The sequence below is a fragment of the Paraburkholderia polaris genome (assembly GCF_012927345.1).
In the GTDB taxonomy this organism is placed as follows: Bacteria; Pseudomonadota; Gammaproteobacteria; order Burkholderiales; family Burkholderiaceae; genus Paraburkholderia; species Paraburkholderia polaris.
Genome location: NZ_JABBGJ010000052.1, coordinates 1 through 57523 on the forward strand (window position 1 = coordinate 1; position 57523 = coordinate 57523).

General features: G+C 60.1%; 46 protein-coding genes and 12 pseudogenes (1 of these 58 cut by a window edge). 34 read left to right on the plus strand and 24 right to left on the minus strand.

Annotated elements, in window-relative coordinates; all coding sequences use genetic code 11:
- Positions 1-236 (minus strand): DUF6444 domain-containing protein (locus tag HHL24_RS36315; protein ID WP_230417722.1); only part of this gene is annotated, 236 nt, incomplete at its 3' end.
- A 1011-nt stretch (positions 237-1247) separates the two neighbouring features.
- On the opposite strand from HHL24_RS36315, the gene HHL24_RS36320 reads away from it, so the two are divergent.
- From HHL24_RS36320 to HHL24_RS36345, 6 genes are all read left to right on the plus strand, one after another.
- Positions 1248-3527: an amylo-alpha-1,6-glucosidase gene (locus HHL24_RS36320; RefSeq protein WP_169490097.1), complete on the plus strand. Its 2280-nt coding sequence runs from the start codon at positions 1248-1250 to the stop codon at positions 3525-3527.
- Between the two features lie 110 nt (positions 3528-3637).
- Positions 3638-4492 (plus strand): MurR/RpiR family transcriptional regulator, encoded by an 855-nt coding sequence (locus tag HHL24_RS36325; RefSeq protein WP_169490098.1) that lies wholly within the window; start codon positions 3638-3640, stop codon positions 4490-4492.
- Positions 4493-4665: 173 nt separating this feature from the next.
- Positions 4666-5994 (plus strand): aspartate aminotransferase family protein, encoded by a 1329-nt coding sequence (locus HHL24_RS36330; RefSeq protein ID WP_169490099.1) that lies wholly within the window; start codon positions 4666-4668, stop codon positions 5992-5994.
- A 29-nt stretch (positions 5995-6023) separates the two neighbouring features.
- The gene (locus tag HHL24_RS36335) at positions 6024-6578 is read left to right on the plus strand and encodes a carboxymuconolactone decarboxylase family protein (protein ID WP_169490100.1); all 555 of its coding nucleotides are present in this window, start codon (positions 6024-6026) and stop codon (positions 6576-6578) included.
- Between the two features lie 410 nt (positions 6579-6988).
- Positions 6989-7414 (plus strand): OsmC family protein, encoded by a 426-nt coding sequence (locus HHL24_RS36340; protein ID WP_169490101.1) that lies wholly within the window; start codon positions 6989-6991, stop codon positions 7412-7414.
- Positions 7415-7583: 169 nt separating this feature from the next.
- Positions 7584-8438, plus strand: coding sequence for an isocitrate lyase/PEP mutase family protein (locus HHL24_RS36345; protein WP_169490102.1), 855 nt, complete (start codon positions 7584-7586; stop codon positions 8436-8438).
- A gap of 72 nt (positions 8439-8510) precedes the next feature.
- Here the strand turns inward: HHL24_RS36345 and HHL24_RS36350 are convergent, their stop codons facing one another.
- The 3 genes and pseudogenes from HHL24_RS36350 to HHL24_RS36360 all read right to left on the minus strand — a co-directional run.
- Positions 8511-9425, minus strand: coding sequence for an aldose epimerase family protein (locus tag HHL24_RS36350; protein ID WP_169490103.1), 915 nt, complete (start codon positions 9423-9425; stop codon positions 8511-8513).
- Between the two features lie 144 nt (positions 9426-9569).
- Positions 9570-10832, minus strand: a complete 1263-nt coding sequence (locus HHL24_RS36355) for a glucarate dehydratase family protein (protein WP_169490104.1) — start codon at positions 10830-10832, stop codon at positions 9570-9572.
- Positions 10833-10975: 143 nt separating this feature from the next.
- A pseudogene (locus tag HHL24_RS36360) lies at positions 10976-11059 on the minus strand (LacI family DNA-binding transcriptional regulator); the annotation flags it as partial.
- Between the two features lie 482 nt (positions 11060-11541).
- On the opposite strand from HHL24_RS36360, the gene HHL24_RS36365 reads away from it, so the two are divergent.
- The 3 genes from HHL24_RS36365 (at position 11542) to HHL24_RS36375 (ending at position 16247) form a co-directional block, all read left to right on the plus strand.
- Positions 11542-12834 (plus strand): MFS transporter, encoded by a 1293-nt coding sequence (locus HHL24_RS36365; RefSeq protein WP_169490105.1) that lies wholly within the window; start codon positions 11542-11544, stop codon positions 12832-12834.
- A 474-nt stretch (positions 12835-13308) separates the two neighbouring features.
- Positions 13309-15426, plus strand: coding sequence for a SulP family inorganic anion transporter (locus HHL24_RS36370; protein ID WP_169490106.1), 2118 nt, complete (start codon positions 13309-13311; stop codon positions 15424-15426).
- Between the two features lie 102 nt (positions 15427-15528).
- Positions 15529-16247 (plus strand): IS6 family transposase gene (locus tag HHL24_RS36375; protein ID WP_407947548.1). Its coding sequence is split into 2 segments (ribosomal slippage): positions 15529-15802 and positions 15802-16247, totalling 720 coding nucleotides; the frame shifts between segments, so codons are not numbered across the junction.
- A 528-nt stretch (positions 16248-16775) separates the two neighbouring features.
- Here HHL24_RS36375 and HHL24_RS36380 read toward each other — a convergent pair.
- The 3 genes from HHL24_RS36380 to HHL24_RS36390 form a co-directional block, all read right to left on the minus strand.
- On the minus strand, positions 16776-17555 hold the full coding sequence (locus tag HHL24_RS36380) for an alpha/beta fold hydrolase (protein WP_169490107.1): 780 nt from the start codon (positions 17553-17555) through the stop codon (positions 16776-16778).
- A 336-nt stretch (positions 17556-17891) separates the two neighbouring features.
- Positions 17892-18818, minus strand: coding sequence for an FUSC family protein (locus HHL24_RS44305; protein ID WP_169490108.1), 927 nt, complete (start codon positions 18816-18818; stop codon positions 17892-17894).
- 197 nt (positions 18819-19015) lie between these two features.
- A complete protein-coding gene (locus tag HHL24_RS36390) occupies positions 19016-19597 on the minus strand; it encodes a hydrolase (RefSeq protein WP_169490109.1) in 582 nt (193 codons plus the stop codon).
- Positions 19598-19667: 70 nt separating this feature from the next.
- On the opposite strand from HHL24_RS36390, the gene HHL24_RS36395 reads away from it, so the two are divergent.
- The gene (locus HHL24_RS36395) at positions 19668-20402 is read left to right on the plus strand and encodes a TetR/AcrR family transcriptional regulator (RefSeq protein ID WP_206003178.1); all 735 of its coding nucleotides are present in this window, start codon (positions 19668-19670) and stop codon (positions 20400-20402) included.
- 163 nt (positions 20403-20565) lie between these two features.
- Here the strand turns inward: HHL24_RS36395 and HHL24_RS36400 are convergent, their stop codons facing one another.
- The gene (locus HHL24_RS36400) at positions 20566-21720 is read right to left on the minus strand and encodes an MFS transporter (protein WP_169490145.1); all 1155 of its coding nucleotides are present in this window, start codon (positions 21718-21720) and stop codon (positions 20566-20568) included.
- Between the two features lie 154 nt (positions 21721-21874).
- On the opposite strand from HHL24_RS36400, the gene HHL24_RS36405 reads away from it, so the two are divergent.
- The 9 genes from HHL24_RS36405 (at position 21875) to poxB (ending at position 31590) form a co-directional block, all read left to right on the plus strand.
- Positions 21875-22213 carry a porin family protein gene (locus HHL24_RS36405; protein ID WP_169490111.1) on the plus strand — a complete coding sequence of 113 codons (339 nt, stop codon included), beginning with the start codon at positions 21875-21877 and terminating at the stop codon, positions 22211-22213.
- A gap of 306 nt (positions 22214-22519) precedes the next feature.
- Positions 22520-23212 carry a GntR family transcriptional regulator gene (locus tag HHL24_RS36410; protein ID WP_169490112.1) on the plus strand — a complete coding sequence of 231 codons (693 nt, stop codon included), beginning with the start codon at positions 22520-22522 and terminating at the stop codon, positions 23210-23212.
- A gap of 47 nt (positions 23213-23259) precedes the next feature.
- A complete protein-coding gene (locus HHL24_RS36415) occupies positions 23260-24657 on the plus strand; it encodes an MFS transporter (protein WP_169490113.1) in 1398 nt (465 codons plus the stop codon).
- A 16-nt stretch (positions 24658-24673) separates the two neighbouring features.
- Positions 24674-25564: an isocitrate lyase/PEP mutase family protein gene (locus HHL24_RS36420; RefSeq protein WP_169490146.1), complete on the plus strand. Its 891-nt coding sequence runs from the start codon at positions 24674-24676 to the stop codon at positions 25562-25564.
- A gap of 533 nt (positions 25565-26097) precedes the next feature.
- Positions 26098-27000: a LysR family transcriptional regulator gene (locus HHL24_RS36425; RefSeq protein ID WP_169490114.1), complete on the plus strand. Its 903-nt coding sequence runs from the start codon at positions 26098-26100 to the stop codon at positions 26998-27000.
- Between the two features lie 126 nt (positions 27001-27126).
- Positions 27127-27960: an aldolase/citrate lyase family protein gene (locus tag HHL24_RS36430; protein WP_169490115.1), complete on the plus strand. Its 834-nt coding sequence runs from the start codon at positions 27127-27129 to the stop codon at positions 27958-27960.
- Between the two features lie 33 nt (positions 27961-27993).
- Positions 27994-28521, plus strand: a complete 528-nt coding sequence (gene ripB / locus HHL24_RS36435) for a (R)-specific enoyl-CoA hydratase RipB/Ich (RefSeq protein WP_169490116.1) — start codon at positions 27994-27996, stop codon at positions 28519-28521.
- Positions 28522-28532: 11 nt separating this feature from the next.
- Positions 28533-29852 (plus strand): acetyl-CoA hydrolase/transferase family protein, encoded by a 1320-nt coding sequence (locus HHL24_RS36440; RefSeq protein ID WP_169490117.1) that lies wholly within the window; start codon positions 28533-28535, stop codon positions 29850-29852.
- A 16-nt stretch (positions 29853-29868) separates the two neighbouring features.
- Positions 29869-31590, plus strand: a complete 1722-nt coding sequence (gene poxB, locus HHL24_RS36445) for a ubiquinone-dependent pyruvate dehydrogenase (protein ID WP_169490118.1) — start codon at positions 29869-29871, stop codon at positions 31588-31590.
- 453 nt (positions 31591-32043) lie between these two features.
- On the opposite strand, the gene HHL24_RS36450 is transcribed toward poxB, so the two are convergent.
- Positions 32044-32406, minus strand: a complete 363-nt coding sequence (locus HHL24_RS36450) for a hypothetical protein (RefSeq protein WP_169490119.1) — start codon at positions 32404-32406, stop codon at positions 32044-32046.
- Between the two features lie 1302 nt (positions 32407-33708).
- On the opposite strand from HHL24_RS36450, the pseudogene HHL24_RS36455 reads away from it, so the two are divergent.
- A pseudogene (locus HHL24_RS36455) lies at positions 33709-34176 on the plus strand (IS6 family transposase); the annotation flags it as partial.
- A gap of 13 nt (positions 34177-34189) precedes the next feature.
- Here the strand turns inward: HHL24_RS36455 and HHL24_RS36460 are convergent.
- A pseudogene (locus HHL24_RS36460) lies at positions 34190-34444 on the minus strand (IS6 family transposase); the annotation flags it as partial.
- 111 nt (positions 34445-34555) lie between these two features.
- Positions 34556-35416, minus strand: a pseudogene (locus tag HHL24_RS36465) (SMP-30/gluconolactonase/LRE family protein); the annotation flags it as partial.
- A gap of 636 nt (positions 35417-36052) precedes the next feature.
- Between HHL24_RS36465 and HHL24_RS36470 the strand changes: the two are divergent.
- Complete coding sequence (locus HHL24_RS36470) at positions 36053-36505, plus strand: hypothetical protein (protein ID WP_169490120.1); 453 nt, start codon at positions 36053-36055, stop codon at positions 36503-36505.
- 509 nt (positions 36506-37014) lie between these two features.
- Here HHL24_RS36470 and HHL24_RS36475 read toward each other — a convergent pair.
- The 4 genes and pseudogenes from HHL24_RS36475 to HHL24_RS36490 form a co-directional block, all read right to left on the minus strand.
- The gene (locus HHL24_RS36475; RefSeq protein ID WP_169490121.1) at positions 37015-38367 is read right to left on the minus strand and encodes a hypothetical protein; all 1353 of its coding nucleotides are present in this window, start codon (positions 38365-38367) and stop codon (positions 37015-37017) included.
- A gap of 822 nt (positions 38368-39189) precedes the next feature.
- A complete protein-coding gene (locus tag HHL24_RS36480) occupies positions 39190-39399 on the minus strand; it encodes a hypothetical protein (protein WP_169490122.1) in 210 nt (69 codons plus the stop codon).
- Between the two features lie 34 nt (positions 39400-39433).
- A complete protein-coding gene (locus HHL24_RS36485; RefSeq protein WP_169490123.1) occupies positions 39434-39598 on the minus strand; it encodes a hypothetical protein in 165 nt (54 codons plus the stop codon).
- Positions 39599-40144: 546 nt separating this feature from the next.
- Positions 40145-40455, minus strand: a pseudogene (locus HHL24_RS36490) (IS6 family transposase); the annotation flags it as partial.
- A 430-nt stretch (positions 40456-40885) separates the two neighbouring features.
- Between HHL24_RS36490 and HHL24_RS36495 the strand changes: the two are divergent.
- Both HHL24_RS36495 and HHL24_RS36500 read left to right on the plus strand, forming a co-directional pair.
- On the plus strand, positions 40886-41803 hold the full coding sequence (locus tag HHL24_RS36495; protein ID WP_169490124.1) for a sterol desaturase family protein: 918 nt from the start codon (positions 40886-40888) through the stop codon (positions 41801-41803).
- Between the two features lie 212 nt (positions 41804-42015).
- Positions 42016-42402: a hypothetical protein gene (locus tag HHL24_RS36500; RefSeq protein ID WP_169490125.1), complete on the plus strand. Its 387-nt coding sequence runs from the start codon at positions 42016-42018 to the stop codon at positions 42400-42402.
- A 529-nt stretch (positions 42403-42931) separates the two neighbouring features.
- On the opposite strand, the pseudogene HHL24_RS36505 reads toward HHL24_RS36500, so the two are convergent.
- The 3 genes and pseudogenes from HHL24_RS36505 to HHL24_RS36515 form a co-directional block, all read right to left on the minus strand.
- Positions 42932-43440: pseudogene (locus tag HHL24_RS36505) on the minus strand (transposase); the annotation flags it as partial.
- Positions 43441-43818: 378 nt separating this feature from the next.
- The gene (locus HHL24_RS36510) at positions 43819-44142 is read right to left on the minus strand and encodes a CcdB family protein (protein ID WP_169490126.1); all 324 of its coding nucleotides are present in this window, start codon (positions 44140-44142) and stop codon (positions 43819-43821) included.
- Positions 44142-44423, minus strand: a complete 282-nt coding sequence (locus HHL24_RS36515) for a type II toxin-antitoxin system CcdA family antitoxin (RefSeq protein ID WP_169490127.1) — start codon at positions 44421-44423, stop codon at positions 44142-44144. Before HHL24_RS36515 ends, HHL24_RS36510 begins: the two co-directional genes overlap by 1 nt.
- Positions 44424-44852: 429 nt before the next feature.
- Here HHL24_RS36515 and HHL24_RS36520 point away from each other — a divergent pair, with 429 nt between their 5' ends.
- Both HHL24_RS36520 and HHL24_RS36525 read left to right on the plus strand, forming a co-directional pair.
- A complete protein-coding gene (locus tag HHL24_RS36520) occupies positions 44853-45137 on the plus strand; it encodes a type II toxin-antitoxin system Phd/YefM family antitoxin (RefSeq protein WP_169490128.1) in 285 nt (94 codons plus the stop codon).
- On the plus strand, positions 45137-45478 hold the full coding sequence (locus HHL24_RS36525) for a type II toxin-antitoxin system RelE/ParE family toxin (protein ID WP_169490129.1): 342 nt from the start codon (positions 45137-45139) through the stop codon (positions 45476-45478). Before HHL24_RS36520 ends, HHL24_RS36525 begins: the two co-directional genes overlap by 1 nt.
- 273 nt (positions 45479-45751) lie before the next feature.
- Here the strand turns inward: HHL24_RS36525 and HHL24_RS36530 are convergent, their stop codons facing one another.
- Positions 45752-46273: a hypothetical protein gene (locus HHL24_RS36530; RefSeq protein WP_169490130.1), complete on the minus strand. Its 522-nt coding sequence runs from the start codon at positions 46271-46273 to the stop codon at positions 45752-45754.
- Positions 46274-47085: 812 nt separating this feature from the next.
- Positions 47086-47421, minus strand: a complete 336-nt coding sequence (locus tag HHL24_RS43705) for a hypothetical protein (protein WP_206003179.1) — start codon at positions 47419-47421, stop codon at positions 47086-47088.
- A gap of 190 nt (positions 47422-47611) precedes the next feature.
- Here HHL24_RS43705 and HHL24_RS36540 point away from each other — a divergent pair.
- The 3 pseudogenes from HHL24_RS36540 to HHL24_RS36550 all read left to right on the plus strand — a co-directional run.
- Positions 47612-47797 (plus strand): annotated as a pseudogene (locus HHL24_RS36540) (HU family DNA-binding protein); the annotation flags it as partial.
- A pseudogene (locus tag HHL24_RS36545) lies at positions 47772-48188 on the plus strand (IS6 family transposase); the annotation flags it as partial. The pseudogenes HHL24_RS36540 and HHL24_RS36545, both read left to right, overlap by 26 nt.
- 126 nt (positions 48189-48314) lie before the next feature.
- Positions 48315-48650 (plus strand): annotated as a pseudogene (locus HHL24_RS36550) (IS110 family transposase); the annotation flags it as partial.
- 273 nt (positions 48651-48923) lie between these two features.
- On the opposite strand, the gene HHL24_RS36555 reads toward HHL24_RS36550, so the two are convergent.
- Positions 48924-49703 (minus strand): COG4705 family protein, encoded by a 780-nt coding sequence (locus HHL24_RS36555; RefSeq protein WP_169490132.1) that lies wholly within the window; start codon positions 49701-49703, stop codon positions 48924-48926.
- Here HHL24_RS36555 and HHL24_RS36560 point away from each other — a divergent pair.
- Entirely contained in the window at positions 49702-49947 is a 246-nt protein-coding gene (locus HHL24_RS36560) for a hypothetical protein (RefSeq protein ID WP_169490133.1), read from the plus strand. The genes HHL24_RS36555 and HHL24_RS36560 overlap by 2 nt on opposite strands.
- Before the next feature lie 267 nt (positions 49948-50214).
- On the opposite strand, the gene HHL24_RS36565 is transcribed toward HHL24_RS36560, so the two are convergent.
- The gene (locus HHL24_RS36565; RefSeq protein ID WP_169490134.1) at positions 50215-51357 is read right to left on the minus strand and encodes a porin; all 1143 of its coding nucleotides are present in this window, start codon (positions 51355-51357) and stop codon (positions 50215-50217) included.
- A gap of 690 nt (positions 51358-52047) precedes the next feature.
- Positions 52048-52236, minus strand: a pseudogene (locus HHL24_RS36570) (serine--glyoxylate aminotransferase); the annotation flags it as partial.
- Positions 52237-52610: 374 nt separating this feature from the next.
- On the opposite strand from HHL24_RS36570, the pseudogene HHL24_RS36580 reads away from it, so the two are divergent.
- From HHL24_RS36580 to HHL24_RS36590, 3 genes and pseudogenes are all read left to right on the plus strand, one after another.
- A pseudogene (locus HHL24_RS36580) lies at positions 52611-53146 on the plus strand (transposase); the annotation flags it as partial.
- A gap of 85 nt (positions 53147-53231) precedes the next feature.
- Positions 53232-54284, plus strand: a complete 1053-nt coding sequence (locus tag HHL24_RS36585; protein WP_230417725.1) for an IS110 family RNA-guided transposase — start codon at positions 53232-53234, stop codon at positions 54282-54284.
- A 21-nt stretch (positions 54285-54305) separates the two neighbouring features.
- Positions 54306-55028, plus strand: a complete 723-nt coding sequence (locus HHL24_RS36590) for a GntR family transcriptional regulator (RefSeq protein WP_169490136.1) — start codon at positions 54306-54308, stop codon at positions 55026-55028.
- Between the two features lie 472 nt (positions 55029-55500).
- Here the strand turns inward: HHL24_RS36590 and HHL24_RS36595 are convergent, their stop codons facing one another.
- Entirely contained in the window at positions 55501-56187 is a 687-nt protein-coding gene (locus HHL24_RS36595) for a GntR family transcriptional regulator (protein ID WP_169490137.1), read from the minus strand.
- Positions 56188-56372: 185 nt separating this feature from the next.
- Here HHL24_RS36595 and HHL24_RS36600 point away from each other — a divergent pair.
- Positions 56373-56753, plus strand: a pseudogene (locus HHL24_RS36600) (serine--glyoxylate aminotransferase); the annotation flags it as partial.
- A 174-nt stretch (positions 56754-56927) separates the two neighbouring features.
- Positions 56928-57523, plus strand: partial view of an FAD-binding and (Fe-S)-binding domain-containing protein gene (locus HHL24_RS36605; protein ID WP_169490138.1) — the 5' end (the start) only. It continues 2428 nt past the right edge of the window; the window shows 596 of its 3024 coding nt (coding positions 1-596); the start codon lies at positions 56928-56930; the stop codon falls past the right edge of the window.

A 57523-nucleotide genomic window follows, 5' to 3' on the forward strand; every position in this document is an offset into this window, starting at 1 on the left:
TCGGGTTGCACCACCCGCTTGAGCGTCTTGCCCTTATGCCCCGGCTGCGCGCCAGGCTTTGCCCCGCTCGTGCCGCGCAACGACTTCGGCTTGCGCCCGGGCCCATCGCTTGAGGGCGGCTTGCTGGAGTTACGACTGTTCTTCTCGAGTTTCGCTTCGAGCGCGTTCAGACGCTTCACGAGATCAACGATGAGCGCGTCCTTCTGTTCGTGTGTGAGGTCTTTGAAATCAGGCATCTTCGTCATGTCCTTCACTATGCACAGCCTGGCTGCAGTTTACAAGCGCTGAATAGTTACGCCTGCCGCAAAGAAAAGTAGGCAAAAGAAAGCGGCTCAAACCAATCCTGCTAAGCGGGGCCCGTGGCTTGCAGGAGGCAGTGGTGCATCTGGAATCTGTGTTCTCGCGCATTCGGCGTGGGTGACAAAGGCGTCATACTTCCGGCGGCGCTGCGCGCGCCGAAGAGTACATCACAAAACCAGCCACTGGGTTCTGCGTTTGCGTTTCACTTGGCGCGGTGTTTCGGTGTCGCGTCGCCAATATTTCTGCAATGCTCCGGCGTTTTGTTTGAGTCGAGAACTCGCGGTTTCAAGCGCTAGCACGACGTGACGGTAAGCGACGAGCCGGGCAAGATGTTTCCAAAACCCCGCAATACTCCGACATGCGTCGCGTCGCGTCGCCGAGGCGAAGCCGATGGCCCTCACGGCGCAAAACGAAGCCTCTGGTTTCCCATGCATACCCATCCGCGACGCACGCAGTGCGGAGTGGGAGCTGATGAGCCCCTAGTCACTCCGGGTGGAACTTCTGGGGGCCCGGCTTCCACGGAGCCACTACCGCTTCCAGGCAACGGTGCCCACTTAGCATTAGCGGTTTGAGCCGCTTTCTCTTGCTTACTTCTCTTTGCGGCGGCAAAGAGAAGTAAGTGCCTGCCCCGCACAGGGGCGACGCTAATAAACCAATAACAATTCAAGGAAAGGCCAACGCCGCAAGCAAACAGACATTAAGCGCCGCGCAGGCAAAAAAACCAAGGAAAGCCCGACGCCGCAGGCAAACAGACAAACAAACCCGCGCAGGGAAACAAAAACCCAAACCACCCGCATATCCCATGCCAAACCAAAAAACCGAAACTCCCACGTGATAAGTTCGTCTGACGCGGACAGACCCTCTACAATCGGAAACGACCGGGCAGCGCCCAGCAGCAACCGAAACTGAAAGTCAACGCGAAAGCGAACACCATAGGAGCGACCCTGATGCAGCAGCCAGAAGCCCTCGGCGGCCTGTCCCACTCGGGCGGAATCGACCACCGCGAACCCGAGCCGGACGGCGCATTCATCCCGACGGAAAACCTCAACGTCGCGAGCGCCACCCAGCACGTGCTGAAGTCTGGCGACACCTTCATCGTCAACGACCCCCTCGGCGATATCACCGGCCACGACGACGGCCTGTTCGTCAACGACACCCGCGTCCTCTCGCAACTGCGCCTCACCTTCGGCGGCCGCGCGCCCTCGTTGCTGTCGGGCAGCGTCAGCAGCGACAACACGTCGTTCACCGCGCATCTGACCAACCGCCCCCTGCCGCCGCTCGGCGGTGACAGCACGCCGGAAGGCGTGATCCACGTCGAACGTGTGCGCGTGCTCTCGGGCACCGTGCTCAACGAAGCCATCGAACTCACCAACTACGGCACGAGCGACGCGGTCGTGCCGCTGTCCATCTCCTTTGCCAGCGACTTCCGCGACATGTTCGAAGTACGCGGCCTCAAGCGCGATAAACAGGGTCGTGTCGAGCCGGCGCGCGTCGAGAACCGTGAGGTGCTGCTCGGCTATATCGGTCTCGATGACGTGGCGCGCAATGTGCAGATCGCCTTCTCGCCAGAACCGGACAAGCTCTTCGCCGATCGCGCGGACTACACCGTCAAGCTGCCGGCGCAAGCGTGCGTGTCGATCTATCTGTCTGTCTCGGTGCAAGTGATCGCGCAACCCAACAAGCCGGCTGCGGGTGTGTCACAACCCACGCATGCGGTGAGCGAAGCCCATCTGTCGCAAATCGATGCGGAGCGTCCGCGCGTCGGCCGCGCTGCAGTGCGCGCCGCACTGGTCGACGCCCACCTGGTGATGCGTGAACGGCGCCGCGTCACCGCGCGCGTGCGTTCGAGCAATCCGCTCTTTAACGCGTGGATCGACCGTTCGCTTGCCGATCTGGGTCTGCTGACCACCGATCTCGCCACGGGTCCCTATCCCTACGCGGGCATCCCGTGGTTCTCAACGCCGTTCGGGCGCGATGCGGTCATCACGTCGCTGCAAACGCTGTGGCTGCAACCGAATCTGGCCGCTGGCGTGCTGCGCTTTCTCGCCGAACATCAGGCGCGCGAGAATTCGCCGTTTCGCGATGCCGCGCCCGGCAAGATCATGCACGAGATGCGCAAGGGCGAAATGGCCGCCACCGGCGAAGTGCCGTTCGCGCTGTACTACGGCGGCGTCGACACTACGCCGCTGTTCATCGTGTTGGCCGGTGCCTATGCGGAACGCACGGCTGATTTCGCGCTGATCGACGAGTTGTGGCCGGCGCTGGAGCGCGCGGCGCAGTGGGTCTCAGGTGTCTGCGACAAGAACCGTTGGGGTTTGCTGGACTATCAACGCGAGTCCGATGGCGGTCTCGCGAATCAAGGCTGGAAGGACAGCCACGATTCGGTCTTCCACGCCGACGGCCGCTTCCCCGACGGCCCGATCGCACTCGTCGAAGTGCAGGCGTATGCGAGTGCCGCCTTCGACACGATGGCGCACTTTGCAAAACTGCGCGGCCTGCACGATCAGGCTAGGCAATACAGCGAGCGCGCGAAGAAAATCCGTCAGTGCGTCGAAGAAAAGTACTGGATGGAAGAGTCCGGCTTCTACGGCATCGCGCTCGACGGCCACGGCGAACTGTGCCGCGTGATGGCGTCGAATGCGGGCCACTTGCTGGCGTTCGGTTTGCCCGCGCGCGAGCGTGGCGAGGCGGTGGTGCGCGCGCTCGACTCCACGCTGTTCCACACCGGTTGGGGCGTGCGCACGCTGGCCGCGAGCCAGGCGCGCTTCAACCCGATGGCGTATCACAACGGTTCGGTCTGGCCGCATGACAACGCGCTCTGCGCGCGCGGTCTGTCGCGTTACGGTGGCAAGGCGGCGGCCGTGCGGTTGTTGCAGGCGCTGTTCCAGGCGGCGGTCAATTTCGACATGCGTCTGCCCGAGCTGTTCTGCGGATTCCCGCGGCGGCGGGGCGAGCCGCCTACCGCCTATCCGGTCGCCTGTCTGCCGCAAGCCTGGGCGGCGGGCTCGCCGTTCATGATGCTCGAAGCGTGTCTGGGCATCACGATCGATGCGACCCGGCGCGAAGTCGTCATCGAACAACCCATGCTGCCCGAGGGTATCGACTGGCTCGAAGTCGGCGATCTGAAGGTGGGCGATTCGTCGGTGTCGATCACGTTCCGGCGGATCGGCGACAAGGTGGTCGCGTCGGCCGAGCAGGGCGACGTGCGGGTGATCGCGCTTCTGTAGATACGCGCCTTCGTGAGGCATGAAGCGCACGCCCGAAGTTCTGTTGGATGCGATGCACCGGGTGGTAACATTTGTTGTCATCCTTATTGGCCGTTCGCCCGGTATATCGCATGCCAGACAGTTTTGACCAGCTCGCCGCCCTGATCCGGGCGCGCTTCTCCGAACTGAGTCCGCAGTTCCAGATGGGAGCCGGGTTTCTGCTCGATCATCCCGACGAAGTCGCGGTCTCGTCGATGCGCAAAGTGGCCGAGCGGGCGCAGGTGCAACCGGCCTCGCTAGTACGCCTGTCGCAACAATTGGGTTTTCCTGGCTGGAACGAATTGCGCAACCTGTTCGTCGCGCGCGTGCGCACGCGGCCCGAGCCGCTCACCAGCCGCGCCCGTTCGCTCGTCAAATCGAAAGATGCACTGGCCAACGACCTGCTGGTCGCGCAACAACACAATCTCGACGTCACGGCCGCGCATAACGGCCGCGTGATCGTGGAAGCGGCGCGTCTGTTGCGGCGCGCGCCGCATGTGCATGTCGCAGGCTTTCGCTCCTGTTATGCGGTGGCGTTCGGCCTGGTCTACGGCTACCGGCTGTTCCGCCCGTCTGTGTCGCTGCTCAACGGCGAAGCTGGCACGCTCGAGATGCAACTGCGCACGATCGATCGTGACAGCGCCACCATCGTCATCAGTTTCGCGCCGTATTCTGTCGAAGCGGCGCGCGTGGCCGAAGCCGCGTTGGAAAAGGGCAGCAAGCTGATCGCAATCACGGACAGCGCGGTCTCGCCAATTGCGTTGAACGCCGACAAGGTGCTGATCTTTTCGCACGAAAGCCCGTCATTCTTTCCTTCGCTGGTGGCAGCCACGGCGATTTCTGAATCGCTGGTCGCGCATCTGCTCGCGTTGGAAGGGGCGGGCGCTGTCGAGCAACTCGGCATTGCCGAGCAATTGCTGCATGACAAGGGCGCGTACGTGCCTTGATGTTCATTGTCTGAGCCATGCAGAAATCTGCCGTGGAGCAGAGTCACTTCGTTTGCTTCATCGCCATCCCGTTTGACAACAAATGTTGTTTAGAAGTATAAATGCGTAGCGGTTGTTGAATAGGTGCGAGTCAAGGCGTCGAAGCAAGCGCGCAGCGAAAGGAAAGGAAAGCCATGTCCACCGTATTCCATCGCTCGCCGAAGCAGTTACTGCCGGTGGCTGTCGCCGGCGACGGCATCGAAATCATCGATTCAACCGGCAAGCGCTATATCGATGCCTCGGGCGGCGCAGCCGTCTCGTGCCTTGGCCATAGCAATCAGCGTGTGATCGACGCGATCAAGCGTCAGGCGCAGCAATTGCCGTACGCGCACACGTCGTTTTTCACGACCCAGGTCGCAGAAGAACTCGCGGACCGTCTGGTGGCGAGCGCACCGCAAGGGCTCGAGCACGTGTACTTCGTGTCGGGCGGCTCGGAAGCGATCGAAGCGGCGTTGAAACTGGCGCGGCAGTATGTCGTCGAGAAGGGCGAGTTGCAGCGCCGTCACTTCATCGCGCGGCGCCAGAGCTATCACGGCAACACGCTGGGGGCGCTCGCGATCGGCGGCAATGCGTGGCGGCGCGAGCCGTTTCTGCCGATCCTGATCGAAGCGCATCACGTGAGCCCGTGTTACGCGTATCGCGAGCAGCGCGCCGACGAAACCGAAGATCAGTTCGCGCAGCGTCTCGCGGACGAACTCGAACAGAAGATTCTTGAACTCGGCGCTGACACGGTGGCCGCATTCGTTGCAGAAACGGTGGTGGGCGCAACGGCCGGCGCCGTGCCGCCGGTGCGCGAGTATTTCCGCAAGATCCGCGCAGTGTGCGATCGCTACGGCGTACTGCTGATCCTCGACGAAATCATGTCGGGCATGGGTCGCACCGGCTACCTGTACGCGTGCGAGGAAGACGGCATCGCGCCGGACCTGCTGACCATCGCCAAGGGGCTCGGCGCCGGCTATCAGCCGATCGGCGCGACGCTGGTGAGCGACCGGATTTACCAGGCGATCGTCGGCGGCTCGGGTTTCTTTCAGCACGGGCATACCTATATCGGCCACGCGACCGCCTGCGCCGCGGCGCTCGAAGTACAACGCGTGATTGCCGACGACCATCTGCTGCCGAACGTGCAGGCGCGCGGCGAGCAGTTGCGTGGCCAGTTGCGCGAGCACTATGCGCAGCATCCGCATATCGGCGACGTTCGCGGGCGAGGCCTCTTTGTCGGCGTCGAACTGGTGCAGGACCGCGCCACCAAGGCGCCGTTCGACGCGAAGCTGAAACTGCACGCGGCGATCCGGCGCGAAGCGTTCGCGCGTGGGTTGATGGTGTACCCGATGGGCGGCACAGTCGACGGCAAGAGCGGCGATCATGTGCTGCTGGCGCCGCCGTTTATCTGCACCGCGCGCGACATCGACGAGATCGTCAACCGTCTGACCGATGCGATCGACGGCGCACTGGCCGCCATCTGACACCCTTTCTATTTCTGCTGGATTTTGCAATGACCGAGCGTTTGCCTCACTTCGAATTGTCCGATGCCACGCCCGAACAGAAGGCCGTGCTCGACGAGATCCTGTCAGGCCCGCGCGGCAATCTGAACGGGCCGTTTCTGGGCTGGATTCATAGTCCGGAGCTGGCGCAGCAGGCGCAGCGGCTCGGCGCGTTCTGCCGCTATCGCACCGGCTTGCCGCTGCGCTTGTCGGAGCTGGCGATTCTGGTGACCGCGGCGCGCTGGCAGGCGCAGGCCGAGTGGCATATCCACTATCCGATCGCCCTGGAAGCCGGTGTGGCTGAAGCGGATGCGGAGGCGATCCGTCGGGGGCATCGCCCGTCCTTCGCGGACGCCGATGACGCGTTGATTCACGACTTTGCCAGCGAACTGTATGACACGAAGCGCGTGTCGGATGCGACCTATGCAAAGGCGGTTGAGCGCTTCGGCCAGCAGGTGGTGATCAATCTGGTGGGTCTGCTCGGTTACTACGCGCTGGTGGCGATGACGCTGAACGTGTTTGGCATGCGGGCGGTCGGGCAGGAGAGCTTGCCGTTCGCCGAGTAACGGCGGGATCGCCGGTTTCGCTCCGGACCGGCACTTTTTACAAAGGCCCTGCCAACCGTTCCACTGAAAAGCGCCGCCGCCGCGATCTTCGCCGCAGCGGCGCCGCGCCTTCTACTGCTGTGTCACCTGCCATTCGCCGGCTACGCCGACCGTGCCGCACCCGGCACGGTTTGCGCCGCGGCATCGGTGAACCCTATGCCGGCATCGTCACGACACTGGCACACGGAAGCGCCTATGATGAAGTTCGGTCCACGCCCGCGCCTCTCGCGCCGCGCGGCATGCCCTGAAGGAAATCCCCTCGGGGTACTTGCGACCGATGCCGACACCACGAAAATCCGGGCTGGACCGTTGCGGGCGGCATCACGTAGGGTTGAGGGCGGCGCGAAGTAAGGCACAAAAAGGAGAGAGCGATGAAGCGCAAGGCATCAGCAGTCTGGCAAGGCGGCCTGCAAGACGGCAAGGGCTCGATTTCCACCGACAGTGGCGTCCTCAAGGACACGCAATACTCGTTTGCCACTCGCTTCGCGGACGGCATCGGCACGAATCCGGAAGAGCTGATTGCGGCCGCGCACGCGGGTTGTTTCTCGATGGCGTTGTCGGCGGAACTGGGCAAAGCCGGCATTACGCCTGAACGTATCGGCACCACGGCAACCGTCTCGCTCGACAAGGACGGTGGCGGTTTTTCGATTACTGCGGTGCATCTCGATGTGGCCGTGAAAATCCCAGGCGGCGACAAAGCCGCGTTCGAGAAGGCCACCGCGGACGCCAAGGCGGGCTGCCCGGTTTCCAAGGTACTGAACGCCACCATCACGCTGGACGCGAAACTCGAAACCTGAGCGCGCGGTTTGTGCACTGCAGACTCATGCAGGGCCGGCTGGCAGGGGTAGCCCGGCCGCCGGCTGCCGCTTTCCGTTCGTTTCCCTCATTGGTTATTTAACGAACATGACGACGAACCGGCAGCGCGTGGGCGCGAAACGCCGGTCGCCGTCTTCGATGGGACCGTCAATGACAACGCAAACCGAAAAAGCACGGCAATTCCAGTCATATCACGCAGCGGGCGAGGCGTTCATCATCCCGAATCCATGGGACATCGGCACCGCACGGCTGCTCGCGCTGGCTGGTTTCAAGGCGCTCGCCACCAGCAGCGCAGGCTATGCGTTTTCGCGCGGCCTGCCGGATAACGCCATTGGCCGCGAGCAGATGATGGTGCACCTCGCCGAAATCGTGGGGGCGACCGATTTGCCGGTCAGTGCCGACCTCGAAAATGGGTTCGGCGATGCCCCGGAAGACTGCGCCGAGACGATCATGCAGGCCGCGGCTGCGGGCGTGGTCGGTGGATCGATCGAGGATGCGACCGGCCGCGCGGACGAACCGATCTACCCGTTCGAAGCTGCCGTGGAGCGCGTGCGCGCGGCGGTCGTTGCGGCGCGCACGCTGCCGTTTCCGTTCACGCTGACGGCGCGCGCCGAGAACTATCTGGTAGGCCGCCCCGATCTCGACGATACGATCCGGCGTCTGCAGGCTTATCAGGAGGCCGGAGCGGATGTGCTTTACGCGCCCGGCCTGAAGACGCGCGAAGAGATCGCCGCCGTGGTCGGCGCGCTCGAGCGGCCAGTCAATGTGCTGATGGGGCTGCAGGGCGTCCTGCTCAGTTTCGACGACCTGCGCTCGCTGGGCGTGCGGCGTGTCAGCGTGGGCGGTTCGCTGGCGCGCGCGGCGTTGGGCGCGTTTCTCCGCGCGGCGCACGAGATGCGCGATCACGGCACTTTCAACTACACGAAAGAAGCCGCCAGCGGCAACGAGATTAACCAGCTCTTCACGTCCGCCGCGCAGAAGTGGGGCAAAGAGACGGGCGGGTGACGAAAGATGGTGGCTGGCTGACGGCGCTCTGGCGACACGGTGGCAGCATTGTTGCCCGGCAGAGGGGCGCGGCTATGCCGTATCGATACGCATCGACAGCGTGACCGGCTGATCCGGTTGCGCGATGTCGATGGCAGGGTCCATCTGCCCAGCCAGGTGGCTGCTCGGCTCCAGGCAAATGTAACTGCCTGCCGGCGGCGAGTGAACGACGAGATAGCGGGCGTCGTGACTCGATACCCTGGTGCTGCGTCCTGAACCCGGGTAGCTGAGTTGCGCCTCGCAACGCGATGTCTCGCAGAACCATGTCGGCGTCGCGCCGGGCAGGCCGCCGCTGCACAGATCCAGACGGATCGGCTCGAGGGGGATGTCGCGAACGGTCGGCAGTCCGCCGCTGCTGCCGCTTGCTTGCCAGCGCGCGGTGGCGTCGACGCATGCCCTGACGCCGCCGTGCAGCGGAAAATGAGGATGAAAACCGAGGCCGGCCGGCATCGATTCCCGTGTGCGATTGATCAAGCTGAGCGTGAAATCGGCCCGGTCTGGGTCGAGACTGACATCGAGCCGCGCTTCGTAGTCCCAGGGCCACGCCTCGTTTGCCTCGACTTCCAGCGACAACGCGCAATGCGCGGCAGTCGATTCCTCAACCGACCACGCCCGCCGCAATCCCCAACCGTGCAGGAAGCCGGCGTCGAGGTGATGCGCCACGCGAACCTGACGTCCGCGCCACGCGAATGCATTCCCGGAGAACCGGTTGGTGAAAGGCAGCATCGGAAAGCACCCGGCGCGCGGCCAAAGCGCGGAATCGAAGTGCGTCGTGTCGAGCGGCACGAGGTAGTCGAATGTCCTGCCGTCCGGCTGCCGCCTCAGCAGACGGCCGACGCGCGCGCCGAGCTCGGGATGAAGCAGCAACTGGAGGTCGCCCGATACGAGTTTGAGAGGTGCGCGAGCCGTTTTTTCGGCGCGGCTCGCGTCCGGCGATACGAGTGTCATGCGAGTGTTCGATTCGTCATGGTGAGTTGTCCGTGGACCTCGTCCGCCTGCGCGTCGAATGGATACGGGACAGAGGCGCCTGGGTCAGAGGCGTGCGGGTCTAAGGCGCGGGGGGCAGAAGCGTGCGCGTCACAAACGTGCGGGTCAAAAGCGTGGCTTCACACGCGTCCAGTCGGTGCGGAATTTGCGCATCTGCGAGACGTCGTCGCGATTCGTGATGCCGCAACGCAGATATTGCTCGTGCAGCGCACCGAGCGCATCGCGATCGAGCTCGACGCCGAGCCCCGGTGCGTCGGTCACGGACACGCAGCCGTTCTCGATGGCAATCTTGCCGCCCTTGATGACCTCGTCGTCCTGCCACGGATAGTGCGTGTCGCAGGCGTAGGTCAGATTCGGCACGGCGGCGGCGAGATGCGACATCGCCATCAGGCTGATACCGAGGTGCGAGTTCGAGTGCATCGACAGGCCGAGCCCGAACGTGTCGCACATCGTTGCGAGCACCTGGGTGGCACGCAGCCCACCCCAGTAATGATGATCCGACAGAACGATCTGCACGCCGTTCAGCGCCACATTGCGGCGGAATTCGTCCATGTCGGTGACGACCATGTTGGTGGCGAGCGGCAGTCCGGTGGCCTTGTGCAATGCGGCCATGCCTTCGAGCCCGGGCGTGGGATCTTCGTAGTATTCGAGGTCGCCTTGCAGGCGTTGCGCCATGCGGATCGCCGTATCGAGTGACCAGTTCGCATTCGGATCGATACGCAGCGGATGATTGGGGAAGGCGCGCTTGAGCGCTTTCAGGCAGTCGACTTCATGGTCCGGATCGAGCGCACCGGCTTTGAGCTTGATGCTCTCGAAGCCGTAACGCTCGATCATCGTGCGAGCCTGCCCGACGAGTTGCTCGGCGTCGAGCACTTCGCCCCACGGGTCACGCCGGTAGGAGGGATCGATGTCGCTGGAATACTTGAAGAACAGGTAGGCGGCAAAAGGCACCTGTCTGCGCACGGCGCCGCCGAGCAGTTCGTGCACCGGCACGCCGAGCGAGCGTGCCTGCACGTCGAGCAGCGCGACTTCGAACCCGCTAAAGAGCTTGTGATGCGCACTGCTGGCTTGCGAGCCGGGCGCGACGTCCAGCTCGATGCCTTGCGTGCTGGATTGGCCGGTGGCCAGCACGCGCTGCCACAGACCGTTGAGATCGAACGGACTCAGTCCGACCAGCGCGTCCTTCACGCGGATGAGTCTGTCGAGCACCGGCTTGTCGCCGTACGTTTCTCCCAGCCCGACCAGCCCGTTGTCCGTCTCCACCTCAATGATGGAGCGCAGCGCATAGGGCTCGTGGACGCCGCTCGCATTGAGCAACGGCGGATCGCTGATGGCGATAGGGGTGACACGGACGGCGGCGATCTTCATCGGGTGGTTCCTTCTCTGCGTGGGGCGGCGCGCTCTTGGGGCGTGCCGTCGAAGTGGGGCGCGCCGGGACGGCGCATGGTGGACTCCCGCACCACAAGGCGTGGTTCGAGTAGCGAGTATTCGGTGTCGTTTTTGCCCGCGAGCCCGTTCATGTACTTCGAGACGGTAGCGACGGAAACGCCGGCGGCGGCTGCAACATCGCGGATCGTGGGGGAGGTCTTTTTCATCTGGTTTAGGATAACGTTTTCCAATGCTAGTTGAAAATCGATCGGCAGTAAATAGTTGATGCTTGTTGGCGCTCGGAATCGTGTGGCTGATGCACGTCGGTTACTGGCTGACACCCGTTAAAACGGAAATTGTCTGGCAAATACAATAACTTGGTGCCGAACATAAGTCGCTATCGTTCGCCTTGGTTCGACACCGGGCATGCCGCCTGCCACCGCGGTGGGAGTCTGCGGCGCATAGCAAGCGCTTCCGGGTTTTCACTGACACGCGCAGATTAGGAAAACGATCGACTCGAAGAATTCGTCTCATTATTTTTGGAAAACGTTTTCCAAATCGATGTCTCGCCAGAGGCCGGGACCCATTCTTCAGGTTATGCAAACTCAATTCAATTTCAGCGGCAAGGTAGTGGCGACGAACGCAGACAAAGTCGGGCGGCGCCTTGTGCTGCTCGAACAAGACACTATTCTGGAGACGAGGCGGCACCATGACGATAAAAGTGAAAGGACTCCGGTGGTGGATGATCGGCCTGCTGACGCTAGGCACGATCACGAACTACCTCGCGCGCAGTTCATTGAGCATTGCGGCGCCCACGGTCATGCAGCATCTGCATATCAGCACCCATGAATATGGGTGGATAACGGGCGCCTTTCTAGTCATGTACCCAATCGGGGCGCCGCTCACCGGCTATCTGATGGATCGCATCGGCTTGCGGGCGGGCTTCCTGATCTGCGGCGTCGCCTGGTCGCTGGTTTGCATGGCGCATGGTTTCGTGGCGGGCTGGGTTGGGCTGTTCGTGCTGCGAGGCGTGCTTGGTCTTGTCGAGGCGGCGTTCATTCCCGGCGGAATGCGTGCGGCGGCTTACTGGTTCCCCGCGCAGGAGCGAGGGATCGCGGCGGGTGTGTTCAACCTGGGGACGTCGACTGGCGCGATACTCGCACCGCCGTTGATCGCGTGGTCGATCCTTCACTACAGCTGGCAAGTGGCGTTCATGATCGCCGGTGCGCTTGGCCTGTGCTGGGCCGTGCTGTGGCTTGTTCTCTACCGTCATCCGGACCGGCACCCGGCGTTGTCGAGCGAGGAGGCTGCGTACATCGCCGCCGGGCAGGAGAGCACGCTGCGTTCGAACGAGGGCAAAAAGCCGTCGCTGCGCGAGATTCTCAAAGAGCGCAATTTCTGGGGCATCGCGCTTCCGCGTTTTTTCGCGGACCCGGTGTGGGGCACGCTGGTCTACTGGATGCCGCTGTATCTCTATCAGGCGCGCGGCTTCGATCTGAAGACGATCGCGATGACCGCCTGGCTGCCGTTCGTGACCGCCGACATCGGCTGCCTGATGGGCGGTTCGCTGTCGGCCTGGCTCAAGCGCCGCTTCGGCACGCCGATCGTCGACGGCAAGCGCATGGTGTTCACGCTGGCCGCGCTCCTGATGATTGGCATGGCCGGGGTGGGATTAGTTCAGAGTCCGGCGATGGCGATCTTCCTGCTTTGCCTTGGCGGATTTGCCCACCAGACGCTGTCGATTACAGTGATCTCGATGTCCGCGGACCTGTTTGCGCGTCGTGAAGTGGGGACGGTCACCGGGCTGGCCGGCTGCGTTGCGGGAATCGGCAATCTTGCCTTCACGCTGGTGATCGGCGGCCTTGTGAGCAAGATCGGCTACACGCCGTTCTTTATCGCCCTCGGCTTCGGCGATCTGATTGGCGCTACGGTGCTGTGGACGGTGGTCAAGCCCGTCAAGGCGCTGGCGGGCGAGCCGCTGGTGCGGGAAGTGGGGGCCTGAGCCCGTGGTGACGCACAGCAGTCGCCGATTCTTCCGGCACATGCGAAGCGATAAATGCCTATTCCATGCATATCGGAATTTCTTGAGCAGAGCTTCGACGTGTACATCGCCGAATTTTTGGCACCTGGTTTCCACGTTGCGGCCCTGTGCCGCTGGCGCATGACTCCTTTGGCGGTTCGACACGGGATGGACCAGTTTCGGCCGTTCGCTCGCTCGGCGTAACAGACATTCGAACGTCGGTTCCACCTTGGCACCGGACCCCCGTTGCGCCTATTTTGTTCTTCATGCCACTGCTGTGCGTGCAGAGACCGGCCGTTCGAAAATGCGGAAAACGACTTCAATGGGCGAGGAGAGTCGGCGAATATGAAATCAGCTCGTCTCCGATCGATAGCCCGCGACGCTGCCGGCGCCCTTGCTGGTGCGTTGACCGTCGTTCCTATCATCCTTAGTTGCGGCGCTGTGCTGTATGAAAGCATGGGTGCTGCATGGGTGACGGCGGGCATATCCGCTGCCTTTGTCGCGGCCGTGGCGGCCGCCATCGTCGCGGCGCTGTTGGGCGGGACGCCGTTGCACATGAATTCACCGAAAACGACGCATGCCGCCATTCTGTCTGGCCTGATTGCGAGCGTGGCGGCGGACCCGTCGTTCGGCTCCGGAAGCGGCAGCGGGGGCGCCGGGCTCGTGGTTGTAGCGTCCACCGCACTGCTGGTTTCTGGCGTTGTTCAGTCGTTTCTGGGTGCGTCGCGCCTCGGTTTGCTCGTCAAGTTCGTTCCATATCCGGTGCTCGCGGGCTTCATCAATGGGTTTGCGATCCAGATCATCCTGAATCAACTGCCACGAGCCCTGGCGATCGATGGGCCGCAAGAGCTACTGCGGGCCTTGAACGGCACGGTGCCGGTCAACTGGTGGGCTGTGGGATTTGCCCTCGGGTCGGGCGGACTGGTGATCCTGGCGAAGAAGAGAAGCGGGCCTGTTCCAGCGGCATTGATCGGTCTCTTTGGCGGAACGGCACTCCAGATGCTGTGCTTGCGTCTTGTTCCGCAAGAGGATCTGGGTGCCACGATTGGAGCGCTGCCGCCGGGCATTCCGCTGATCTTGCGCACGACCGACATCCTGAACTTCGTCACCTCCGCTGATTTTCGCAATCATGCCGCCGTGATACTGGCAACCGGCATCACGATCGCACTGGTGTCGTCAATACAATCCCTGCTGAGCATCTCGAGCACCGAACAACTCTTCGGGGCTCGCCACAACAGCAATCGCGAACTGGTCGTGCAGGGCGCTTCAAACATCGTGGCGGCGTTGTTTGGCGGCGCGCCCAGTGGCGGATCGCCGAACATTACACGAATCGTCCATACGAGCGGCGGCCGTACGCAACTTGCCAACCTCGCCTATGCGTGCACGCTTCTGGCGCTGTCATATAGGTTGAACCGGCTAGTCGGCCAGATTCCGCTCTCGGTCATGGCCGGTGTCGTGATCGTGACCAGCGCGGAGGCGATGGACAAGTGGACGCATCAACTGCTGCTCGGCGTGGGTTATGCCGGCCATTCTTCCACCCGCTGGGAGATTTTCCTTAACCTGGCGCTGGTGTTCGTCGTGACCGCGTTAGTCGTCTTCACCAGCGTACTGATTGCGCTCGGTGTGGGTTTCGCCGCTGCGTTGATCGCATTCATCTATCGCTCGAATGCGCAAATGATTCGCCGCATACAACACGCAACGCAGCTTCGCTCCAGAACGGAAAGATCGGGCGCGGCGCTTGAGGCGCTTGCCCAGCACGGTCGCCGGATTGCTATCGTCGAACTTGATGGCCCGCTCTTTTTCGGCTCGGCGGAGAGAGTGGAGCGAGTGGAGCGAGTGGTCGGAGATGAGTTATCCGGTAGCGATTGGGTGTTGCTCGACTTGAGGCGCATCAGCCATTTCGACAGTAGCGGCGTATTGATGTTAAAGCGCCTCGATGAACTGCTGGTCAGGTCCGGGCGGCGTCTGTTTCTTGCACCGCTTCTCGCCGGGGGACTGCGCCGGAAGTTTCTGGAGGAATGGGGACTGACGAAGCCGGAAGCGGAGTTGCGCGTATTCGATAGCACGGACGCCGCGCTATCGCAAGCTGAAGACGAACTGCTCGACAAGTTGGCGGCCCAGGAATGCGACGAGGAAATCGATCTTGCCGCCTTTCCGTTGACTCAGGACATGAGTGATGACGAGCGAGCGCTGCTGATGAGTCTGGCGACGCGCAGATCATTTGCCGCCGGCGGTGTCGTGCTCGGACGCGAGGACCCGCGTGGCGGCCTGTTACTGCTGACGCGAGGGCGGCTCAGCGTTCTCTGGGAGAAAGACGGGAAGGTGTTGCGCACGGCCAGTTACCGGGCGGGCATGACGCTCGGCGAAATACCGTTGATGTTGGAGCGGCAGCGCCTGTTAAAGCTTGTCGCCGATACGCCCGCTGTCTTGCTGGAGCTATCGCAGGACACGCTCGAACATCTGCGCACCACGATGCCCGGCCTTGACGCGAAACTGATGCGGAATTTGAGTATCGAAATCAGCGATCGCCTCTGCGACCTGCTTGAAACGGTAAGAGACCTCGAGGGCGATTGAGCGGCGCGGAAATGCCGGCGTTGCCCGGCGAAGTGGCGCAAGAGGTCAGAGCGCACTTCGATAGCACATGTGCCGCACGTAACCAGCGAGCGCGAGCAGGCAATGAGTAAGCTGATAGACATCGACCGGCTGTTCAACGGCCGCCACTTCGACCGCGAAGTCATCGTCCTGTGTGTGCATTGGTATCTGCGTTACAAGCTCAGCTTTCGAGACCTCGTTGAAATAATGGCCGAGCGCGGCCTGTCGCTGGCGCACACTACGATCATGCGTTGGGTCAAACGCTTCGCGCCGGAGTTCTGCAAGCGCTGGGATCGGTTTGCGAAATCCGCTGGTCGTTCATGGAGAGTCGACGAGACGTATGTGAAAGTCCGTGGCAATGGGTCTATCTTTACCGTGCAGTTGACCGCGCAGGAAAGACGGTCGACTTCCGGCTCAGCGCCAGGCGCGATGTCGCTGCGGCCAAGGCTTTCTTCGCGAAGGCGATCAGGAGTCAAGGGATCGCTCCGAAGACAATCACGCTAGACGGTTACGCTGCGTCTCACCGCGCGGTGCGCGAAATGAAGGCGGATCAGTTTCTGTCCGCGGACACGACGTTGCGGTCGTCGAAGTATTTGAACAACCTGATCGAGCAGGATCATCGCAACATCAAGTCCAGGGTCAATGCAATGCTCGGTTTCAAACGCTTCAGGAGTGCCGCCATTACGATATCGGGCGTCGAGTTGATGCATCGCATTCGGAAAGGTCAGGTCAACCTCGCACGGTTGCGCCTCAAAGATACCACTGCGCCCGCTGTTTGGAAGGCAGTCCTTTCAGCACGATGATGCAATGGTGAATACGCCGCTTTTCGCTCGCGCCCGTAATTTGCACCACAGCCCGCCTTGGCATTTATCGATGCGTATCGGCCCATGGCGCTGCGTCCTGCTAAAGTTCGGCAATATGCTTATCGCGCCGGACAGCCATTTCTGCGGCGACGTCGCAGTCACTTCTCCCTCACTTGACCAATTGGGAAGCCGCGCCATTGAAACAGCCCCGCGATGGCACGTCACCCCCTGCTGATGCAATGGTGAATACGCCGCTTTTCGCTCGCGCCCGTAATTTGCACCACAGCCCGCCTTGGCATTTATCGATGCGTATCGGCCCATGGCGCTGCGTCCTGCTAAAGTTCGGCAATATGCTTATCGCGCCGGACAGCCATTTCTGCGGCGACGTCGCAGTCACTTCTCCCTCACTTGACCAATTGGGAAGCCGCGCCATTGAAACAGCCCCGCGATGGCACGTCACCCCCTGCACGCTGCAAGTGACGGTTGAGACAATGCAATCTTGCGACGAGCCAGAGCCTTCTGGCTTATTTAACTAACCTGCCCCGCGGCTTTCAGGATTAGCTGGGCGATTTCGTCGGGATGAGAGATCAACGAGAGATGGCTTGCTTTTACCTCGATGGTCGTAGCGCCCATGCGCTTCGCCATGAAACGTTCGAGGTCGGGGTTAATTGTCCTGTCTTCCGTCGAAATAGCGTAAAAACTCGGCTTTGACCGCCAGGCAGCCTGCGTGGTCTTGCCGGTTAGCAACTCCTTGTGAAACGGCTCTTGCACTGCATAGAGGACCTTCGCCTTCGCTTCCGGTAGATCGCCCGCGAAATCGCGAAGGAACGCGGCCTCGCTCAGACGACCTTCATCGCCGTCGAAAACAATCCCCGCAGACGCCGGTGGCGCAGAAAATTTCTTGGCCAGCTCCGTGTAATCCTCGCCCGCGTCAGGTGCCCGAGCTGCAACATAAACAAGTGCAGAAACGTTCGGGTGCACACCAGCCTCCGTCACGATCATCCCGGAGAAGGAATGCCCGACCAATACGGTCGGACCGTCCTGGCGCGCCAGCACGCGTTGGGCCGAAGCTACCGCGTCAGGCAACGTCGTCAGAGGGTTCTGGACAGACGTGGTATTGAGTCCCGCTGCTTGCAATCGAGGGATCACTTCTGACCAGGACGACCCATCGGCGAACAACCCGTGCACAAGGACGACGTTCCGCACTTTCGTCGGCGCTTGAGTTACCGCCATGCCGCGAGTAGAAACGAGCGTGGCGGCGGCTCCGGCTATCAGGGCAGCCGAGAAACTACGTCTGTTCATCGTCATAATCTGACTCTCCTTCAGTAGAAGTTCGATTGGGAACGACGCAAAGCGGTTCTAGTTCAGGCTACGTTAGCTATACTAAATAGCGCACCGTCAACAAGAGGCGCAGACTTCGTCGAGTACTCCGCCCCCTGATCAACAATCGTGTCCAATTTTGAAACCCCGTTTCCGCAACTCCGCCGCGATATCGTTAGCGGCAATTTCATCGTCCTCTATCGTAAGTACTCTTGACATGCCGCTCCTCGACACCCAGCGAAATTCGCCGATACAAATGTCCAAAAGACCGAATCTGCCCGCACCCTCGTGCGCCCTTCGTCAAAGGCGACTGCGCGTTCCCGCTCAGTCTTGCCGGGGTCTGGGGGAGTCATAGGTCGCGCGGCGCGTGTCTTTCATGTGCGCCGCAATGGCGGATGCCGTGAGCGCACACAGCAGCCCAATGGCACTCCCGACTGCCACGTTCAGCAGACGCTCGCCTCCAAAAATCCACGGTTTTCCCACTAATACAAATGCGATTGCCGCACAGGCGCACCGGATGCCGAATGCGAGCGTGTATGGACGAATGCAGATGAGCGTCAGCATTGCGGCGAACACAACGAGCACACGCATAAACAACGCATGAGGAATCATCAACCCAACGGCCACCCCGAAGGAGACGCCGATAACAGCCCCGGTCAGCCGGTTGCGAAACTTCTGCCGGGCGCTTGCCGCATTTCCGGTAACAACGCTGGCGGCCGACCAGATCATCCACTGACCATTATCAACGTGTCGCCATTCGACAAGTGCGGCAGCGCAAGCGACCGCAAGCGCGACGGTAATCACCAGCTCGATATAGTTGTTGCGCTCGCTGCTTGGGGATAGACGAGTCCACTTCGCGAAATGCGCAAGAATCGGCTGGCTGGTTTCACGCGAGCGGAAGTGCTCGACTGACGCAAAGAGCAGGATCGGCATCGCCGCTATCAACAGGAACGGCAGAATCTCAACGCTCCGGGTTATAAGCGCCTGCCGCGTGACCCCCTCCCCACTTTCGCAGGCAAGATACAGCGAGGGAATGAACGTGAAGTTGCCGAGCGAGCGCAAGGCACTGCCGCCCGCGGTCACCAGCACGGATCCCATGCCCAGCAGGACTGTGGCTACAACAAAGAGCAGCGGGTGCGCGAGCGACGCCATCAGGATCACGAAGCCCGCACTGATCGCCAAAGCGTGCGCGAAGACGCCGAGCGGCGCAAGCTGCGAGTGGTCGAGTGCAATGAGCATCGCGACCGGCACGATTGCAGCAGTGAGCCACTCGAATCTGCCTGATACGAGTGCAAGCGGGAGCAGCGGGACGAGCGCAAACATGGCGCGACCGAACGCCCGCCCGTCGAACACGGTTTCGACGCGGCGCAAGAGCGACGAAGCTCCAATGTGACGTCCGCTGATCATCGTCGCTCTCCGGCCAAGGTGTGCTTGTCCATCGGGCGGCATCAGCCTGCGAGCGCCTCGAGCACGTCACCGGATTGCCGCACGAGACCGAGCCTCGGGAACACGAAATTCAGCGACGCATGGTGGTGCTCGGGCGCGCCGCAGCTCATTGCGTCCTCGACGAGCACCAGCGAGTATCCGTGCTCGTGGGCGGCGCGGGCCGTCGACTCGACGCCGATGTTCGTCGAAATCCCGCCGAGCACAATGGTCTCGACGCCGCGACGCCGCAATTGCAGGTCGAGCTCGGTGCCGTAAAAAGCGCTCCATTGGCGTTTCGTGATCTTGATGTCACGCTCCTCCACCGCCAGTTCGGCGGGGAAGTCCCACCAGTTCGAGGGCAGTCCGCTTGACGGAAGCGCTATGGGCTGATCGACGGGCTGCTTCAATGCATCGCCGAAGTCGGCGCTCCAGCCCACCCGGACAAGGACTACCGGCGCATTGACTTCCCGAAAGCGCTTGGCGAGCGTTGCCGCGGTAGCCAGCACGGCTTCGCCGGCGCGGGGTGCTTTCCCGAATCCGAGAATGCCCTGCTGAAGATCGATCAGAACGAGAGCGGTAGTCTTGGGGTCTAGTTTCTGCAACATGAAGGTCTTCCATTGAAAGCGGCGAGCCGCTGGTGTATTGTGAGGGTATGCTCACAAATAGTATATGAGGATGGCCTCACAAAAGTCAACACTGAATACGGGCGAGGCGAAAGCACCGCGCCGCGCCCGCGGACATGCGCGGGTGGCGTCGTTGCTGGAAGCCGCAAGCGCGGAATTCGCCGAAAAAGGGTACGAAGCAACGACGATGACAGCGATCGCCGCGCGGGCGGGGGCGTCGATCGGTTCGCTGTACCAGTTCTTTCCGACGAAAGAGCACGTCGCAGGGACGGTGATCGAGCAATACGTGACCGAGCTTGAAGCAGCGTTCGATCGGCTGAGCGAGGAGGTGCCATTGCTTGACGTATCGGGCGTTGCGGCCCGGCTGACGACGTTGTTTGTGGCGTTTCGCACGACGCATCCCGCTTTCGTGGTGCTGACCGACGCGCATGATGTCGAGCTGCCCGGCGCCACCGGCGTACGCGAAAGATTGCGCAAAGGAATCGCATCCGTGGTGGCCGCCCTCGCGCCGCGACTGTCTGTGGAAGAAGCTTTGTTCCGGGCCGTGGTCGTCCAGCATCTTATGAAGGCAGCCGTGACGCTGAGCCACGATGCGAGCGTGGTCGACCATCACGCGGCGATGCTGGAGTTCCAGCGTGTGGTACAGCGCTACCTTGAGGACGTGATGGAAGCCGGGCGTGGTGGACAAACCGGCGCAGCGCAACGAGGCGCAGCATCCAAGGAGCGTTCCGCTTCGGGCCATGGCGCCGGTCCGAAGAGAAAGGGCAAGGCCGGCGTCTCGGCGTGAATGCTGTTGCAGCCCTGCGCGTCGTCCCGTTGCCGCGCAACGAACACGTCCGGCGGTGCGCACCTGGATCGCAACCTTTTGAACGCGGCGCGTCCCGATGGAAACGGTCAACCCGTCCACGCCGGCGAATTTTCGCGCGGCGGCGTCGGCAGTCGCATTGAATCTACGAAGCAAGGCGCGCTGGGCTCACTGCCGCTCGCCTGACATGGGTTTCAGGCATCCGTAGATAGATAAGCAGCGAAATGGCGGCCCAGATTGCGACGTACCAGAAGAAGTACGACTCGTGGCCGGACGCCTTGAACCGCAACGCGACAAATTCCGTCGTGCCGCCGAGGATCGCGGTTGTCAGCGCGTAGGGGAGTCCGACCGCGAGCGCCCTGATCCGCGCCGGAAAAAGTTCCGTCTTCACCAGCATGTGAATGGAAGTGAAACCGCTCAACATGAGCAGCCCGGCGAAACAGAGCATGAACATTGTCACCGTGCTTTTCGTGCGGCTGAGGGCCTCGAAAAGCGGAACCGGGAACAGCGTGCAGCTCAAACCGAAAAAGATCAGAACGGGCCGGCGCCCGATCAAGTCCGAGGCCAAACCGAACAACGGTTGCAGGGGCAGGTACAAAAGCAGCGCGCCGGTGGTGACGAGCGTCGAGGTTTCCTTGCTCAACCCGGCGGAGTTAACCAGGAACTTCTGCATGTAGACGGTGTGCGTGTAGACGGCGACCGTTCCATCTACCGTGATGCCGATCGCGAGCAGAATGTTGCGCCAATGCTGGATCAGCTGACGAACGACGGGCGGTGACGATTTGCGGCGGCTCTCCTCGAAATCCTGCGTCTCTCCGACATGGCGTCTCATGTACATGGCGAAGAGCGCAAGAAGACCACCTATGGCGAATGGAACACGCCAGCCCCACCGCTCGATCTGATCCGCCGTAAAAAGGAGTCGTTGCATGAGCAGCATAAGGCCGAGGGCGAGCAACTGTCCGCCAACGACGCTGACCTGCAGGAAACCCATGTAGAAACCGCGGCGGTTAGCCGGTGCCACCTCGCTCAAATAGGTGGCGCTGGTGCCGTATTTACCCCCAGCGCTGAGTCCCTGCAGAGGTCGTGCGACGTACCCCACTGCAGCGACCGCGGCAGTGCTCATCAGTTGCACTGCGGGGTTTTCGCTCGGAAAGAACGACTTGGCGAAATAGATCGAGAAGATGCTGTAAGCGAGAAAATCGTACCACTCGATCAAGTTGCCCTCGAGTCCGCCGGTCAGCGAGCGGAGGCGAACGGATGCTCTGCGTTCCTCCTCCGCTCCTGACCCGGTGGTCGCCAGGTCCTGTTGCAAAGCGCGATCTGGATGGTCTGCCGTGTCGGTGTCTCCTGCGTCGCTCGTTTTTTGGAAGGGGGTATTCGTCGCGTTCAATCGGGACTATTCGTACCTTTCGTGCAATTTATGGCGGGTTGATCATAAAAATCGTTATCGATCAATGACTTGTGTACCCTCCGATTGCGCGAAAGCCGTGGAGCCGCCGAGCCTTGCTGCAAGCGGCTCTGCAAGTGACTACCGTCAGATTTCGCACGATTCGTACGATTACCCCGTTGCGGGCGCCTTCGCGTACACGGACGGTCGGGATCCAAAATGGAGTCAGATCAGCGTGCAAGCGTCGTATCTATTGTTGAAGTGCACCGATGTCTATCTGCAGGCGCAAGTCCAGCAGATAGACGAGGACCGGCTCGATGTCGGCGCCGACATCTTTGGGCTGTCAACGGCGTCGAGTAGCAACCGGCAGGTCGTCGTGACGATAGGCATGCGGCACAGATTCTGACTGGAGGCAGGCAGCATGAAAAGCGGCCGCGCGCTTGGCGCACGCGCCGCTGCGGCCTGAGGTCTTCGATGGTCCCGATTAGGTCCATCAAACTCGTCGCAGCCATTTGCCGAGCACACCTTCAATGGAGAGACGCGGCAAGTCGTCGATCCGGCAAAGCGGCACCTTATTTCCGGGTACTGCACCGGCGCGACGCCATGAGGACGCGTTCGCAGTCCAGTCCCAGGGAAATTCCGTAGTGTCAAAAACGGCACATTGCATACAATGTTTCTCACAAAGGCACGAATACAAGCCTAACTGAGGGATATGATGGAAACATTGCATACAACTAGTGAGGTGGCTCCGTCAGGCAACGCAATTTATCTTGCTATCAAAGGTGCGATTTCCAGCGGCGAACATGGCGCCGGCCAGTACTTGCGAGAAGAACAGATTGCGAAAAGCCTGGGCGTGAGCCGCACGCCGGTGCGCGAGGCGCTGCGACGTCTCGATGCTGAAGGCTGGGTCGAGACACGCCCAAACTATGGCGTCAGGGTGAAGGCATGGGCATTGCAGGACGCACGGGAAATCTTCGAGGCCCGGTTGCTGATTGAGCCTTACCTGGCGGGACGCGCCGCGCTGAAAATCAACGCAATCGCGGTCGCGCAGCTGAAACGACTTGCCGACGATATGCTCGCCATTACGCGTCTGCCGTCCACGCCCAAATCCAGCGACGCATGGTTTTTCGCCAACAGCGAATTCCACTCAATTATCACGGCCGCCGCAGATAACTCGCGCCTTGATCGCTCACTGACGTTAATGAAGGAAACACCGCTGATCAAGTGGACCTTCGGCACCTACAGCGACGAGGACCGCGAACGCAGTGCGCGTCAGCATTTCGAAATTGTCCTGGCCCTGGAGCAACGCAACGCTGCCTGGGCCGAGGCCGTCACCCGTTGTCACATTCTGGCTGCCGAAAAGACAGTCCTCGACCGATATGAAAGGGAGCACGCTTCCGCCTGAGTAGCACCTGACTGCAAACAATCGCATAGCGACATCGGAGACATGAAATGCTGAGCACGGTAAATGCTGGTCCAAGACTAGACCGCCTGCCCATTGGTGGCTTTCACAAGCGGATTCTGTGGTTGATCGGCGCCGGTATGTTTCTGGACTCGTTCGACATCTACCTTGCGGGCGGCGTACTCGGCGCGCTGACCAGGAGCGGATGGTCAACGATGCAATTGAACGCAGCGTTTCTGTCGTCCACCTTCATCGGGATGCTGCTGGGCGCCTTTGCAGCTGGCGTTCTGGGAGATGCGAAGGGCCGTAAATTCACGTATCAGTTCAACCTTGCCATCTTCGGTCTGGCGTCCGTTGCGGGCGCGCTTGCGCCCAACATGATGTGGCTGATTGTGTGCCGGTTCTTTATGGGACTCGGTCTTGGCGCGGAAATCGTTGTCGGCTACGGTTCCGTTGGCGAGTTCATTCCGCCGGCCGTGCGCGGCAAGTGGTCGGCCTATCTTTCGCTCATCACCAACTCCGCTCTCTTCTGCTCGACTTTTCTTGGCTACTTGATCATTCCGTCAATTGGCTGGCGCGCGATGTTTGCAATTGTCGGTGTTAGCGCGATGGTCGTCTGGGTAATCCGCAAGAAGATGCCGGAATCACCACGCTGGCTTGAATCGAAGGGCCGTTACGACGAAGCGGAAGCCATCTTGCGTTCCGCTGAAGCCGAATCTGCACAAAAGCAGCCGCTCCCACCCTTCGTGGAAACGCTGCGACCGATGACGCGGCGCACGACCCTGCTCGAGCTCTTCAAACGCAAACAAATTCGCCGCACGCTGTTGTCCATCATGATTCAGATTGGCGTGAATATCGTCATCTATGGCTTCATTGTCTGGGTGCCGACGTTCCTGATGAAACAGGGTCTCGACATCGCTTCTTCGCTCGGCTACACCACGCTGATGTCGCTAGGTGGCCCGGCGGGCGCGCTCGTCGGCGTTCTGGTGGCTGATCGTATTGGCCGCAAAAACGGCCTGGTTGTGGTCACAACACTTGCGGCGATCGTTGGGTGGATGTACGGCCATTCGACGACCGTCGGAATGGCGACTTTACTCGGATTCGCGCTTTTCACACTGACGTACCTGATGGTCGCACTCGGAATCGCCACCTACATCCCTGAACTGTTCGCGACTGAAAACCGCATGCGCGCCAACGGCATCGCCGGGTGCGCGGGTCGCATTACCGGAATTCTCGCGCCGCAGCTCGTTGTTGTGATGTATGCGGCCGGCGGTGTGAAGGACGTGCTCTCTATCATCGTGGGCGTGCTCGTCGTAATGGCCATTGTGCTCGCCATGTTCGGCGTCGAGACTAACCAACAGTCCCTCGAGCAGATCGCGCCTGAACAGGAACCCGACGCGCAAGGTGCGCTGTCCGGCGCGTCCTTACCCTATGAATCGCATCGCTAACTCAAAGGAAATCGACATGGAAACTAAAAAGACTCACAGTGGACAGGCAAAGCGCATGGCACTGAAAACGCGACTGTCAAAAAGGGAAATCACTGTGGCACCTGGCATCTTCGACATGATATCGGCCAGGATGGCCGACTCTATGGGCTTCGACTGCCTCTACATGACAGGCTTTGGCACCGTGGCATCGTACCTCGGCTTACCCGATGCGGGTCTTGCGACCTACACGGACATGGTCAACCGTGTCGCCGCGTTTTGCGGTGGCACTAATACACCGATAATCTGCGACGCCGATACGGGCTACGGTGGTCTACTGAATGTCGCGCATACACTGCGCGGCTATGAGGCGGCCGGCGCCGCAGGAATTCAGCTCGAAGACCAGGAATTCCCGAAGAAATGCGGACACACACCCGGCCGACACGTTATCCCGCTCGAAGACATGGTCAGCAAGATCAAAGTGGCGGTCGAGTCGCGAGAGGATACGAACTTCCAGATCGTTGCTCGCACAGACGCCCGCACCTCACTCGGTATCGATGACGCATTGCGGCGTGGGGAGGCATATGCCAAAGCAGGAGCAGACGTGCTGTTTATCGAATCCCCGGAAAGCGTCGAGGAGCTTGAGAGGATCGGGCAATCGTTCGACATTCCACTGCTCGTCAACGTAGTCGACGGCGGACGTACGCCGCAACTGTCGCCAGTGGACCTGCAGAAGCTTGGCTTCTCGCTTGCAATCTATCCGATATCGGGATTGCTTGCCGTCGCAAAGTCACTTAAAGACACGTACAGCGAAATCAGGTCGCTAAGAGGAACCCAAAGCGTTGAAAGCGCAATGTATCCATTCTCCGAGATGTGCGCATTGATGGGGTTCCCGGAAGTGTGGGCGTTTGATCACGCGCACGCGGACTAGAAGCCGCCAGATGCATGACACGTCGTGTGCTCGCGACCGTACGAACACTAAAAGGACAATCAATGAGGGTTACTCTTGGCCAGTGCTAACCTGCGAAGCAACCCGCTGATTCGGATTGGTCAGAGTGCCCAAAGTCGATTTAGAACTACTTAATTCAAGAAGGATAAAATCAGAGGAGGGCAGCAACGATTCCTGAAAGCAAGCTTCTCGTGATCAAAGGCGACTGCGCGGCGCCACTCAGTCTTGCCGGCATCTTGGGGAGTCACTCGTCGAGCGACACGTGACTTTCATGCGCGCCGCAATGGCGGCTGCCGTGAGCGCACACAGCGGCCCAATGGCGCTGCCGGCTGGTAAGCTACGGTCAATTGAGCAAAAGAGAAGAATGGTTGAAGGGAGGGAAAGGCTCTCTGCGTGTCGCGTCGAGGCACGCGGCACACAATGGACATGCGTTCGTAGAGCTAATATTGCTTCTCGCAGGCGAGCCTCGTGGCCCGTCCATTCGACTCCAGACTCACTTCCCGGTGTGTTATCCCATGCATTTTGGCCTTGTCGACCTTCAAACCTTCGTTGCCGTCGCCGAAGCTGGCAGCCTTACGCACGGCGCAGCCCGCGTCAACCTCTCGCTCGCGGCGGTCAGTGCGCGTATCCGGCAGATGGAGGAGGCGGTAGGTGTGCCGCTGCTGGAGCGTCGGCCTCACGGCATACGCGTCACGGAGGCGGGGCAGACCTTCCTGCGCCACGCGCGAGTCACCCTCGGCGCGCTACAACGCATGACGGACGACCTCGCACAGTTCTCCCAGGGGATGCGGGGGACCATCCGCATCCTCTCGAACACGAATGCACTTGTCGAGACGCTGCCTGGCCCGCTTAGCCGCTTTCTCTGCGACAACCCCAACATCAACATCGAAATCGAGCAGCGTCCGAGCGATGAGATCATCGCGGCCATTGCGGAAGGAGTGGCCGATATCGGCATCATCGCTTCGCCGCCCGAGGGCGTGGCGCTCACGACGTTTCCCTTTGCCACCGACCGCCTGTGCGCGGTTGTGCCCGTAGTCGACGAACGCTTCGCGCTGCAGCGGGAGATTGCCTTTGCCGATCTTATCGAAGCCGATTTTGTTGGTCACGAACGAGGCTCGTCGGTTCAGGTGTTCCTCGAAAATCAGGCGAAGCGCCTGCATCGCACCTTGCGGCACCGCATCCAGCTTGGCAACTTCGCGTCGATTTGCCGCCTGGTCGAAAACGGCGTGGGCGTCGCGGTACTCCCTGAGTCGGCCGCGCGGCGGTTTCAACGCTCGATGCGGGTGCGTCTGCTGCGCATCACCGACGCGTGGGCCGTGCGCAAGATCCTGATCTGCGTAAGCGACCTCGAGCGGCTGCCTTCCTCCACCCGGCGGCTCGTCGAACATCTCGCGCGCCTTGGCGCCGCCACCGGCTGATAAAAAAGCACAAGAAGCGCCGGTTTCGGTTCGGGTTGAGTCTGGCTTCGCCAATCAGCGATTGTTCAGGAGCCGATGGGGACAGAGAATGAACCCCGTTGGCAATCGAACTCTGGAGGTGAAGCAATGAATGCTCGCGACGTCGAGACGAAAACCCGGTCCTGGCTGTTCACTCCTGCGACGCGCCCCGAGCGTTTCGCCAAAGCCGGCCCGGCGGGGGCCGATGTGCTGATCGTGGATCTGGAGGACGCCGTGCGTCCCGAAGAAAAGACCATCGCCCGCCGCCAGTTGGGCAACCTGCTCAGCCAGCCGTTCAGTTCTACCGCCGCGCTCGCGGTGCGCATCAATACGCCGAACTCGCGCAGCGGTCTGGATGACCTGGCCGCGCTGCTCGACGCGGAATTTCAGCCGGCTTTCATTGTGATCCCCAAGGTGGAGGCCGCGCAAACGGTCCTGCAGGTCGAAGCGCTGCTGCGCGAAGTCGCGAGCGACGCACGCGTGGTGCCGCTGGTGGAATCGCGCCAGGGCATCGCGGTGCTGCCGGAGGTGCTTGCCACCGCCTCGCGTGTCGCGGCGGTCATGTTCGGCGCGGGGGACTATGCCGGGGACGTTGGCGTGCAGCCTGCGTCGTTCGCGCTTTCCGTCGCACGCGTGCAGATTTCGGCCGCCTGCGTGGCGAGCGGCATACGCGCCATCGACGCGCCATGCTTCGAGATCGGCAATAGCGCCGCACTCGAGCACGAAATCGGGTTTGCCGCCGCGAACGGGTTCGACGGCAAGGCGGCCATCCATCCTTCCCACATCGGACCCATCAACGAGGCCATGACACCGGACGCCGCAAAGATCGACTGGGCGCACCGCGTGATCGCGGCCGCACGAGAAGGTGCGGCGATGGTCGACGGCCGTATGGTCGACGAGGCGATCGCCCGTGAGGCGCGGCGCGTTCTGTCGCGTGCCTAAGCGCTCTTTTTCAATTTCAACCAGGAGCATGTCATGAGCGAATCCATCGCAGCCTACCGCAAGATCGCGGAGAACCGCTTTCGCGAGGTCTCCGGCCTTTACTACGAAGACTTCGAGATCGGAAACACCTACGAGCATCGCCCGGGCCGGACGATCACGGACGTCGACAACATCTGGACGACCCTGCTCACCATGAACACGCAGCAAGTGCACTTCGACCAGGCCTACGCGAGTCACACCGAGTGGAAGAAGATGCTGGTGGACAGCACCTTCACGCTCGCGCTGGTGACGGGCATGAGCGTTCGCACCGTGAGCGCCAAGGTGGTGGCCAATCTCGGCTGGAACAACGTGCGCGCCACGCATCCGGTCTTTGCGGGCGACACGCTTTATGCGGAATCGACGGTGCTGGAAAAGCGCGAATCGAAAAGCCGTCCCACGCAAGGCATCGTGACGGTTCTCACGCGTGGTATCAATCAGGACGGGAATCTGGTGATGTCGTTCGAGCGCACGATGCTGATCTACCGGCGCGGACATTCGCCGGAAGCGGAAGCCAACTACTAAGGAGCATCGCTATGAATAACGAATCCGTCTATTCCTCAAAACTTCGTACACCTGATGAAACAGTGTCGTCGATTGCAAGCGGTTCGACTGTGGCGCTCGGCATGGCGATGTCCCAGCCGCCTTCGCTGCTGGCTGCGCTGGCGGCGCGTGCGAGTGCGGGCGATGTCGATGCGCTGAAGGTCTATTACTTCCACGCCGAATCGTTTCTCAGCAAGACGCTGCTGCAATACGAACTGATGGGGCGCATCCAGCCGCACTGCATGTTCCTCGGCGAGCCTGAGCGCAAGCTGATCCGCCAGGGCGCCGAAGACGGCGACCGCAAGGTCGTATTCTTCGTGCCGAACACCTTCAGCCAGTCGCCGCGTCTTTTCAGCGACCATATTCCGGTCGATACGATGCTGGTGATGGTGTCGCCCATGGATAGCAACGGCTATTTCACGTTCGGTACCAACAACGATTACACGAGCGCCGTTGCGCGCTCCGCTCGCCGGCTTGTGGTCGAGGTCAATCCGAATATGCCGCGCGTGTTCGGCGATTCGTTGCTGCACATTTCCGAGGTCGACGCCATTGTCGAATCGGATCATCCGCTGCCGCAACTGCTGCCGAAGCCGGCGAGCGAAAGGGATCATGTAGTCGCGGATATGATCTCAAACCTCATTCCCGACGGCGCCTGCCTGCAGATGGGTATTGGCGCGCTGCCCAATGCCGTGTGCGGCGCGCTGTATGGCCACCGCGACCTGGGCGTGCATACCGAACTGCTGACGCCTGGGCTCGTGGACCTGATCCGGCGCGGCGTGGTGACGAACCGCAACAAGGCCGTGAATCGCGGCAAGTCGGTCTTTACCTTCGCCATGGGCGATCAGGCGATGTACGACTTCATGAACGACAACCCCTCCATCGAGAGCTACCCGGTGGACTACGTGAACAATCCGGCGGTCATCTCGCAGAACCCGAAGATGATCTCGGTGAATTCGACTGTGGAGATGGACCTGACCGGCGCCTGCAATTCCGAGCATGTGAACGGGCATCAGTACAGCGCGACAGGCGGCCAGCTCGACTTCGTTCGCGGTGCCTACGGGTCGGCAGGCGGCAAGTCGATCATCGCGTTCCATTCCACGGCTAAGGGCGGCGCGCTTTCGAAGATCGTGCCGAAGCTCTCGGGGCCGGTGACCACGCCGCGCACGGACACGCACATCGTCGTGACCGAGTACGGCATCGCGAATCTCAAGGGGTTGTCGTCGACGGAGCGGGCACGGGCGCTGATCGGGCTCGCGCACCCCGATTTCCGCGCGACGCTCGCAGACGAGGCCAAAGCCCTTCATCTGATCTAATCGCTGGGGCACGATCATGACACGACAAACCATTGCCGATTACCTCACGAACGCGCTTGCTGCCGCGGGTGTCGAGCGCATCTGGGGTGTGACGGGCGACAGCCTCAACGGACTATCGGACAGCTTGCGGCGGCTCGGCAAGATCGAGTGGGCCCATACGCGCCACGAAGAGTCGGCAGCCTTTGCCGCGGGCGCCGAGGCGGCGCTGACCGGGAAGCTCGCCGTGTGTGCGGGAAGCTGCGGACCGGGCAATCTGCACCTCATCAACGGGCTGTTCGATTGCCAGCGCAACCACGTGCCCGTGCTGGCCATCGCCGCGCATATTCCTACCTCCGAAATCGGGCTTGGCTACTTTCAGGAGACGCATCCGCAGGAACTCTTTCGCGAATGCAGTCACTTCGTCGAACTGGTGACCAATCCGCAGCAGTTTCCGCGCGTGCTAGACCGTGCCATCCGCACGGCGCTGGAATCGCGCGGCGTGGCGGTCATCGTGCTCCCGGGCGACGTGGCGCTCGAAAGCGCGCCCGACGACAAGCCCGGCGTGCTCTCGTTGGACGCTTCGGTAACGCTTCCCGAAGCGGGTCAGCTCGACAGGCTGGCACAACTACTCAATGGCTCCGAGGCTGTCACGCTGCTGTGCGGCAGCGGCTGCGAGGGCGCGCACGACGAAGTGGTGGGGCTGGCCGACGCTCTCGGTGCACCGATCGTTCACGCCTTGCGCGGCAAGGAACATGTGGAGTGGGACAATCCCTTCGACGTGGGCATGACCGGGTTGATCGGCTTCAGTTCCGGCTATCACGCGATGAAAGCGTGCGATACGCTCGTGATGCTCGGCACCGACTTCCCGTACCGGAACTTCTACCCCAGCGAAGCGAAGGTCGTCCAGATCGACCGCAACGGTGCCGCGCTCGGACGCCGCGTGCCCCTCGAGCTGGGGCTCGTAGGCGACGTCAAGGCCACGCTGGCCGCGCTCCAGGGCCGCCTCGAGCGCAAGCCGGACCGGCGCTTTCTCGAAGCGGCGCGCAAGCACTATGCCGAAGCGCGGGCCGGTCTCGATGCATTCGCGAGGCCGTCGCCGCCGGGCAGCCCGATCCACCCGCAATATCTCACGAAGCTCGTAAGCGATCTGGCGGAAGAGGATGCGGTCTTTAGCGTCGACGTCGGCACGCCGACCCTGTGGGCCGCGCGCTATCTGCGCATGAACGGCAAGCGCAGGCTGCTGGGGTCCTTCAACCATGGTTCGATGGCGAATGCCTTGCCGCAGGCGCTGGGCGCCCAGGCGGCTGCACGGGATCGTCAGGTGGTAGCGCTTTGCGGCGATGGCGGCCTTTCGATGCTGATGGGCGATCTGCTCACGGCACGCCAGGAGGCGTTTCCGTTGACGGTCGTCGTGTTTAACAACAGCTCGCTTGGCTTCGTGTCGATGGAAATGAAGGCCGGCGGCTATCTCGACGACGATACGCAGCTCGCTCCGACCGACTACGCCGCGATCGCGCGCGGCGCGGGCATCGAGGCGATACGCGTGGAGGACTCGGAAGAGCTGGAAGGCGCACTCGCGCATGCGCTTTCGCGGCCATGGCCGGTGCTGGTGGACGTCGTAGTCGCCAGGCACGAAATTGCCTTGCCGCCCAAGATCGAGTGGGCCCATGCGAAGGGCTTCAGCCTGTATATGCTGCGGGCCGTGCTCAATGCGAAGGGCAATGAAGTCGTGGAGCTGGCCACAACCTGGCTGCGCTAATCGTCCCCTCGGTCCGGGAAATAGTCGCGGCGGCACCCTGCAGAGGGGGCTAGCCGGACAAGACCGTCTCCCGCGCTGCCTTTGTATATGGCGCTTCGCAACGAAGCTGTTGAGATTCGCTAATTTTTCTACTGGGTGCGCCAATTCCGCTAACAGAGCTTGTGCGAGGAGATGTAAAGGCCGATGCCAACATTGGGGCGCTGGGCAGGATGAGACCCGTCTTCCAGCAGGAGAGCGATCAGGTCGCCAATCTGGCCATGACATCGCATACGATTGCTGGGTGTTCCTCCATTAGCGGGAGACCCGCCGGCCCGGAGAAGACTTCGAACACTCCCCACACATGGCTGGCAACGTCCCCAAATGCGGGACGTTGCATCACCGCGTGCTCCAGTGGTGATTCTTGGAGCGCCAGCAAGCCTTCGCGACAGATGCTGGCCGATCGTCGGCGGGGCATCAACACGTGCGGCAGCGCACTTTTCCCTGCACGCGCGGGAGGTCTAGGTCCGCGAGCACAGACTCCTGACCTTGAAACGAGTTCGCCAGCGCATCCAGACGCTCCTGCGGATTCAATGTCGATGAATCCAGGCCACGGTCAACAGCGGATCCGAGAGCGTCTGCAATCACCAGAGCGAAGCCGCGACGAAGTCGAAGGTCCGACGCAAACTGATCGCTTTCAAGCAGGTCCACTATAGCGGTAATGTCGAACTCGCCACCGTCGTTGTCTCGACCGGCTTTCACGATGCGCTTAATCTCCTGCAAGAATGTCTTGGCTGCCAATACGCCAGATTCAATTTCCCCAGAATCGTCTTCGACCATTTTGATTCTCTATTTTGATGGTTGGCGCGCCACTGGGTTGCTTGTGCCTAGCGTGCCAGGTAGATCGTCCCTCCTCGCGCAGGCGCACTAGAAAAAGCCTGCTCACCCTTGTGGGCGGCAGGCTAAGGCCCTGAGGTTGCTACCCTCCGAGGTGATCGGTGGCGATCATAGATTGGAAAGAATCTGCGGCGGTGATAGTGGCGGCCCGCAACATTGATTTGGCTGGATGAGACACCGAAATGCGCCGGCGCCGGGATACACGGAGGGAGGAATAGCACGGGGAAAGATCAGTGCCGGATGTTCTCGATGGCTATACGTGATGCCCTCTATTGTCGCGTTCGGTCAATAGCTTGATCTGTTCCGCCGTTCCCGTCGCGTTCAATCGTTCGCGATCTATCATGGTCTCCGCGCTTCGCTGGTGACCACTGGGCTCCAGTCGCCCGCAAAGTTTCCCGCGTGGAGCCGCATGGGATAACCGTCTACCAATCCTGATTGCTTATGCCTTCGTCACCGTATCCCGATACCGATGCGCAGGCCGAACTCCTGACTTATCTCGTAGTTTCGCAGCTACTTATGCGTCACCGGGCGGGGAGATGGCTGACAGTGGAGCTTGTGGTTGCATCTACGCGTCTCTGGCTTCAATCCCACGGCGACCGCATTGACTGGCTACAGCGCATAGACCTGGCCAGCCGCGCCCGAGGATTGGCGGAAGACATGACGAAAATCGAGGGGGTAACCATCGACGCTAAGGGCTTGCGGCAGGCGCTCTTAGGTTGCCAACGGCCGGACTTCCGCTCTCCCGCAGCGGCCAGGATTTACAGTTTCTGCATAGACTTCGTTGTCGATCGGAATGCCGCTAGAAGCCGGGCGCGCCCTGACTAGCAATAGGCACCCTCAAGCCGCTATCAACGCTTCCGGCGTGAGCTCCCCAAGACCAGAATATGTGTGATCAATATCGAGCGCGCGAACGCAATCTACGGTTAGTCAGACCTGACGTCCACGAGGTCGCGAGACATTTACCTCTCCAGAGACACGGGAGCCGTGACATTGCATCGTTTAGAGTTCGGAACGGCGAACTGGTCTACGGTCGACCACTGGTTTCACGACGTCACTTGCCACTGCGGTACTGGTTCTTTGCGCTTGTCATGGTACTGATATGTTTCTTCGATAGCGCCGAAGGCTGACGCGCCCCTGCGCCTTCTGGCGTCCCGATTCGACTATCTCGATGCCCGCAGCGGTTGTGGTGCAAATAGGCTCGGCGAATCAGTTAAAGTATTCAGCCTGACAAACTGGTGGCCGGTGATGAGCAAGCGCAAAGGTCTGGAGGGGATATTCGATGGGCGGCATTTTGATCGGGAGATCATCATTCTCTGCGTTCGCTGATACCTTCGCTACAAGCTCAGCCTACGCGATCTGGTCGAGATGATGGCCGAGCGGGGATTGTCGCTGGCACACACCACGATCATGCGCTGGGTAAAGCGCTTTACGCGGGAGTTCGTCAAGCGCTGGAACCGGTTTGGCATACCCACAGGCCCGTCATGGCGTGTTGACGAGACCTATCTGAAGATTCGTGGCAAGTGGGTCTATCTCTACCGCGCGGTAGATCGGGTCGGCCAGACAGTGGACTTCATGCTCAGGGCGAAGCGCGATGTGAGCGGGGCCAAAGCCTTCTTCAGCAAGGCCACCGAACATCAGGGCCAGCCACCCGAGACGATCACGCTCGATGGCATTGTCAAGTTGGCGGCTGTAACCCAACTGCGCGGTACAAACGTACGTATACTTATCAAATAACTTTCTTGATTGCGGCACAGACAGTCCAACTATGCCATGTGCCGAGGCGTTCTTTTAGTATGGCGCGATGCCCTGCGGCGTTCATCTGATGTCTGGGAAGCGCGAAGTGCTGACGAATCGGGCCGAAGCATGAAAGAAAAGCCTGCGTGCGACGCGCATCGCGAAAGCCACACATCTGGCGTTCGCGCCTACGGGTTCGCTGGTGGCTGTTCTCGGCGCGGTTGTTCACGCGTACGGCCGCCTTGACGTTGCTTCCCGCCGGAAAGATTTGCTTTTCATATGGCGTGACCGGGCCAGGGCCACCGCGCGCATTGTGATATTCCAGTGCGGAGGTTGTCATGTCACAAGAACAAGTGCCGTTGATGAAATCGAAGTCGTGCTGGAACGCGAGCTTGCGGTGCGAATCGGTGAAATACATGCGCGTATTGTCCGGGCTCCAGCCGAGACCGTTTGCCACCGTGAAGCCGGTGTCCATCTTGATCCATGAGCCGTCGGGGTCGACCTTGAACAGGTTGCCGCGGTTCGGCGCCGCGCCCATGTCCATCGTGCCGACCCACAGGCGGCCCATGCGGTCGCATTTGCCGTCGTCGTAGCGATTGCCGGGCCGGTCAGCCTCGAGGTGGGACGGCCGCGTCAGCGTGCCGCTGTCGTCTATCGTCATCAGGCCGTTGGGCGTCGCGATCAGCAGTCCGCCCGTTGCCTTCGGAATGACGAGGCTGACCATCGAGCCGAGCTTCGTTTCGGTGTCTTTGCCCGTCGCCACGTCGAAGCGAGGAATCGCGGGAGTCAGGATGTCGACCCCGTAGAGCGCTTCGTCACGCGGCGACCAGAGCGGACCTTCGCCCAGCAGCGACGGAATCTGGCTGACGCAGCGGACCTCGGCGTTCGACTGAGTTTCCGGTTGTCCCTTCGCCGAGATCGACATCGAGCGGCCACCTGCGTTGTGTGAAATCTTGCGTGCGGCGCCGATGACGGTCGCCGACAGACTATGCGCGCGCGTCTCATCCAGTTCCGTCAGCGTGCCAGAGATCGCGAGCGCGCCGATGGGCCGCTCTTCGAAATCGAAGATGGGCGCCGCCAATGCCACGGTATCCGCTGAACTCTCGCAGATCGCCAACGCATAGCCACGCGCGCGCGTCAGATGGTGGGCTTTCGGCCCGGCTGGCCTATAAGCGACGAACTTATCACAGCCGAAACGCGATGCCGATACGAATGGCAATTGGCATTGAAGCGGGTGTTCGTCAACCCATCTGATCGCCGCGCGAGCGCATCGACACGCCCGCGCACACCCTCTGGTGTCTGAACACCAGGTCCGATTTCCGTGTTCGCGGTGTCTTGCTTGCTTTTATTGGGAAGCACAACTTGCCCAACCGCGTCGCAGTTGCCTCAGGTTATTTCATCTCGGTTGAATCACGTGCGAAGAAGGCTGCGCTGCTGTTCGATCGGTTCGTCTTGTTCGGGATGAGTTCACTGCGCGGTGAGAAAGGCTATCGCAGAGCACCTGGTTGGGACGGCTGTCCAAAAGAGAACTCCCCGGAGCGCTGATCAGGGTGTTATCGGTCTAGGCCAGAGCGGCGGGATTATGGACTATTTCGGCGGCGTGCTCGACTGCGTTAGCCAAGGTGCGTATCGCGATTGGCTTTGTTCGATAGCAACTGGGCGAGAGGCCTTATGCTCTGCGGACGTTTTAAGGTGACTTCGGGGCGGGCGGGGGGGGCCGAATTCGAACAGTCGCGATTCGGCCTTATGGAAAGCTTCGCATAAGGCCGAACAACGGCCAACAACGTGGGTATCCACGACTGCAGTTGGAAGCCGGAAACAGAGGCTCCGGCGTTGCACGTTTCGACACAGGAATATGGATCACGACTATGGCCAGTGCGGTCATTCGAGCCTCAACGGCAAGCGTTTTTCGAACGCCCTTCAAACCTTCCGGCGCGAACTAGGTCGTGCCAACTTGAACCGATCGTTCGTCATCGTCATCGTCATCGTCATCGTCAGCTGTCGCGCCAGCGACTGGAAGGGAAAATCCGACCGAGAGGCGCTGCAAAACGAACTGCCTTTCGAGGACGTCGAGGAGATCAGGATTCCCCACGGGAATCCCGACGAAATCCTTCTCGCGCCCATCTTTAACACTGAGAAAAAACAGACATCGACGGAGGATGCACCGAAGGCCACGCCGAGCGAGTTTTTGTTGGTCCAACTAGCGCCCCTGAGCAGCGAGCAGAAGTTGCTGATGTCTACGAGAGCTTCATCGTGCGTCTTGCCTCCTTCGCCTTGTCCGTGTCGCCAGCTATGCGGATTTCCGTGAGGGAAGAGGTGGCGCCGCTTCAATCCGGCGAGCGCCGCGAACACTGACGCCGCCTTCGACAGCGCTTACTTCTTGCATCTGTGTCTTACGGTTTTGCAAATACAGAAGCTCCTGATGGTCCGTTTTTCCAGTTCCAGGCTCGACGCACTCTGCAGTTGCAAAGTCCTCGATCCTAAAACCCTCAACCGAACCGCCGCTGGTCGGCAAGCGCTCTTGGTTCGCATTGTTTTCCTTCTAGTCCGAGCGAAGCTTGTCGAACTTGCCGAAATACCTCGCGGTAATCTGCTTCCGGCTGTGCCCGAGGTTTTCGCTCACCTGCTCGAGAATGCGGTCCATTTCTTCCTTCGGCATCTGATCAGCGGTCCCGCCGAGAGTAGCCGGAAGCAGGCCCTTCGCGATCGGCGCAGTTTTCTCTCCTCAACGACCGGGTACGTCGGGTCTGCTGAAAGGGCGCGCCGTTCCGCGGGCAGCCCCGCCGCCACGGAGTTCTGCTGAACTGTCGATTCAGGTCAGAGCGAAACGATCTGTCGCAATAGTTCCAGCGCTTTCATCTCATCCAGCCGCCCGGTCCGTGCTTTCCCTGCGAGCGTCTTGATCAGCGCTTCTGCTATTGGTTCAATGCCCATCAGATCGTCCAGGCTCGTCACGGGAGCAGAACGGCGCGGCTCCGCAATGACCTTTGTGACGGAGGCCGGCGCAGGCTGCTGGTGAGAGGCGGACGGTGGCACATCGTTGTCAACAGTTTGACGGATCGCCAGATTGGAGGTCGGCGGGAGTACTGGATCCAGTTGCTCCACGACTGCCTTCGCCACGGCGGCGTCGCTGGCATGATCCGCCTCGAACGGTTGGGTGTGTCGATCGCCCGCCGTTTTGGCCTTCTTACCCGCGGACTTTCTTGCCACCGCCGCTTCCGGCCTTATCGCAGCTGATAGCTCCTGTTGATCAGATGCAGGTCGACCCGACTGTGGATCAAGCAGAACTGACACCGACTCAGGAATGTCCGTGACTGAACGCGGAATGTCCAGCCAGGCAGTTGGCAACCCGAGGCGTTCAGTAAAACGGCTGGCTTCGGCGTCGTCCATGCGCTTCTGCCCATACAGACGATTGTCCAGGTTGGAGGCGCTGATACTCATTACCGCGCTGAGTCGTACCTTCGATCCCTTACGGGCGGTGAGTACGTGCAGGTTGGCGCGACGAATGTTTTGCAGAGCCGCCACGTCGTTCAACGGCAAGGATTGTTGGGCCCCCGACTTCAGGGACGCTTTAGCTTTCGCTGATGCCGGTTTCGACGAAGTAACCGTGGTAGTCCTTGCCCCTGTGGGCTTGCTCTTCGCGACGGCCTGTGGCGAGCCGCCATCGGTTCTCTTTGACATTTCTGGTTCCCTGGGCAAACGGTCAGTCGAGGTAGGGTGGTGGTGCGCTAGTATTGCAGGCGCCGGTTCCGATGCCTGCTCGTCCGCCGATTCCGGTTCAGCATTAGCGCGAATAAAGTCAAGCGGCGCCTTCAAACGACTGATGGTCTCGGATGTGAGGGCAGGGTTGGGTTGATCGAAAAACCCATCGGGTAGCCCGAGCGTCGTTTCAATGTGGAAGGCCGTCTCGGGTGTGAATCTCTCGCCGTTTATTAATTCGGCCACGCGCGTCAGGTTGGAATCGAGTCCCAGTGCAATATTCTCTGCGCCCACCGCATCGACCAGCCATTTAAACGAACGCGTTTTGAAAATGGATGCCGTCGGGGTTGGATCCCCGGCAGGTGGCTTCTTTACGTATGGCTTGTTCTGTCGATGAGAAGTCGATGGTTGGCGCGATTGACGCGGGCCCTTGTCTCGAGGTCCCGGATATCGCCCATGTGGCTGATTCATAAAATGGGGCTCTCCGCCGGTGAAATCACTATCAATGCAGGGATTATAAGCGAGGGGTACTCACGCCGGGCTTGTCGTCAGCCAACGAGCCGTTCTGGTGACCCAAACGCTGACGGCGTTGCTCCCGTCGGTTGTAGTGCCAATAGAGAAAGCGAGCGAGAAGCCGCCGGTTTGCGCGTCAACTCAACAAACTGAAAGCTTGTCTATCCAGACAACAGGCGCTGTAGTCTCTGCGAGCCGCACGTCGGTCAGACCGAGTTGGCCTCAGCGAATGCGATGCATCGGTTCGATCCGGGGTGCGTAACGGTGGAGTACCGGAAGCGTTTGAAGCCGCGCATGACGTCCGGCCGCAATTTGACGTTGCGATGATTCCGGTCGATCCGGTTTCAGGTGCCTGGACGATTTCAGCGTTATCTCTTCAGGCAGAAGTCCTTCTACTTTCATCTCGCGCGCCGCACGATGGGACGCTGCGTAGGCGACGGCTACGGTGCTCCCCTAAGTAGACACACATTCGCTAGGGACCAGCAGCGGCGTGAGTGGAGGCCAACGCGATTGCAGATGACGGACGCGGCACACCGGCAAGCGGGCCTATCTAACGGGAGGAATTCGAACACCGGCGCTCTAAGTGGGAGACCGCCGCATTGTGCCCCAAGGGGCGTTCCGCAGGGCAACAATACACAGCCAGGTTCGCCGCTAGCTCATCTGCTCAAACGGATCCAAACTAAGGAGGACAGTCTGCTGCCCGAGAGGGTTAAGCCAACGTGAAAGATCGATACAGTTCAACGCTGCGATCGCGCAAAATCGTCACCCCTTGTAAATCGTTCAATGAATCGAGTCCCGGGTGTTGAAGAGACTATGCGAGTCCATCCAGTCGTACGATTCGTTGCTGTGCGCCCACGCCCAGTTCCTTGCTGTCTCACGTTTCTTGCCAACCGCCTGTGCGGCCTCATCGGACGGTGAACCTCCGTCGTACCTGTCGTTCGTGCGCTCAGCGCGGCCGATGTTTCTGGATTTCGATGAGTCGTAGTTCATTGCGGTTCCTGTTTGTGGTTGTTGTCAACGCGTATCAATCCTGCTCCACCAGCTCATCGTGCATCGACGCTGCAAGAAGCTCGGCGAAGCGCTCAAGCGCCGCGACTGAGCCGTGCACTGTGCGGTACTCCTGACGTCCAATCTTCGCGTCAAGAACCACCGTCATTCCCGATTTCCGAGCCAGGTCAAGGATGTCCATCTGATGCTCCGCACCGTTGAATCATGCGATTCTGTTAGCACTCTGATCCGCGTGAACGGTTTGTCCACACAATTCATTCTAAGCACTATGCGCTGGGCATCAACGCAGCCACGCGAATTCACAGTTTTCAAAACGACAACAATAGAGACGGCGACCGGATACTGCCCAGTCCCATCCGCATTCCGAATACGATGAAATTCAAATCGTCGGAAGATTGACCGCGAGCTTAGTCCGCGATTGCGTCTGCCACACGGACCTGATTGCAGGCAACGCAGGTTCGATGCTGCGTCCGGTCGGCAGGCGGACGGGCTCCGGATAAAAATGGCGATCTAGCCAAACGTGAATGCATAGCCTGATACTAAAGCGCAAATTGCCGGTGCATTTCGCGGGTACAACCTGCCATAGATATGTCCAAACCAGCTCGCACCATCACCCACGGACGCACGCAATCAAGCTTGACGCCGAGTACCTCCACGAGGGAAGCGTCGAACGGGCATTGTCAAGTTACCGAGAGTGAGACGGCACTATGGCAGAAGTGACGGCTGGTCAGAAGGCAGTCGACGGATTTTGGGCGAGTTCAGTGAATTCGCGCCATGCAACAAACCGGGCTGCGAGTTGCTTGCGATAAAGGGAGGTACTTATCACGTGTCGCGTCAGTGCGAAATGTTGCCGTATCGGCCCGAAGCACGAGCGAAATTTTTGTGTGCGTTTCGGGTCGCGAAAGCCGTGCATGCGACGCCCGCGTTCGCGCGCCGTTTGGTGGCTGTTTCCGCCCGGTTGTTCAGCCGGGCAGCCGCTTTTACGAACACGTGCTTTACGCCCACCAACTTCGGAATTTCGGCCTTTGCGGCCGGATACCACGCCTTACTTTCGAGTCCGGCCATGTCACTTCGATGTTTTGCGAAAACCTGCGGCTTGATTTTCGTTCGCCGATCGCGCGAGACGTCTACTCGTTCTGTCTGACCAGCTCATCAACACCCGTTGGTATTGACGCGATTACAGCGCGGGTACCCCGTCGAGCCGCTGCCCGCCAATTTATCCCACGTCGTTGGAGCGCCTCGGCGCGGCGGTGCCCAACGAATACACGATTCGCGCAACGATGTCGGACTGACAAAATCGGCTGCGAGGCCCGTCTGACAAGGCTCCGAGCCGCATGACATACGGTGAAATAACTTCCGCATGGCCTGTTGCGGGAGCCATAGCTAAAGTGCGCGTATCGGATGCGATGCACTGATCCACAACCTCACCGCAGACGATACCCCCGGCCACTACCGTTATGGCATCGTCATGGAACAACTTGGAAAATTCACGCTATATGTCACGGCTTTCGTCATTGCCGTATCGATGGTCGAAGCCGTCTGGCTCAGTCGGAAAAACCGCAACGCGGCCACGCCATTTGCGTGGCACGAAGTGTGGCTTTCGCTCGTCGACGTCGTCGCGCGCAAGCTGCTCGCGCTGCTGCCGCTCTCGCTCGCGACACCTGTGTTTGCGCTAGCCTGGGAGCATCGCATCTTCACGGTGGAGCTCAATAGCGCGCTGATGGTGCTGGCGCTCTTCATCAGCCAGGAATTCTGCTACTACTGGTATCACCGCGCGTCGCATCGTATTCGTTTCTTCTGGGCCACGCACGCCGTGCACCACTCGCCGAACCAGTTGACGCTTTCCACCGCGTACCGGCTCGGCGTGACGGGCAAGCTGTCGGGCTCGGCGATCTTCTTCGCCCCGCTCGTGTGGCTCGGCGTGCGCCCTGAAGTCGTTCTGCTGACGCTATTCATCAACCTCATGTATCAGTTCTGGCTGCATACCACGTGGATTCCGAAGCTCGGCTGGCTCGAATATGTGTTCAATACGCCGTCCTCGCACCGCGTGCACCATGCGTCGAATGTCGAATATCTGGATGCGAACTACGGCGGCGTGCTGATTATCTTCGACCGGCTGTTCGGCACCTACGTCGAGGAACGCGCCGACGAACCCTGCCGCTACGGGCTCGTTACGCCGACAACCTCACGAAATCCGTTCGTCGTCGAGTTCGAGCACTGGGCGACGCTAGTGCGGGACGTGGTGAAGGCGAAGAACGTGTGGACCGCCATCAATCACGTGATCCAGCCGCCGGGCTGGATGCCGGGTGGCGGCGGCGAAACCACGGAAGAACTGCGCCGCAAGAGCAAGACAGCGCGTGACGAGTGCGAAGTGGCCAACGGCTGATGAAGTGATGGAGCAGTGAAGGGCAGGGCACGTGGATTGGAATGCGCCCCGCCTGTTTGTCTGTCTGTTTGTGAAGATGATGCTGGTCCGCTTGTGTGAGCAGTGATCTCAGTCCGCGTCACACGGTGAATCATAGCTATCCTACGTCCCCCGGCTGCACCGGCATATCCGACAGTGGGCGAGACGCGGCTCCCTGCAGAAGGACGACGCTCATGGCACCACCGCTTGCCAGGGAAACAGTCGAGGGTTGCTGGCTCTTATCCGATCCTATGCTGGGCATTGGTGGGGCGGTTCGTTGGCCACCGATTTATTTGGCGGACAAATTCATTTCCTGTTTTCGCGAAACCTTTGTGACTGCCGACGGGACGCTATCCACGCTACTCTCGTCCTCTTTTGCGGTGCATCGCGAATGGGTCGAAATCGAGGCGGGCAGGCCCCTGCAGATCGCGGACGTCAGAGATCACGCGCTCCGACTTGCGCCCGTACAGCTCAAGGTTGTCGCGGAAAGGTGTTTCACGCGTCCCGAAAATTTCGACGGCATTTGTTTTGCACTGACAAAGGCCCGGGCGATTTGTTGGCCTTGTTCGATATGCGAGTAATGAACGACCTGCGCATAGTGAGTCGACAGGGTCTTTCGACTTGCCAGAACGAGATCAAGGATGCGTTGAGAACGCTCGGGATTGATCTTCGGAAACGGGAGTCGCTGATTCATCCAGTGGGTTCGCTGCCCGAACGCCGTGTTGCGGTTCTGACTGGCAACAATCGTTTTAAAATATGCCCTTCCATGGCGTTTGTCTGGCGAGATTTGGAAGGTACTTCAAAGAGCATTTATCGATCTCGGCTTTGAAACCCTCGTATTGCACAAGTATGGCAATACCCTTGGCGATCGTCTGCGTTTCGCTCGTGCAGCACATGGTGGCGCTGCTCGTCTCGTTGAGTGCACGCATATTAAGGCGTGACTGCGGCGCATCGAGAGGAACGGGTAGGTGGACCCTGCGAGCGCTCACTCTACCCCACATGCGCAGCCTTCAATCGCGCGATCATATGATCGAGACCGGTCGCAGAGGAGACGCATGAGAACCGGAGCGGTATTGCGTCATCAGGCATCCCGGCGGGCTATGTGATTCGTCAAGCGTTCGGGGCGGATCTCGGTTGAAGGAAGGCGCCGTCACGCAGCATGGCGAACAGCACGTCGCACCGCCGTCTGGCAAGAGCAATGAGCGCTTGATTGTGGCGCTTGCCCTGCTGGACCTTGCGAGCGTAATAGTCCCGCGAGATCGGATCTCGCAGGGCAGCAAAGGCCGACAGGAATAGCGCGCTCTCGAGCACTTTGTTTCCTCGCCTGGAGGGGTGTTCGCCGCGGATGGAAGAGCCCGAGCGTCGGGTGACGGGGGCGAGGCCGGCGTAAGCGGCAAGATTCGCAGCTGAAGCGGAGGCTTTGTGGGCGACTTCCGTGAGGAGTCTGGCGGCGGTCCTGACGCCGACTCCCGGCATGCTGGTCAGGACCGGCCAAAGATGGTGTGCATGCACCCGCTGTTCAACTTCGCTGGCAACCTCGTCGCGTTGTTTGCGCAAAGATGCGAGCTGCTGGGCAGGCGATGCATGACGATGGTTGCTGCCTGCGTGCCGGGCACGATCGCGATGATCACTCTGCAATGCGTATCGCGGCTGCGGGGGAGCTTGTGACAGAGGGTTTAGTGCGTCGAATCCGGTCGACCGACCAATGCAGCGCATGATTTTGTGTTGAGAGTCTCGTGAATGTCTGGTGCCGCGCTTGCCATCGATCGTGCGCCGTCAGACGGACCAAACGAGAAAGTATGACAGGCCTTGGATCGCTGGTGGGCTGCGCGTAGCCAACTGATCACTTCACCTTTTATTCGAAGGGCCCTTCACCTCCTACGCTCATCTGCAGCGCGAAAAGTCCGCTGCCATGTTCGACTGAGCGTCGAGCGATCCTGTCGAAGTGGTATTGCGTCGATTCTCTTCTGGAAAGTTTGCCAAGGGCCGGCGATTGATCAGTAAGCGCCGAACAGCCGGTTGAGTGCGGCCAGAACCCGGCTCTGTTCGGGTTTGAGCGTTCCGGTCGCAGGACCAAGCTCACTGGTTCTGATCGCGCCGAGGAATGGCGTTTCCAGTATGAACTTTTCTCCGCCGATCTCTACGATCGGAGCCAAATCCTGGGCGACCTCGCCGGGTGTGTAATTGCCAGCCACGCGTGTCAGCGGAATAACGACCCGCGAGATCAGACTGCCCAGATGATCGCTCTGCACATCGAGGAGGTACGGCGATTTCGCCCCGGACCTCGATGAAGGGTTGTTGTACAGATCAAAACGGGCCATCAGAACATCCGGTGTTCGTCGAGCGGCAAGCCGTCGTGCTCGATGCGTGCGTTCATCTCGGCAATGAAGCCCGCGTGCTGGGCCGCCCACGCGCGCGCTTCGGCCTCCTGAACTTCCTCGCGCAGACCCCGTTCGCTTGCACGCGAGATGTTGACGTCCAGCTGTTTCGCGCGGTCAAGCAGGTCGGTTGGCAACGACACGTTGGTGGGTTTGCGCGTAGCTTTCCGCACCGGTTGAGATTTGGCCGGTTCGCCAGACTGCCGAATTTGTGCGGAAATCATGTGCAGCTCCTATGCGCATAAACATGCGCATAGGAGCTGCACAGCCGTGCGCACGCGAAGTGGCGGTCGAAATAACCTGACGGCATCCTCGGCATACGACTTTACAGAACATAATCGATCGTTTTTCGTGAACTTTTTAGTTCAAATTTACGGCGTCGTTTGCAACCCGCTTGTCCGGTAGTGCGCCACTTGAACAAGTAGGGCCGACCAGCGCGCTGCTTCGCCCGTGACCCGTGAGCGGGCGATGCAGGAAAGGGCGGCGCGTTCATGGCGACCAATCAACTGGTGCCGAGTTGCAGCGTATTTTGTGGATGGGCAAATCGAGTCCCTGATGACAGCTCACGAGCGGCCAGCCTGATTCAGGACTTTGCATAAAACTGAATTTAGTCTATATTCAGTTTGATTGTGATGACGAACGGAGAATGGGACATGCGCCTGGCAGACCACGTAAAGCCAATCAGCTACCTCAAAAGCGACGCAGCGCAGATCGTTAAGGATTTGACGGCTTCTGGCGAGCCGCTGCTCATCACGCAGAATGGCGAGGCGAAGCTCGTCGTGCAGGACGTGCAAAGCTACGAAGACACCCAGCAAACGCTGGCGCTGCTCAAGATCCTGGCCTTAGGCCAGAAGGACATCGAGCAGGGAAAAATCAAGGATGCCGATGAGTTTCTTGCCGAGCTCGACGACCTTGACCGGAAGGAGAAAATCCGCTGATGGGGCAGGCCAAGTTCAAGCTCCTGATTCTCGAAGAGGCACAGGAGGATACGAAGGATTTGCGCCGCTACATCCTCAAAAGCTTCGGTGCCGAGACGTGGAAGCAGACGTGCGCGGAACTGACCGTCACGTTTGCCAATATCAGGCAGTTCCCGCAGAGCGGTTATGTCCCGGCGGAGCTTTCAGATTTCGGCGGTCTGAATTTCCGGGAAGCGTTGAGTGGCCAGAATCGGGTTATATATGAGGTGCGCGACGACACGATTTACATTCACGTCGTCACCGATACGCGCCGCGATCTACAAACGCTTCTCCAGAAACGACTATTGCGTTCCCGCTGGTAAATTCAGTCTTATTGGCGTTTCCACACTGTAGTGCCGGACCACTCGTCAGATGGTGGCACCCGCTCGCTCCCGGAAAAGCTCGCCATAGCGGAGAATGCTAATTTCCAATACGCAACTAACCGTCTGTTTCGCTTGCGTACATCCCAAAACACAAAACCGCCGGCAACACATCAGCGGCCTGAAAAATCAATGGGCACGTATGTCTCCTGATGATTCTCGATAAGGGATACCTGGTGAGGTTGAAGCGTTGCGTCATCGACGATCATGCGGCTTTCAACTTCTGGTAGATTTATTTGTGCGCGGCGCAGTACAAATACAAAGGCCGCGAATGATATTGTCGATGTTTTTCAGATAGGTCGCCACGTTTTCAGCAGGCGCCTGGATGATCGAATGCTGTGTGCTATCCATGCTGTTGATTTCTGCTGTCCACGGATCATCAAGATAGGCGCATACGTCGACGACGTCCTCGCGATATCGCTGGAACGTGTCTTCGTCCCAAGTCTTGACGGTTGCGGGTGCAAGCAGCACTGAGAGCACGCCTTTGCGTTCGCCGATGCATCGCACCGGTGCAAGCAGCCCAGTGAGGCACATGATCAGGATCGCATCGAGCACCCGGTCGTCGTGATCTTCATCCCAGATAATTGCGAAGTCGAGGAACCTGCCGTACTGAATCTGGTTCATCAGTTCGTCGTGCCACGTCGGTACGCGTAAAACAGAATAATGCGTACCTCGCCCGAGGTATCCGACGGGGCCGGGCTCATCGTGCAATGTCTGGAAACAGGGTGGGTAAGACATTTCGCGCTCCTTTCGAGAGAGAGGCGTAGCTGATCATTCCCCTGGCGCGGCGGGATCGCACGGGCACGCTTTCGCTCGAGGCGTCCTCGCGCGTCCATCCATCGAGGACTCGCCAAAGTACTGTGTAAACGTGCAGTATCACGAGCGACACGTAAAGGCCTAGACTGACCATTCCGACACAAACGCGGAGTGCGCCATGGTCACCAGGACAGTCCGCCGGACACTTTCCGGTCTAACTTCGGCGTTTTCGCCGGCTCCGAACGGCAAGCAGGGAGTCGCATATACCGTGAAATCGGCCCAGCAACGCGCCGACGAAGCCTGGCGGCGCACGATGCACGGAGCGCACAGCTCCTTACTCCGTAAAGATCCGAAAGTGTGATTTTCGGAAACCAGAAGCAGGACCGAGCCTGCCGTCCGAATTGGCTGTCATCGAAGCCGGAGACGAACTATGACTGCGCCGCAAAAACTTGACAGTGTGACGCTGAAGCCCCAAGCCAGGGCTCCGCGCAAGCTGATCGAAGTCCCCGACCCTGAAGAGCGCCCGGATCTTCTGGAAGCCGTTCGCCGAGTCGTGGCTGAGAATCGGGAAGCTGGGGAGCGACGACCCCGAGAATAATTCGATCCTGTTTTATTTAGCCGACTTCCGAATTGGAAGCCGCAATGTGTTGCCATGTGCGCATCACATTTGGGCCAGACGTTGCCTGAATGCTGCTCAAAAAACGTCAATTTTTGCCGACGTGGGGATCATGCCGGGAGGGGCTCGTCTTGCTGGGCTGACCGTTCAGCGCGAGCGCAATGCATCCTGCATGTCATCAATGAATACCGCTCCGGGATCCTGTCGTGTCGTCCTGGGGGCTATCGAAGGTGCTGTCGCGTTCGCAGATCCATGCAAACGCCCGCTGTTGAGCAACCTCGATTGCCTCGTCCTCAGTGTCAAAGTACGCAAGGTCACGCTCAATGTGCATTTCACCATCAACTTCATCGTCAGCTGAAGCGCGGACCAGTCGCGCGTGTGCGAAGTATTTCCCAAGAGAAAAATCGGGAGTCGCGTCGATGATCCACCTACGGTACCCGCATTCCATGATCAGCTCCAGTACTTGGGCTATTCGGAATTTGAAAAGACAAAGCATGGATTCGTCCAGTCGCAATCGCTATACCTCCTTGGCCACAGTTCGCGGGCTTCAGTGCCCTCAGCAGTTTCGATAGCGGTTCGTCTCCGACTGCCGATACAAGTTATAGACTTGACTCGACGGCGTTTTCAACTGTTGGTGAAGACAAAGAAATGGTCGTTCATACGGCTCGCAAACTGTCTGAATCATCGTGTCTGGAATGGCTGCTATGGGGCTGCACGCGATCAAACAGGAACTCGTCGATGCCGTTGCGGCTCGCACCGGCGACAGCCATGGCGCCACCGGTGAAGCCATTGATGCGGGGCTTTGGGCGATCGCGCATGCGCTGACCGCTGGCGCCGCCATGCAGCTGATCGGCTTCGGGGCGTTTTCGACGGGGCAGCGCGCCGCACGCACCCTTGACGCGGATGGACGAGACGTACATCCGCGTCAAGGGTGAATGGCGGTATCTTTATCGGGCCGTCGACAAGGAGGGCAACACCATTGATTTTCTGCTACGCGCCCATCGGGACAGGACTGCAGCACGGCGTTACTTTGAGAAATCGATCACCCAGAATGGCGTGCCTGAGACGGTGACCATCGACAAAAGCGGCGCCAATCTCGCCGCACTCGAAGCGGTCAATGCCGATCGTAAAGCGCCCATCAAGATCCGCCAGTCCAAATATCTCAACAACCTCGTCGAGCAGGACCATCGGGCGACCAAGCGACGAACGCGGCCCATGCTGGGGTTCAAGACTTTTCGCTGTGCCCGGATCCTTCTGGCCGGCATTGAGGTCAATGGAATGAACGCCTCCCACCCGTGAGCGATGGGTTTCAGCAATGAAGGTGGACCCTCACGCGCCGACGGGCATCAAAGTGCCTGGGATGGAGGATCATACAGGTCTTCCCAGGCAACACCGGAGGTGTCCGAAATGAACCTTACGCCAGTAGGGATCGATATTGCAAAGAGCGTCTTCCAGCTTCACTACGTGGACGCCGAGACAGGTGAAATCGTGAACAGGCCGATCAAGCGAGCCAGGTTTCTCGAACACTTTGCGAACCGGGCGCCCTGCCTGATAGGGATGGAGGCGTGTGGCGGTGCACAGCACTGGGCACGGGAGCTGATAAAAATGGGGCATCAGGTAAAGCTGATGCCTGCAGAGTTCGCCAAGGCGTTCAACATCCGCAACAAGAACGATGCAGCCGACGCCCGGGCGGTCTGGCTGGCCGTGCAGCAGCCCAGCAAGGCGGTAGCGTTAAAGACCGAAGCTGGGAGCCAGGTTATCCGAAAACCAACTGCTACACCAGGCCAGGCGGTGCCTCACAGGTTTTTTGCTGATCCGACTAGAGAGCAACGGCACCTCCGAATGCCAAATGCTTGATCCGTAAGGCGCAGCGGGCCGAAATCAGCTCAAAACGCACCCCGAAATGTCGAACTCGGGAGACCGCCACCAGACTTGTCGGCGTCTTGGGCCTGGGCGGAGGCGGGGAGCGGGATGGCGCAGCCCAGTAGGGCCGTTCGCAGGGAGATGCGCGTCATGTCAGGCCGCCGAGTGCGGCGCGTCGCGCCGCGAAGCGGCTAGATAGGCGACGAAGGCCACGATCACCACCGTCAGCACCGCGGCGACGTGGCCTTTGCCAAGACCAAGCCCGGCATGCATGACCGGGTCGCCGGCCCAGTCCGCGAAGGACGCGCCGAGCGGACGGGTGATGACATAGGCAATCCAGAAGGTAACAATCGCATTGGCCCTCAGCAGATAGAAGGCAATGGCTGGCAGGACGAACAGCCCGGTGAAGATCAGCCCGGAATCCAGAGTGCCCAGGTGCAAGGTATCCGCGGTCCAGTCACCGGTTGCGGTTCCGAAGGCGAAGCAGACCAGGACGGTCAGCCAGTAGAAACCCTCGCGCCGTGGCGTGTTGATGTCGTGCACTGACAGCGTCCCTTCTACCGCATACCACAGGCCCAGGACGACCAGCAGCAGCACACCGTAGGCCGCCGTATAGGTGGGAATCGAGATCCCCGCTTTGTGCAGTCCATCAGCAGCCATGGTGCCGAAAATACCGACCATGGCGACTTGGAACCAGTAAGCCCAAGCATTATACCGCTTGGTTCGGAACTGGATCGCCAGGGATACGAGGTAGATCACGAGCGCGCCGAGAAACGCGACGGATGCATCGAGATGTACGAAGAAGTCGGACGCAGCTTCGCCCATGGCGGTAGTCAGGATCTTGATGATCCAAAATAACGCCGTGATCTCGGGAACCTTCAAAAAAAGCTTGGGATTTGCCTGCTCTTGTAGAGATAGCGTTGTGGCGCTCATGGTTTGGATCCTTGATAAAGGCGGTGCTGTTTCAATTCCGAATGTCATGAAGGGAAACGGCGGTACTAACAGCCGCTGCAAACGTAACGGACGCGTAGCGATTGTCGATGTCGATGTCGATGTCGATGCCAGATTCCACGCCCGCTATCGTTTCCTTGACGGCGAGCGTATTCGCATCGATAACTACAACGTTGTGATCGGGCGACTGCGCGAGCCAGACGGTTTCGCGGTGTCCGGGGCGTAAGTAACCCAGTCGCCGTGGCCGCCCACTTTGCCCGGCAAGTGGATCGTTTTGATCAACTCATACTGGGACGACTGGGCGCGTACAGCGGAAGAAAAAATACCGACGATTGCAACGCTGACAGCAAAGCCTGAAATTTGAAGAATGGTGACATGGTGTCTCCAGTAAAATGGTTTAATTTGCGTTGGTTGTCTTCGCGCAAAGCGTTTTATTTCAACAGCTATTCAGCACTGCTTTCTCAACAGTGCAGGATAAAAATTCACTAGAACATCAAAACCTGTGAAGTATGCCCACCATCAGAGCTACCTGATTTGGCGTGCTTGAGCTCGATGTCAGGTCGCCCACCGCGCCTCCGGCGGGTACGATTGTCGTGCCGTCGCTGCTGAAGGTTGAGCCGCTCGCGTGCGTATAACCGGCAGTGGCGTACAAGGTGGTTCGCTTGGACACGCTGTATTGTGAACTGGCCGCAACCGAGTTGTACGTTGCGGAAGCAGCGCCACTTGATTTTGTATAGGTATAGCCGATTGTCAGCAGCTCGTCGGGCGTGGCCTGGTAACCAAGAGAGGTCGCGCCAATGTTGAAGTTCTCGGTGCGATCAAAGGCACCGAAACTGACGTAAGGCTTATATTGCGCATTGCTATAACGCACGTTGGCCGTGAGCGGACCGATCACGTATTGGGCGGCGATTTGGGCTATCTGGCGTGAGCCGACCAATGCTACGGTGCCGTCGAGTGGCGTCACCGAATTATTCTGAATCGGATCGGCCGTGCCAGCGCCGCCCGCACCGTTGCTTTTGGCAAAAAGATATCCCGCGGCCAGACTGAATCCACCATTGCCATAAAGGACTGCGGCTGAGTAGGTCTGTCCGGCGGTCGTATTACCCGCGACGCCACCGAGAGCGTAGAGCAGTTCATATTGAAAACCGGCATAGGTTGGGCTCGCATACTTGATCGCGTTACTTACCCGGATGGAATTATCGTTATTGTCAGCGTCGCCCGGCGTTGTAAACGCAGGGCCATACCCATCAGCCGTAATAGGCTGGACCAGATCAACGGTCGGATCGTATTGCCGGCCGAGGGTCAGGGTGCCAAAGGAGTCGCTTGCCAGCCCAACATAGGCCAGCGTCCATAATGCGCCCGCTTGTGCAAGTGAACCGGTGTTGATGTCGAACCAGTTTTCGAGATGGAAGACTGCGCTGAGGCCCCCACCGAGGTCTTCGGTGCCCTTTAACCCCCACTTATCGGTATCCAGATCGCCGCCCTGCAACTGGAGCACGGAACCATGCCCTGTATTGTTGTAGTACGCCACAGCGTCGTCGATCGTGCCATAGAGGGTGACACTGCTTTGAGCTTTTGCGCCCGAGGCCACTGCCAACATGATTATGCTTAGTATACCTAATGTATGCTTTCTCATATCTTTTCACTGTCAGTAATTATCCTGGATCCGCAGTCTACGTTCCCGCAACAAATCATTCGATATACTAATGATATCGGAGGACACGTTCGAGAAAATCAGCCCCGCCGTACCGCCCCCCATTCTTTTGGCATATGTAAAACGTTGAGGGGTTGACTTCGCTTGCTCCCGTCTTAAAGGCCAATGTGGTTGTCGGGCTGAGCGCCAGCCCATCCGCTGGTTAATCAAGCACCTTCAAATTCGCGATTTCAGGACCAATTCGTTGCCGGAAAATACAACAAATATCGCTTTTACGGATCCTTCACACTTCGCTGCGCGGACGCTGACGATTAACACGTGAATCTCCGTTTTGCCGATTTTCCCGAGACTCCTGTCGGTTCTCACCCCGCAAACAGTTGTCCGGCCGAATCAATAGGCTAACCGATGCCCAAAATGGACATGTCTTTTGTCCCGTCCGCGTCGACATTGGCCAATTCGTGCGAAAACACCCGGGTCCGGGGGATCTCATCCTCCCAGCCAGGCTGAGGGCGAAGCTGATGGCTATGTCCAAGGGAATTCTGACCCTCATGATCAAGATCATTCCTTTTTGCTGTACCAGAATCCGCAGATTGATCCCGGACCATTCAGCAATATGGGTACCGAATGCTGAAGACGCCAATACAACCACCGCACGGGTCGCCCCTTTTGGGAAGCGGACGGGCTGCGTCGTCTTGAAGATCGTCTTGATGCCGTCCTGAACCTTCGGCCCGACCGGCCCGCATTCCGGGCCGCGATGGTCGATGGTCGGATAGCTCATTCGCAGGATGCGATCACGCACTGGACTGAGACCGGGATCCGCAGAAAGCGATGCCGGGCTGTATGAAAATCGAACCGCAGCATAATCCCTCCTTTGTGTTTTGCATGCAAAATACTTTAGTACATGGCGGTCGTATCTGAAAGCATTAGTTGCCCCATTCTGCCTAGAGACAAACCCCTACACTGGATTCCGAATAGTTCCTAGCCGCTGCGTGCCCACCGGGGTGAGGCTCAACGAATGCACGTTGTGGGAGACGTTGGCCATTTCGCGCACGCCGTTGAGCGAAGCGTTGAGGGTGCTGGCGGGTGAAGGTCTGATCGATATCGTCCCGACCTTTCGTTGGTAAATCTTGTCAATCAGCCTTTGGCCGATCGGTTCGTCATCGGGGCAGCCCCCATCGACTACGGCCCGGTACTTCTCCTCATACCCTTTGGATTCCATCTCGCGACGGACACCCTGGCTGCGTGGCGAGCGTAACCGCATGCACTTGTTCACGTGCCGTCACCGCAGGACGAAGCGTCGCGCCAGCTGATGCACGATCGCGGACAACTGCAGAAGGAAGTGCTGCAACACCGTGACCGGATGCGCAAACTGCTGGTCACGCTTGGCTGCTGGGATGAGGTCGATCACAGGGCCTTCGCGAGCCGGCTCGCCTGTGATGAGGTGCGGTGCCACGACGGCGCGCCGCTGCCGCCCGAGTTACGGGAGCGACTACTGCGCGAGTGCGAACGGCTGGCGCTGGCGCAGCAGCAACTCGCGGCACTCGAGAAGACGCGACAGGCGAGCGTGCCGACGCCCGCACGCCGACGAAGCGATGCCCTCGCGCGCCGGAAAGGGATTGGCGAAGTGGGCGCGCCGCGCCTGGCGCTCGAACTGTTCTGGAGGGAGTTCAGCAACCGGCGCCAGGTGGGTGCCTGTGTCGGACTGGTGCCGCCACCCTACGACAGCGGCCAGAGCCAGGTCGACCAGGGCATCAGCCGGCAGGGCAACCGAATGAGTAAGGACTTTCCCGATCTCGTGGCATAGCGGTATGCCAGGATGGTTGGTGCTGGGCAACCCATCTGAGAAGGAGAAGGTCATGGACACGATTACGCGTATCGGCGTGGATCTGGCCAAGAACATCATCCAGGTACACGGCGTGGACAGCATGGAGCGCGTGGTGGTCGGGAAAGCAATCTCGCGGCAGAAGTTTCTCGAATGGTTTGCCAACCTCGAGGCGTGCCTGGTCGCAATGGAAGCGTGCAGCGCAGCCCACTACTGGGCACGCAAGCTGCGCGCGCTCGGCCACGAGGTTCGCCTGATCGCGCCGCAGTTCGCCGCGCCATACCGCAAGGGCGGCAAGCACGTGAAGAACGACAGGCTGGATGCCGAGGCCATCTGCGAGGCCGCGGGCCGGCCGCATATGCGCTTCGTGGCCGTCAAAATGACGGACCAGCAAAACGTGCCGGTGCTGCACCGGATGCGGGACGGTTTCGTTGAGGAGCGTACCGCGCTCGCCAACCGGCTGCGCGGTGAGCTGGTCGAGTTCGGCGTCTTCCTGCCGCAAGGCATCGACGCATTTCGTGCCCACTTCGTCGAGGCACTGGAGGACGGGGCCACTGAACTGAACGGTATCGCGCGCACTGCGCTGCTGCGAGGCTGGGAGCACCTGCAGGCCCTCGACCAGCAAATCGCCTGGTGTGACGCGCAGGTCGCCACGCACGTGAAGCACGACAACAACGCGCAGCGCGTCATGGCGGTCATCGGCATCGGGCCGCTCACCGCGTCGGCCGCGGTGGCCACCGTCGGCGACGCTCACCTGTTCAAGAACGGCCGCCAATTTGCCGACTGGCTCGGCACGGTGCCCAAACAGGCGAGCAGCGGCGGCAAGACCCGGCTGGGCCGCGTCACCAAACAGGGCAACACGTATCTGCGCACGCTGCTGTTCCAGGGCGCGCGCTCGGCCGTAACGAGCGCCCATCGACGAACCGACCGGCTCTCGCGCTGGATCGTTCAGCTCCAGGCACGCGTGGGTTGGTATCGAACGCTGGTGGCCACCTTTTTGCCTGGAGACAAACCCGTTCCGGGATTTTGCCTAGAGATAAACCCGTATTCTGGATTCCGAATAGTTGGTAGGGTAAAATTCCCTTAAGTAAATATTTTGGGGGATTGAATGAAAAATTCTGAAGTCCCCGAAACACTGCCCGCACCCATGCTTCCAAAAGTAGAACGCCAGCGGCTACACGACACGGTGGTCCAGCACATCCGCCGATTTATCGTCGAAGGTGTGCTTGAGCCAGGCAAGAGGCTCAATGAACGCGAGTTGTGCGAGACGCTCGGCATCTCGCGCACGCCGTTGCGTGAGGCGCTGAAGGTGCTGGCGGCCGAGGGGCTGATCGAGATTTCGCCCAATCGCGGGGCGACGGTGGCGAAGATGTCGGAGGCGGAGTTGCGCGAGACGTTCGAACTGATGAGCGGGCTCGAAGCGTTTTCGGGCGAGCTGGCGGCCGAGCGGATCACCGCGGCGGAACTGGTCGAGATCAAGGCGCTGCACTACGCGATGCGGGCGTGCCGCGCGCAGAACGATCTGGCGGGGTACTACAGCCGCAATCAGGCGATCCACGACCGTATCAATGAGGCGGCGCGCAATTCGGCGTTGCGGGAAACGTATATAGCGGTCAATCGGCGTCTGCAGGCGCTGCGTTTTCGGTCGAACTTCCAGACACAAAGGTGGGATAGCGCGATCCACGACCACGACGAAATGCTCAAGGCGCTGGAAGCACGCGATGGCAAGCGGCTCGCCGAGATCTTGCGCCAGCACTTGCTCGACAAGCGCGACGCCGTGTTGCAGGTGCAGTCAAGCGCGGACACCGACACTTCGAATCTGACAACCTGATTGTCAGGCCGGATCGATTGACGAGCAAAGTTAGAGCGTCGAGGCAGCGTCGAGGCAGTGCCTGTCGGGCACTGCATGAGGCACGCGCTACGCTCAATAGGTGCTTGCAGGCGCGTCCGGTGGCATGTCGCGTATCCGCTCAGCCTGCGCCATGTGGTGGAACTGATGGAGCAGTGCGGCGTGAAATGAGACGGCAGCACCCGCTTTGGCGCAGTCGCTTGAGGAAGGGATGGACCCAGCATTCGGACGAAAACGTACATTAGCTGCGCCGCACAATCAAGCGAATCAATGACTTGGAGTTGCGCGACGACTCTCAATCGAATTTCTAAACGCGGAGTTTGCGCCGAGCCTGATGGGACGGGGCTTTCTGAACCGCTGGAGTACGTAAAAACCCGAATCCTGACGGCACCCCAATTCCCACCCACATGACACTGGGAACGTGCCAGCGGCGGGTGCCCCCTGGCCAAAGCACTCATCTATCCGCCAGCACCGCATCGCGTTTCGCCAGCAAGTGCGCCCGTATGATCTCGGCCATCCGTTTCCCATCCCGCGCTTCCAGCGCCTCGATCATCGCCTCGTGCTCACGGATTGCGCTATCCCATTTCGCCGTCTGAAAGTTGGACCGGAACCGTAACGCCTGCAGCCGCCGATTGACCGCTATATAAGTCTGCCGCAAAGCCGAATTCCGCGCGGCATCGTTGATCTTGTCGTGAATGGCCTGGTTGCGGCTGTAGTAACCCGACAGATCGTCTTGCCCGCGGCACGCGAGCATCGCGTAGTGCAGTGCCTTGATCTCGCTGAGCTCAACCGGTGTAATCCGCGCGCGCGCCAGCTCGCCCGCAAACGCCTCCAGCCCGCTCATCAATTCAAAGGTCTCGCGCATCTCCGCCTCGCTCATCTGTGAAACGGAAGCCCCCCGGTTCGGCAGGATATCGATCAAACCTTCAGCTGCCAGCACCTTCAACGCTTCGCGCAACGGCGTGCGCGAAATGGCCAGCGTCTCGCACAACCTGCGTTCGTTGAGCTTCACTCCGGGGGCAAGCAGCCCCTCGACGATGAAGTTGCGCAGGTGATCGACCACCGTGTCGTGCAGCCGCTGCCGCTCAACTTTGGGAAGCATGCGTGCAGGCGGTGTCTCGGGGATGTCGGAATTTTGCATTCAATACCCCTAAATATTCACTTAAAGGAATTTGGCGTTGCTAACTCTGGAAACCCTGGCGACGGGTTTGTCCCTAGGCGAAACTCCGGACCGGGTTTGTCCCTAGGCAAAAAGAGCGCTTAACGCTTTCAGATACGACAGCCATACACTAAAGTATTTTGCATGCAAAACACAATGAGCGAATCATGCTGAAGCTCGATTTTGATCCTGCCGGGCGTCACTTTCTGCAGATCCCCGGTCCCAGCCCGGTGCCTGATCGCATCCTGCGTGTAATGAGCTATCCGACGATCGACCATCGCGGCCCGGAATTCGGGGCGCTCGGGCTGAAGGTTCTGGACGGCATCAAAACGATCTTCAAGACGACGCGGCCCGTCGTGATCTATCCGGCCTCGGGCACGGGCGCGTGGGAAGCGGCGCTCTGCAACACGCTCAGCCCTGGCGACGCCGTATTGATGTATGAGACCGGTCATTTCGCGACGCTCTGGAAAAAGATGGCAGAAAACCTCGGACTGAAGCCGGAGTTTCTGGGGATGCCTGGGATCGAGGGATGGCGGCGCGGAGTGCAGCTCGCCGGCAGCGGTGTTCTGACCGCGATGGACTACTTGACGAGCCACGTCGCCGCGCCCGCGTTGAAGGCCGCAGCCTGATGGAAAGTCATGCCGCGTCGTCGGAAACCAGCACGCCCGTGGCTTGCGGCCCATCGACCCGATCTTTGTAAATTTGACTGAGCCCCGACGCCAATGCTGACCAAAACGTCCGAAGCACTCGTCCAGCCGATTCACTGGATGCCCGCCTCCGTGCGCGCCGCGTTGTCGCCGCTAGCCAAGCGTCTTCAACATGAGCTGAAAGGCGACGTGCTGTTCGACCGTGCGGCACGCGGACGTTACGCGACGGATGCATCGATTTATCAAGTCATGCCGGTGGGCGCGGTCGTGCCGAAAGATCAGGCCGACTTGCTGCTGGCTTTGGAGATCGCGCGCGACAGCAAGGTGTCGGTGCTCGCACGTGGCGCGGGGACGAGCCAGTGCGGGCAGACCGTCGGCGAAGCGCTGGTCATCGACACAAGCAAATGGCTCAACAACATCGTCCACTTCGACCGCGAGGCGCGCACGGTGACGGTCGAGCCGGGCGTGGTGCTCGATCATCTGAATACGTGGCTTAAACCCCATGGCTTGTGGTTTCCCGTCGATGTCTCCACCAGCGCGCAATGCACGATCGGCGGGATGGCAGGCAACAACTCGTGCGGCTCGCGATCGATGGAATACGGGAACATGGTCCACAACGTCGCGTCGATCGACGCCGTGCTGGCCGATGGTCATCAAGCCGTGTTCGCGAC

Excerpts from the sequence above, each read along its gene's own strand:
- HHL24_RS36420 (WP_169490146.1), top strand. The coding sequence starts at position 24,674 with ATGGAAACTAAAAAGACTCACAGTGGACAGGCAAAGCGCATGGCACTG.
- HHL24_RS36595 (WP_169490137.1), bottom strand. The coding sequence starts at position 56,187 with ATGCAAAATTCCGACATCCCCGAGACACCGCCTGCACGCATGCTTCCC.
- HHL24_RS36355 (WP_169490104.1), bottom strand. The coding sequence starts at position 10,832 with ATGAAGATCGCCGCCGTCCGTGTCACCCCTATCGCCATCAGCGATCCG.
- HHL24_RS36500 (WP_169490125.1), top strand. The coding sequence starts at position 42,016 with ATGGCACCACCGCTTGCCAGGGAAACAGTCGAGGGTTGCTGGCTCTTA.
- HHL24_RS36440 (WP_169490117.1), top strand. The coding sequence starts at position 28,533 with ATGAATAACGAATCCGTCTATTCCTCAAAACTTCGTACACCTGATGAA.
- HHL24_RS36395 (WP_206003178.1), top strand. The coding sequence starts at position 19,668 with ATGGCCTCACAAAAGTCAACACTGAATACGGGCGAGGCGAAAGCACCG.
- HHL24_RS36410 (WP_169490112.1), top strand. The coding sequence starts at position 22,520 with ATGATGGAAACATTGCATACAACTAGTGAGGTGGCTCCGTCAGGCAAC.
- HHL24_RS36480 (WP_169490122.1), bottom strand. The coding sequence starts at position 39,399 with ATGAACTACGACTCATCGAAATCCAGAAACATCGGCCGCGCTGAGCGC.
- HHL24_RS36525 (WP_169490129.1), top strand. The coding sequence starts at position 45,137 with ATGGGGCAGGCCAAGTTCAAGCTCCTGATTCTCGAAGAGGCACAGGAG.
- HHL24_RS36510 (WP_169490126.1), bottom strand. The coding sequence starts at position 44,142 with ATGGCCCGTTTTGATCTGTACAACAACCCTTCATCGAGGTCCGGGGCG.
- HHL24_RS36590 (WP_169490136.1), top strand. The coding sequence starts at position 54,306 with ATGAAAAATTCTGAAGTCCCCGAAACACTGCCCGCACCCATGCTTCCA.
- HHL24_RS36495 (WP_169490124.1), top strand. The coding sequence starts at position 40,886 with ATGGAACAACTTGGAAAATTCACGCTATATGTCACGGCTTTCGTCATT.
- HHL24_RS36475 (WP_169490121.1), bottom strand. The coding sequence starts at position 38,367 with ATGAATCAGCCACATGGGCGATATCCGGGACCTCGAGACAAGGGCCCG.
- HHL24_RS36425 (WP_169490114.1), top strand. The coding sequence starts at position 26,098 with ATGCATTTTGGCCTTGTCGACCTTCAAACCTTCGTTGCCGTCGCCGAA.
- ripB (WP_169490116.1), top strand. The coding sequence starts at position 27,994 with ATGAGCGAATCCATCGCAGCCTACCGCAAGATCGCGGAGAACCGCTTT.
- HHL24_RS36530 (WP_169490130.1), bottom strand. The coding sequence starts at position 46,273 with ATGTCTTACCCACCCTGTTTCCAGACATTGCACGATGAGCCCGGCCCC.
- HHL24_RS36560 (WP_169490133.1), top strand. The coding sequence starts at position 49,702 with ATGGTTTGGATCCTTGATAAAGGCGGTGCTGTTTCAATTCCGAATGTC.
- HHL24_RS36380 (WP_169490107.1), bottom strand. The coding sequence starts at position 17,555 with ATGACGATGAACAGACGTAGTTTCTCGGCTGCCCTGATAGCCGGAGCC.
- HHL24_RS36365 (WP_169490105.1), top strand. The coding sequence starts at position 11,542 with ATGACGATAAAAGTGAAAGGACTCCGGTGGTGGATGATCGGCCTGCTG.
- HHL24_RS36405 (WP_169490111.1), top strand. The coding sequence starts at position 21,875 with ATGACTTGTGTACCCTCCGATTGCGCGAAAGCCGTGGAGCCGCCGAGC.
- HHL24_RS36330 (WP_169490099.1), top strand. The coding sequence starts at position 4,666 with ATGTCCACCGTATTCCATCGCTCGCCGAAGCAGTTACTGCCGGTGGCT.
- HHL24_RS36350 (WP_169490103.1), bottom strand. The coding sequence starts at position 9,425 with ATGACACTCGTATCGCCGGACGCGAGCCGCGCCGAAAAAACGGCTCGC.
- HHL24_RS36340 (WP_169490101.1), top strand. The coding sequence starts at position 6,989 with ATGAAGCGCAAGGCATCAGCAGTCTGGCAAGGCGGCCTGCAAGACGGC.
- HHL24_RS36450 (WP_169490119.1), bottom strand. The coding sequence starts at position 32,406 with ATGGTCGAAGACGATTCTGGGGAAATTGAATCTGGCGTATTGGCAGCC.
- HHL24_RS36515 (WP_169490127.1), bottom strand. The coding sequence starts at position 44,423 with ATGATTTCCGCACAAATTCGGCAGTCTGGCGAACCGGCCAAATCTCAA.
- HHL24_RS36555 (WP_169490132.1), bottom strand. The coding sequence starts at position 49,703 with ATGAGCGCCACAACGCTATCTCTACAAGAGCAGGCAAATCCCAAGCTT.
- HHL24_RS36485 (WP_169490123.1), bottom strand. The coding sequence starts at position 39,598 with ATGGACATCCTTGACCTGGCTCGGAAATCGGGAATGACGGTGGTTCTT.
- HHL24_RS36390 (WP_169490109.1), bottom strand. The coding sequence starts at position 19,597 with ATGTTGCAGAAACTAGACCCCAAGACTACCGCTCTCGTTCTGATCGAT.
- HHL24_RS36470 (WP_169490120.1), top strand. The coding sequence starts at position 36,053 with ATGGATCACGACTATGGCCAGTGCGGTCATTCGAGCCTCAACGGCAAG.
- HHL24_RS36320 (WP_169490097.1), top strand. The coding sequence starts at position 1,248 with ATGCAGCAGCCAGAAGCCCTCGGCGGCCTGTCCCACTCGGGCGGAATC.
- HHL24_RS36565 (WP_169490134.1), bottom strand. The coding sequence starts at position 51,357 with ATGAGAAAGCATACATTAGGTATACTAAGCATAATCATGTTGGCAGTG.
- HHL24_RS36325 (WP_169490098.1), top strand. The coding sequence starts at position 3,638 with ATGCCAGACAGTTTTGACCAGCTCGCCGCCCTGATCCGGGCGCGCTTC.
- poxB (WP_169490118.1), top strand. The coding sequence starts at position 29,869 with ATGACACGACAAACCATTGCCGATTACCTCACGAACGCGCTTGCTGCC.
- HHL24_RS36415 (WP_169490113.1), top strand. The coding sequence starts at position 23,260 with ATGCTGAGCACGGTAAATGCTGGTCCAAGACTAGACCGCCTGCCCATT.
- HHL24_RS36430 (WP_169490115.1), top strand. The coding sequence starts at position 27,127 with ATGAATGCTCGCGACGTCGAGACGAAAACCCGGTCCTGGCTGTTCACT.
- HHL24_RS36520 (WP_169490128.1), top strand. The coding sequence starts at position 44,853 with ATGCGCCTGGCAGACCACGTAAAGCCAATCAGCTACCTCAAAAGCGAC.
- HHL24_RS36370 (WP_169490106.1), top strand. The coding sequence starts at position 13,309 with ATGGGTGCTGCATGGGTGACGGCGGGCATATCCGCTGCCTTTGTCGCG.
- HHL24_RS36345 (WP_169490102.1), top strand. The coding sequence starts at position 7,584 with ATGACAACGCAAACCGAAAAAGCACGGCAATTCCAGTCATATCACGCA.
- HHL24_RS36585 (WP_230417725.1), top strand. The coding sequence starts at position 53,232 with ATGGACACGATTACGCGTATCGGCGTGGATCTGGCCAAGAACATCATC.
- HHL24_RS36335 (WP_169490100.1), top strand. The coding sequence starts at position 6,024 with ATGACCGAGCGTTTGCCTCACTTCGAATTGTCCGATGCCACGCCCGAA.